This window comes from Sediminibacterium salmoneum NBRC 103935 (assembly GCF_000511175.1).
GTDB lineage: Bacteria > Bacteroidota > Bacteroidia > Chitinophagales > Chitinophagaceae > Sediminibacterium > Sediminibacterium salmoneum.
Genome location: NZ_KI866530.1, coordinates 968,917 through 1,026,587, shown reverse-complemented (window position 1 = coordinate 1,026,587; position 57,671 = coordinate 968,917). Strand labels below are relative to the sequence as shown.

The 57,671-nt window shown below is 39.3% G+C and carries 52 protein-coding genes and 2 tRNA genes (1 of these 54 running past the window's edge); 27 read left to right on the top strand and 27 right to left on the bottom strand.

The genetic code is table 11. From position 1 onward, the window contains the following. Nucleotides 1–1,710 carry part of the coding region annotated (locus P767_RS17515; protein ID WP_172637512.1) for a YDG domain-containing protein on the bottom strand (this coding region is incomplete at its 3' end). 1,940 nt of the annotated region lie to the left of the window's left edge, so 1,710 of the 3,650 annotated nt are shown. A gap of 500 nt (nt 1,711–2,210) precedes the next feature. Between P767_RS17515 and P767_RS0104945 the strand changes: the two genes are divergently transcribed. Then, the gene (locus P767_RS0104945) at nt 2,211–4,139 is read left to right on the top strand and encodes a TonB-dependent receptor plug domain-containing protein (protein WP_026763638.1); all 1,929 of its coding nucleotides are present in this window, start codon (nt 2,211–2,213) and stop codon (nt 4,137–4,139) included. Here P767_RS0104945 and P767_RS0104940 read toward each other — a convergent pair. Then, entirely contained in the window at nt 4,136–5,395 is a 1,260-nt protein-coding gene (locus P767_RS0104940; protein WP_026763637.1) for an aminotransferase class V-fold PLP-dependent enzyme, read from the bottom strand. The two genes, P767_RS0104945 and P767_RS0104940, sit on opposite strands and share 4 nt — an antisense overlap. A gap of 70 nt (nt 5,396–5,465) precedes the next feature. Between P767_RS0104940 and P767_RS0104935 the strand changes: the two genes are divergently transcribed. Next, nucleotides 5,466–8,156 carry a beta-glucosidase gene (locus tag P767_RS0104935; protein WP_026763636.1) on the top strand — a complete coding sequence of 897 codons (2,691 nt, stop codon included), beginning with the start codon at nt 5,466–5,468 and terminating at the stop codon, nt 8,154–8,156. Here the strand turns inward: P767_RS0104935 and P767_RS0104930 are convergent. Then, nucleotides 8,153–9,976 (bottom strand): sensor histidine kinase, encoded by a 1,824-nt coding sequence (locus P767_RS0104930; protein WP_026763635.1) that lies wholly within the window; start codon nt 9,974–9,976, stop codon nt 8,153–8,155. The genes P767_RS0104935 and P767_RS0104930 overlap by 4 nt on opposite strands. 67 nt (nt 9,977–10,043) lie before the next feature. Here P767_RS0104930 and P767_RS0104925 point away from each other — a divergent pair, with 67 nt between their 5' ends. The 6 genes from P767_RS0104925 (at nt 10,044) to P767_RS0104900 (ending at nt 15,011) form a co-directional block, all read left to right on the top strand. Continuing rightward, complete coding sequence (locus P767_RS0104925) at nt 10,044–10,604, top strand: DUF4833 domain-containing protein (protein ID WP_026763634.1); 561 nt, start codon at nt 10,044–10,046, stop codon at nt 10,602–10,604. Beyond that, entirely contained in the window at nt 10,604–12,325 is a 1,722-nt protein-coding gene (locus P767_RS0104920; RefSeq protein ID WP_026763633.1) for a hypothetical protein, read from the top strand. The genes P767_RS0104925 and P767_RS0104920 overlap by 1 nt, the downstream gene beginning before the upstream one ends. 63 nt (nt 12,326–12,388) lie before the next feature. Next, a tRNA-Arg gene (locus P767_RS0104915) sits at nt 12,389–12,462 on the top strand. Between the two features lie 152 nt (nt 12,463–12,614). Then, nucleotides 12,615–13,205, top strand: coding sequence for a TetR/AcrR family transcriptional regulator (locus tag P767_RS17510; RefSeq protein ID WP_051417136.1), 591 nt, complete (start codon nt 12,615–12,617; stop codon nt 13,203–13,205). Between the two features lie 31 nt (nt 13,206–13,236). After that, nucleotides 13,237–14,562: an inositol-3-phosphate synthase gene (locus P767_RS0104905; RefSeq protein ID WP_026763632.1), complete on the top strand. Its 1,326-nt coding sequence runs from the start codon at nt 13,237–13,239 to the stop codon at nt 14,560–14,562. Then, nucleotides 14,559–15,011: a phosphatidylglycerophosphatase A family protein gene (locus P767_RS0104900; RefSeq protein WP_026763631.1), complete on the top strand. Its 453-nt coding sequence runs from the start codon at nt 14,559–14,561 to the stop codon at nt 15,009–15,011. Before P767_RS0104905 ends, P767_RS0104900 begins: the two co-directional genes overlap by 4 nt. On the opposite strand, the gene P767_RS18780 is transcribed toward P767_RS0104900, so the two are convergent. Next, entirely contained in the window at nt 14,974–15,135 is a 162-nt protein-coding gene (locus P767_RS18780) for a hypothetical protein (RefSeq protein WP_245586834.1), read from the bottom strand. The two genes, P767_RS0104900 and P767_RS18780, sit on opposite strands and share 38 nt — an antisense overlap. Here P767_RS18780 and P767_RS19145 point away from each other — a divergent pair. The 5 genes from P767_RS19145 to P767_RS0104875 are packed head-to-tail and all read left to right on the top strand — an operon-like array spanning nt 15,071 to nt 20,319. Continuing rightward, the gene (locus P767_RS19145) at nt 15,071–15,382 is read left to right on the top strand and encodes a GtrA family protein (RefSeq protein ID WP_407636324.1); all 312 of its coding nucleotides are present in this window, start codon (nt 15,071–15,073) and stop codon (nt 15,380–15,382) included. The genes P767_RS18780 and P767_RS19145 overlap by 65 nt on opposite strands. 6 nt (nt 15,383–15,388) lie before the next feature. Next, complete coding sequence (locus tag P767_RS0104890) at nt 15,389–17,938, top strand: DUF5686 family protein (protein ID WP_245586833.1); 2,550 nt, start codon at nt 15,389–15,391, stop codon at nt 17,936–17,938. A gap of 41 nt (nt 17,939–17,979) precedes the next feature. Beyond that, nucleotides 17,980–18,711 carry a CDP-alcohol phosphatidyltransferase family protein gene (locus tag P767_RS0104885; RefSeq protein WP_026763628.1) on the top strand — a complete coding sequence of 244 codons (732 nt, stop codon included), beginning with the start codon at nt 17,980–17,982 and terminating at the stop codon, nt 18,709–18,711. A 51-nt stretch (nt 18,712–18,762) separates the two neighbouring features. After that, complete coding sequence (locus P767_RS0104880; protein ID WP_084799816.1) at nt 18,763–19,386, top strand: DUF4833 domain-containing protein; 624 nt, start codon at nt 18,763–18,765, stop codon at nt 19,384–19,386. A gap of 9 nt (nt 19,387–19,395) precedes the next feature. Continuing rightward, the gene (locus P767_RS0104875) at nt 19,396–20,319 is read left to right on the top strand and encodes a phosphatase PAP2 family protein (protein ID WP_026763626.1); all 924 of its coding nucleotides are present in this window, start codon (nt 19,396–19,398) and stop codon (nt 20,317–20,319) included. Nucleotides 20,320–20,336: 17 nt separating this feature from the next. Here P767_RS0104875 and P767_RS15920 read toward each other — a convergent pair whose 3' ends face one another. The 5 genes from P767_RS15920 to pfkA all read right to left on the bottom strand — a co-directional run bounded on the left by P767_RS15920 (nt 20,337) and on the right by pfkA (nt 27,203). After that, a complete protein-coding gene (locus P767_RS15920) occupies nt 20,337–20,957 on the bottom strand; it encodes a phosphatase PAP2-related protein (protein WP_037351632.1) in 621 nt (206 codons plus the stop codon). Nucleotides 20,958–20,972: 15 nt separating this feature from the next. Then, on the bottom strand, nt 20,973–22,889 hold the full coding sequence (gene nagB / locus P767_RS0104865; RefSeq protein ID WP_026763625.1) for a glucosamine-6-phosphate deaminase: 1,917 nt from the start codon (nt 22,887–22,889) through the stop codon (nt 20,973–20,975). Between the two features lie 36 nt (nt 22,890–22,925). Then, nucleotides 22,926–24,605 (bottom strand): beta-N-acetylhexosaminidase, encoded by a 1,680-nt coding sequence (locus P767_RS15915; protein WP_037351631.1) that lies wholly within the window; start codon nt 24,603–24,605, stop codon nt 22,926–22,928. A 95-nt stretch (nt 24,606–24,700) separates the two neighbouring features. Then, on the bottom strand, nt 24,701–26,191 hold the full coding sequence (gene pyk, locus P767_RS0104855) for a pyruvate kinase (RefSeq protein WP_084799815.1): 1,491 nt from the start codon (nt 26,189–26,191) through the stop codon (nt 24,701–24,703). A 28-nt stretch (nt 26,192–26,219) separates the two neighbouring features. Continuing rightward, on the bottom strand, nt 26,220–27,203 hold the full coding sequence (gene pfkA / locus P767_RS0104850; RefSeq protein ID WP_026763623.1) for a 6-phosphofructokinase: 984 nt from the start codon (nt 27,201–27,203) through the stop codon (nt 26,220–26,222). 139 nt (nt 27,204–27,342) lie between these two features. Here pfkA and P767_RS0104845 point away from each other — a divergent pair, with 139 nt between their 5' ends. Then, nucleotides 27,343–28,230 (top strand): SDR family oxidoreductase, encoded by an 888-nt coding sequence (locus tag P767_RS0104845; protein ID WP_026763622.1) that lies wholly within the window; start codon nt 27,343–27,345, stop codon nt 28,228–28,230. 38 nt (nt 28,231–28,268) lie between these two features. On the opposite strand, the gene ctlX is transcribed toward P767_RS0104845, so the two are convergent. The 3 genes from ctlX to P767_RS0104830 all read right to left on the bottom strand — a co-directional run bounded on the left by ctlX (nt 28,269) and on the right by P767_RS0104830 (nt 31,494). Next, nucleotides 28,269–29,180, bottom strand: a complete 912-nt coding sequence (gene ctlX / locus P767_RS0104840; RefSeq protein ID WP_026763621.1) for a citrulline utilization hydrolase CtlX — start codon at nt 29,178–29,180, stop codon at nt 28,269–28,271. A 2-nt stretch (nt 29,181–29,182) separates the two neighbouring features. Next, entirely contained in the window at nt 29,183–30,616 is a 1,434-nt protein-coding gene (locus P767_RS0104835; protein WP_026763620.1) for an arginine deiminase family protein, read from the bottom strand. 191 nt (nt 30,617–30,807) lie between these two features. Continuing rightward, the gene (locus tag P767_RS0104830) at nt 30,808–31,494 is read right to left on the bottom strand and encodes a hypothetical protein (RefSeq protein WP_026763619.1); all 687 of its coding nucleotides are present in this window, start codon (nt 31,492–31,494) and stop codon (nt 30,808–30,810) included. 26 nt (nt 31,495–31,520) lie between these two features. On the opposite strand from P767_RS0104830, the gene hutI reads away from it, so the two are divergent. The 3 genes from hutI (at nt 31,521) to P767_RS0104815 (ending at nt 34,231) form a co-directional block, all read left to right on the top strand. Next, nucleotides 31,521–32,756, top strand: coding sequence for an imidazolonepropionase (gene hutI / locus P767_RS0104825; RefSeq protein ID WP_026763618.1), 1,236 nt, complete (start codon nt 31,521–31,523; stop codon nt 32,754–32,756). A 40-nt stretch (nt 32,757–32,796) separates the two neighbouring features. Then, entirely contained in the window at nt 32,797–33,849 is a 1,053-nt protein-coding gene (locus P767_RS0104820) for a formimidoylglutamase (protein ID WP_026763617.1), read from the top strand. 178 nt (nt 33,850–34,027) lie between these two features. Further along, nucleotides 34,028–34,231: a hypothetical protein gene (locus P767_RS0104815; RefSeq protein WP_026751736.1), complete on the top strand. Its 204-nt coding sequence runs from the start codon at nt 34,028–34,030 to the stop codon at nt 34,229–34,231. A 54-nt stretch (nt 34,232–34,285) separates the two neighbouring features. Here the strand turns inward: P767_RS0104815 and P767_RS15910 are convergent, their stop codons facing one another. Continuing rightward, nucleotides 34,286–35,929 (bottom strand): beta-N-acetylhexosaminidase, encoded by a 1,644-nt coding sequence (locus P767_RS15910; protein ID WP_037351630.1) that lies wholly within the window; start codon nt 35,927–35,929, stop codon nt 34,286–34,288. A 94-nt stretch (nt 35,930–36,023) separates the two neighbouring features. Between P767_RS15910 and P767_RS0104805 the strand changes: the two genes are divergently transcribed. The 3 genes from P767_RS0104805 to rnr are packed head-to-tail and all read left to right on the top strand — an operon-like array spanning nt 36,024 to nt 39,631. Beyond that, a complete protein-coding gene (locus P767_RS0104805; protein WP_026763616.1) occupies nt 36,024–36,590 on the top strand; it encodes a 5-formyltetrahydrofolate cyclo-ligase in 567 nt (188 codons plus the stop codon). After that, entirely contained in the window at nt 36,580–37,689 is a 1,110-nt protein-coding gene (gene lpxK / locus P767_RS0104800) for a tetraacyldisaccharide 4'-kinase (protein ID WP_026763615.1), read from the top strand. The genes P767_RS0104805 and lpxK overlap by 11 nt, the downstream gene beginning before the upstream one ends. Then, nucleotides 37,670–39,631, top strand: a complete 1,962-nt coding sequence (gene rnr / locus P767_RS15905) for a ribonuclease R (protein ID WP_051417132.1) — start codon at nt 37,670–37,672, stop codon at nt 39,629–39,631. The genes lpxK and rnr overlap by 20 nt, the downstream gene beginning before the upstream one ends. Nucleotides 39,632–39,638: 7 nt before the next feature. On the opposite strand, the gene P767_RS0104790 is transcribed toward rnr, so the two are convergent. Genes P767_RS0104790 through P767_RS0104770 form a run of 5 tightly spaced genes read right to left on the bottom strand, consistent with a single transcriptional unit; the run spans nt 39,639 to nt 43,081 of the window. Then, the gene (locus tag P767_RS0104790) at nt 39,639–40,361 is read right to left on the bottom strand and encodes a (Fe-S)-binding protein (protein WP_026763614.1); all 723 of its coding nucleotides are present in this window, start codon (nt 40,359–40,361) and stop codon (nt 39,639–39,641) included. A 5-nt stretch (nt 40,362–40,366) separates the two neighbouring features. Then, nucleotides 40,367–40,846 (bottom strand): 6,7-dimethyl-8-ribityllumazine synthase, encoded by a 480-nt coding sequence (gene ribH, locus P767_RS0104785; protein WP_026763613.1) that lies wholly within the window; start codon nt 40,844–40,846, stop codon nt 40,367–40,369. Then, nucleotides 40,846–41,535 carry a tetratricopeptide repeat protein gene (locus P767_RS0104780; protein ID WP_026763612.1) on the bottom strand — a complete coding sequence of 230 codons (690 nt, stop codon included), beginning with the start codon at nt 41,533–41,535 and terminating at the stop codon, nt 40,846–40,848. The genes ribH and P767_RS0104780 overlap by 1 nt, the downstream gene beginning before the upstream one ends. A gap of 26 nt (nt 41,536–41,561) precedes the next feature. Next, entirely contained in the window at nt 41,562–42,557 is a 996-nt protein-coding gene (pdhA, locus tag P767_RS0104775) for a pyruvate dehydrogenase (acetyl-transferring) E1 component subunit alpha (protein WP_026763611.1), read from the bottom strand. A gap of 47 nt (nt 42,558–42,604) precedes the next feature. Further along, nucleotides 42,605–43,081, bottom strand: coding sequence for a hypothetical protein (locus P767_RS0104770; RefSeq protein ID WP_026763610.1), 477 nt, complete (start codon nt 43,079–43,081; stop codon nt 42,605–42,607). A gap of 217 nt (nt 43,082–43,298) precedes the next feature. Here P767_RS0104770 and P767_RS0104765 point away from each other — a divergent pair, with 217 nt between their 5' ends. Next, nucleotides 43,299–43,811, top strand: a complete 513-nt coding sequence (locus P767_RS0104765) for a fasciclin domain-containing protein (RefSeq protein ID WP_026763609.1) — start codon at nt 43,299–43,301, stop codon at nt 43,809–43,811. 99 nt (nt 43,812–43,910) lie between these two features. Here P767_RS0104765 and pruA read toward each other — a convergent pair whose 3' ends face one another. Further along, nucleotides 43,911–45,542, bottom strand: a complete 1,632-nt coding sequence (gene pruA, locus P767_RS0104760) for an L-glutamate gamma-semialdehyde dehydrogenase (RefSeq protein ID WP_026763608.1) — start codon at nt 45,540–45,542, stop codon at nt 43,911–43,913. A 72-nt stretch (nt 45,543–45,614) separates the two neighbouring features. On the opposite strand from pruA, the gene P767_RS0104755 reads away from it, so the two are divergent. Together P767_RS0104755 and tpiA are read left to right on the top strand one after the other, a co-directional pair. Further along, complete coding sequence (locus tag P767_RS0104755) at nt 45,615–46,811, top strand: putative sugar nucleotidyl transferase (protein ID WP_026763607.1); 1,197 nt, start codon at nt 45,615–45,617, stop codon at nt 46,809–46,811. Next, nucleotides 46,808–47,569, top strand: coding sequence for a triose-phosphate isomerase (tpiA, locus tag P767_RS0104750; protein ID WP_026763606.1), 762 nt, complete (start codon nt 46,808–46,810; stop codon nt 47,567–47,569). The genes P767_RS0104755 and tpiA overlap by 4 nt, the downstream gene beginning before the upstream one ends. Before the next feature lie 50 nt (nt 47,570–47,619). On the opposite strand, the gene P767_RS0104745 is transcribed toward tpiA, so the two are convergent. Continuing rightward, nucleotides 47,620–48,606, bottom strand: coding sequence for an L-threonylcarbamoyladenylate synthase (locus P767_RS0104745; RefSeq protein ID WP_037351629.1), 987 nt, complete (start codon nt 48,604–48,606; stop codon nt 47,620–47,622). Nucleotides 48,607–48,675: 69 nt separating this feature from the next. Between P767_RS0104745 and lepA the strand changes: the two genes are divergently transcribed. Further along, on the top strand, nt 48,676–50,460 hold the full coding sequence (gene lepA / locus P767_RS0104740) for a translation elongation factor 4 (RefSeq protein ID WP_026763604.1): 1,785 nt from the start codon (nt 48,676–48,678) through the stop codon (nt 50,458–50,460). 30 nt (nt 50,461–50,490) lie between these two features. On the opposite strand, the gene P767_RS17505 is transcribed toward lepA, so the two are convergent. Genes P767_RS17505 through P767_RS0104705 form a run of 7 tightly spaced genes read right to left on the bottom strand, consistent with a single transcriptional unit; the run spans nt 50,491 to nt 56,477 of the window. Next, nucleotides 50,491–51,357 (bottom strand): hypothetical protein, encoded by an 867-nt coding sequence (locus P767_RS17505; RefSeq protein WP_051417130.1) that lies wholly within the window; start codon nt 51,355–51,357, stop codon nt 50,491–50,493. 51 nt (nt 51,358–51,408) lie between these two features. Beyond that, nucleotides 51,409–51,972, bottom strand: a complete 564-nt coding sequence (locus P767_RS15895; RefSeq protein WP_037351628.1) for a D-glycero-alpha-D-manno-heptose-1,7-bisphosphate 7-phosphatase — start codon at nt 51,970–51,972, stop codon at nt 51,409–51,411. 1 nt (nt 51,973) lies between these two features. Then, nucleotides 51,974–52,552, bottom strand: coding sequence for a D-sedoheptulose-7-phosphate isomerase (locus P767_RS0104725; RefSeq protein ID WP_316929603.1), 579 nt, complete (start codon nt 52,550–52,552; stop codon nt 51,974–51,976). 5 nt (nt 52,553–52,557) lie between these two features. Continuing rightward, the gene (locus P767_RS0104720; protein ID WP_026763602.1) at nt 52,558–53,700 is read right to left on the bottom strand and encodes a glycosyltransferase; all 1,143 of its coding nucleotides are present in this window, start codon (nt 53,698–53,700) and stop codon (nt 52,558–52,560) included. A 9-nt stretch (nt 53,701–53,709) separates the two neighbouring features. Continuing rightward, nucleotides 53,710–54,660, bottom strand: a complete 951-nt coding sequence (locus tag P767_RS0104715) for a glycosyltransferase family 2 protein (protein WP_026763601.1) — start codon at nt 54,658–54,660, stop codon at nt 53,710–53,712. A gap of 6 nt (nt 54,661–54,666) precedes the next feature. Next, complete coding sequence (locus tag P767_RS0104710) at nt 54,667–55,203, bottom strand: DUF4199 domain-containing protein (RefSeq protein WP_026763600.1); 537 nt, start codon at nt 55,201–55,203, stop codon at nt 54,667–54,669. 11 nt (nt 55,204–55,214) lie between these two features. Continuing rightward, nucleotides 55,215–56,477, bottom strand: a complete 1,263-nt coding sequence (locus tag P767_RS0104705) for a dihydroorotase (protein WP_026763599.1) — start codon at nt 56,475–56,477, stop codon at nt 55,215–55,217. Between the two features lie 86 nt (nt 56,478–56,563). On the opposite strand from P767_RS0104705, the gene P767_RS0104700 reads away from it, so the two are divergent. From P767_RS0104700 to P767_RS0104690, 3 genes are all read left to right on the top strand, one after another. Continuing rightward, nucleotides 56,564–56,637 (top strand) — tRNA-Pro (locus tag P767_RS0104700). A 160-nt stretch (nt 56,638–56,797) separates the two neighbouring features. Further along, nucleotides 56,798–57,424: a DUF6088 family protein gene (locus P767_RS0104695; protein WP_026763598.1), complete on the top strand. Its 627-nt coding sequence runs from the start codon at nt 56,798–56,800 to the stop codon at nt 57,422–57,424. Further along, on the top strand, nt 57,402–57,671 hold a 270-nt coding region (locus P767_RS0104690; protein WP_026763597.1), incomplete at its 3' end, for a nucleotidyl transferase AbiEii/AbiGii toxin family protein. The genes P767_RS0104695 and P767_RS0104690, both read left to right, overlap by 23 nt.

Sequence of the window (57,671 nt, the reverse complement as noted above, 5' to 3'; positions counted from 1 at the left end):
GTTAATGGTATAGTTGATGGCAGTAAAGGTACCACCCGTAGCTGCACTTGGTATAACTGCATTTAAAGTTAATCCTAAAGGATCTCCTGAAGCATCACCTGTTACATATGTCATGGTAACAGAGCCAATGGTTTCACCGTTCACTAAACCAGTAGAAGTAAAGGCAGTAACACCGGTAGAAGGATTAGCAATTGTTTCTCCGTGGTATTTGCGTACAGAGTCAGCCGTAATGGTTAAAGGTGCAGGAGTAATATCTGCGGTTAAACCAGTTGGTTGAGTTAATGTGTAGTTAGCAGCATCAGCACCAGAGATAGAATAACCCGTAACAGTAACAGCTTTAGCTAAACCCACAGTTGCAGTTGCAAAAGAAGCAGCAGCAGTACCACCAAGCGTTACCGCATCGCCCGATACAACGCCGACAAGGGCAGCAGTACCAGTTAATGTAGCGGCTGTTAATCCATTATATAATCTGTTATCAGCAGTTACACCAGAAATGGTTAGTGCTATCGCAGTAATATCTGCGGTTAAACCAGCAGGTTGAGTTAAAGTGTAGTTAGCAGCATCACCACCATTAATTGTATAGCCAATCACAGTCACAGGTTTTGCAGTACCAACCGTTTTAGTTGCAAAAGAAGCAGTACCAACTGCATCAATCGTTACCACATCACCCGATACAACACCACTTAAAGCAGCGGTACCTGCAAGAGTAGCAGTAGTTAAACCATTATATGCTCTACTAGTTGCAGTTAAACCAGTAATGGTTAAATTAATCGCAGTAATATCTGCGGTTAAACCAGCAGGTTGAATTAAAGTGTAGTTAGCAGCGTCAGCGCCATTAATAGTATACCCAATTACAGTTACAGGTTTTGCAGTACCTACAGTTTTATCTGCAAAAGAAGCAGTACCTACAGCGTCAATCGTTACCACATCACCTGATACAACACCACTTAAAGCAGCGGTACCTGCAAGAGTAGCAGTAGTTAAACCATTATATGCTCTACTAGTTGCAGTTAAACCAGTAATGGTTAAATTAATCGCAGTAATATCCGCATTAGGAATTGTTGGTTGGGTTACACTGTATTTTGCAGCATCTGCTCCTGAAAGAGAAAAACCAGTGGCAGTAACAGTTTTACCAGTTCCAACTGTTTTGGATGCGAAGTTTGCAGTACCTGCCGAAATGGTAACTACGTCTGAACCTACTAAACCTCCATTTAAAGTGGCGGTTCCAGATAAAGTTGCGGTAGTTAATCCATCGTAATTTTTATTATTGGCAGTTAAGCCAGTAATAGTAAGTGGTTTAACGTTTACAGTACTAGCAGGAATTGCAACTGTGTTATTTGTTGAGCCCTCCACTAAAGTAATGTTGCCACCCCCAATTGAGCCAGGATTAACACTTCCTGGCAATCTAACATAGATAGTAGCTGAAGCCACATTTCCGGAACCATCTGTTGGAACGTTTACCGAAGCGGCAAATCCTGAACCTGAAGTTAAAGACACTTCAAAATTTGCAGGAGCAGTTACAACAACGTTTGAAGACGCCGTTAATCCTGCTGCAATAAAAGTAAAGGATTGCTCTGTAGCGTCTGTACCATACGTCGTTGTAAACGTAGTGATGCTTCCACTAGGAGTAATGGACTGCGCAACTGCTGTAAATGCAGTTAGCAGGAAGAAAAAGGGCATCAAAATTTTGAGTAAAATTTTTGATTTCATGAGCCTAGTTTTAATTAAATAATTTTTAAAATGCCGTGCTTAAAATCAAAGCAGTTGGGGGATACAGATAGCTTTAAGCTTACGCGCATTTGTAGTAAAATTAGTTAATATGTTCCCTTTTTTGTAAGCATTTCCGCATTTGATATCAATTTTTGTCTAATTCCAGAATTGGGAATGCTTGTTTCTTTCTGAAACTTAGTATTCATAGATAATTATTTTGTTATATATACAAAGCTATTGGTATTTTTTTGCGGAATTTTTAGCATATAAATAACTAAAATTCAATATTTTACAAGATAATCTGTTAAATCTATTCAAAAACAGTATTAGAATATCCTCTTAGATTCTTTTGAAATACCCCACAAATTGCGCTTTTAAAAATGTGGATAACTTTTATATTATTCCTTTTTCGTCGCTAATTGTCAAAGTTTAGTCATCAATTCTGTTTTTGCCGGTAGATAGGAATTAGCCCATAGATTTGTTCCCCAAAATTGACCCCCTTGAAAAAGATATTGTTGATTCAGCTCCTTGTATTAATTTTTCGCCCCTTATTTGCTCAGGACAATAATGCTACAACTCAAGTAGAAGCTTCTGTTTTAGATCCTATTACAGTTACCAGTTCCTCTATAGAGACCAGGGCATCCAAAACGGGCAGGAATATTACAGTAATCACATCCAAAGAAATTGCACAGCTTCCGGTAAGAACTCCTGACGAATTACTGCGTTTCCTGCCGGGCATAGATGTTCAAACCAGGGGAGCTTTGGGCGCGCAAAGTGATATTAGTATGCGGGGGGGGACTTTTCAGCAGGTTTTGGTTATTCTGGATGGGCTAAGATTAAACGATCCTAATACAGGACATTTCAGCGGTTATATTCCGGTTGTCTTAGATGAAATTGAAAGAGTTGAAATATTAAAAGGAGCTTCATCAGGCATTTTTGGATCTGATGCAGTGGGTGGCGTAATCTATATTACAACGAAATGCTTTGCCAAACAAAAAGCTATTGGTAAAAGGGGGATTATACAAGTCGCTGGTGGAGACCTCGGACTAATAAGCAGTTCCGGATTTTACAGCGTCTCTAATTCCACTAACCAATTACAGATTTCTGCGCTGAGAAATCGCGCTGATGGACCGCAGCAAAGAGGCATCAAAGGATATATGCAGGAAGATGCATTTTCAGTTGCTTTTAGTAAGCAAAAAAAGTTTTGGCAAACCTCTTTCCGATCTGCTTATAATGAAAGAGCTTTTGCAGCACAAAACTTTTACACTTCATTTGTTTCCGACACTGCAGTGGAAAAGGTAAAAATTTTCTGGAATCAGTTTAATGCCAGTTATCAAAAAAATAAAGACCAGCTAACAATTTATGCAGGGTTTAAAAATACAGAAGACAATTATAAATTCAGTTCCGTTTCTACTGCCAATTCCAGTTTCTCCAATCTTTTTCAAATTAATACTGTATATACAAGAACTGCAACAGAGCAAACAAAATTTTCATTAGGTGCTCAGTATATTGGAAGAAATATTCGTTCCAATGACAGGGGAAGACATACGGTAAATCAGCTGGCTGTTTATGGAATTTTACAACATGCATTCAGCAACAGATTGGTAGCCAATAGTTCTTTAAGAACAGAATATACGGATAATGCAGGATGGATTGTTGTGCCACAGATTAATCTGTCATATCAATTGAATCAATTGCAATTAAGAGCCAGTGCAGGTTATGCGTACAGAAATGCAGACTTTACGGAACTCTACAATAATTATAACAGAACAGGTGTTAGAAGCGGATCTATTGGGAATCCTAATTTGTCAGCAGAGAAAAGCATGAACTATGAAGTAGGGGTGGATTGGGTACACAATCAATCGGGTAAATGGTCAGTAAGTTTATTTAGCAGAGATAGCAGGGATTTAATTGATTGGTCTTTGACTGCTTATGCAGACATGCCGCGAAAAGATAATTTGGTGGTTAATGGTAATTATTTCCTTGCAAGGAACCAGAATCGTATTTCTGTTTCTGGTCTTGAGCTAGATTACATTGTAGAAAAAAAATTGAATGAACAAAATTCTATAAGATTAAAAACCGGATTGATCTGGTTGAATACGGAAAGCAAAGAGGGGCCTTTAAGTTTTTATCTTTCTTCTGCCCCGAAATTTCTTGCCAATTTTGCCGCAGGAATCAAATTAAAAAATCTGGATTTCAGTTTTGCAGGGTTATATAAAAGCAGAGCTGCTCAGACTAACAACGCTTTATTGGTGCCATTGAGTAGTAGCTATTTTGTAATGAATACAAGAATCAATATTCATTTCAATAAAGTAAAACATATTGTGTTTTTACAGGCCGATAATGTATTGAATACATCTATTAATGATTTTGTTGGAACTCCATTGCCGGGAAGATGGTTGCAGGGAGGATTCCGATTTATTTTTTAACTGGCCATTTCCTTCAGTGCATATACAAAAGCATCGAGTTCTTTCAAGGTTGTAAAAACATTGGGCGTAATTCTGCAACCATGTACACCCGTACCATCAATGGCCACTGTATAAATTTTGTATTTATTCAATAGGGTGGTAGCCATATCAGCTGGTTTCATCCCTTTGATGCCAACATTTGCTATGGCACAGGAACGAGCACTGTCGGTAGGTGTATTAATTTGAATCTTTGGCAGATTGGCCACCTGCTTTGTCCAGTACTGCTGCAAAAATCTCAGTCTGCTTTCTTTATTGGCTGCACCAATTTTATTGTGAAAGTCAATTGCGGATTGAAGTGCCAGATAGGTATGCACAGGATTGGTTCCGAAATGATTCAAACGGTTGATTCCTGTAACAGATTCATTTTCTCCTAATAGAGGCCAGATTTTTTCCTGGTGTTTTTCCCTGATATATAACAATCCCACTCCTAATGGAACGGCCAGCCATTTGTGTAAGCTGGCTCCATAATAATCGCAGTTTAAATCGGGTATCTTAAACTGAAGTTGTGCAATGGCATGTGCTCCGTCTACCATTACTTCCACTCCATATTTATGTGCCATATCACAGATTTTTCTAACAGGTAAAATCTGTCCCGTGATATTGATCATATGGCATATCATGATCAGTTTTGTTTTGGGTGTAATGGCTCGCTCGTACAACGAAACGATTTCTTTATCGGAAGCTGGAATATTTGGAATAGAAAGTATGGTATTTTTAATGCCATATCTTTTAGCAACTTGTTTAAACATGTCAATCATGGCTCCGTAATCCTGCGCTGCAAAAATGGCTTCATCTTCTTTTTGCCATGGATAACCACTAATAATTAAATCGAGTGATTCGGTTGTATTTCTGGTTAAAACAATTTCTGTGGGATTACAACCGGTAAAGGAAGCAATTAATTTATTTTGTTCGGCTCTTTCAGAAAACTGTCTATTTCTCATGTAGAAGGAAGCATGATAGTTAACTTCCTTTATTAAAGAGAGATATTTTTCCAAAGTGGGTTCTGGTAGTAAATTATAGTAACCATTTTCCAGATTTATATAGTCGGGTTTTATTTTGTATAAGTTCCTGATGCCTGCCCAGAAGTTCTCGTCTTCTGCTATTGGAATTGAAGTATTTTTTTTGGGTAGACTGATTTCAGTTGCCATTGCTTTGCTTAATTCCGGAATGGCCAATCCGGTAAGTGCAAAGCTTTTAATAAACTTTCTTTTATTCATGCTATAACCTTGTTTATTAAAGTTAGGAATAATCAGATTTCTGCAAGGTTGTTTTTCTTAATTTCATTCTATGTTTAAGTTATTTCTATTTCTAATCTTGTTACTTGGTATTGAGAATAATATCTGGTCGCAGGAACAAATTCTTATTTATAAAAATCCCAGATATTCCTATACGGAAAGAGTAGAAGACCTGTTAAAAAGAATGACCCCCAGAGAAAAATTCTGGCAGTTATTCATGATCCCCGGAGATTTGGGAGAACAGCCTGATTTGTACAGGGAAGGATTGTTTGGATTTCAGGTAAGTGCAGCTACAGCAGGTAATACCGCCGGAAATCAGATGCTGCAATACAATACAAAAGAAAATGCTTTGTTATTGGCAAAAAAAATTAATCAGATTCAGTCTTATTTTATTTATCAAACAAGATTGGGTATTCCGATTATTCCTTTTGACGAAGCATTACATGGTCTGGTACGCAATGGGGCAACTGTATTTCCACAATCAATTGCTTTGGCAGCTAGTTTTGATACAGCAACAATGGGGGCTGTTTCCCGAGCCATTGCGGTAGAATCAAGGGCCAGAGGTATAAGGGATATTCTATCTCCTGTTCTCAATATTGCATCTGATGTAAGATGGGGCAGAACAGAAGAAACCTATGGAGAAGATCCTTTGTTGGTAACGCTAATGGCAGGCACTTATATTCGGAATTTAGAACAAAATGGAATTGTTGCTACACCTAAACATTTTGTTGCGAATGTAGGAGATGGAGGAAGAGATAGTTATCCAATTCATGCAAGTGAATTAGTATTGAATGAATTATATTTTCCACCATTTAAACATGCTATTGAGCAGGCTGGTGCAAGATCTGTCATGACTGCCTATAATTCTTTGAATGGCATTCCTGCCACAGCCAATGATTGGCTTTTGAATAGAAAACTAAAACAGGAATGGGGCTTTGAGGGCTTTGTAATTTCAGATGCGGGAGCGGTTGGTGGATCAACTGTTTTACATCATACCACAGCTGATTATCCTGCATCTTCTGCTGATGCCATTAATAATGGGTTGGATGTAATTTTTCAAACTCAGTATAAACATCATGAATTGTTTCTTCCTCCATTTTTAGACGGAAGAATTCCTGTAAAACGAATAGACGATGCAGTAAGAAGAGTTTTGCGTGTCAAGTTTGAACTGGGTCTTTTTGATCAACCATTTATTGATGAAAGTGAAGCAGCTAAGTGGGTAAATAATCCGGTGCATAAAAAATTAGCCAGGGAAGCCGCTGCTAAATCTTTTGTGCTGCTAAAAAACAACAATCAGGTTTTACCCATACAACCGTCTGTGAGTAAGATAGCTGTAATTGGCGAAGAAGCCATTAAAGGGAGGCTGGGTGGTTATAGCGGCCCGGGCAATGGGGTAGTTACCATATTAGATGGAATTAAAGCCGCAGCAGGAGCAAAGAGACAAGTGTTTTTTTCAAAGGGAGCAACGGTTCAGTCAGATATATTTTCCATTGTACCTACTGATAATTTATATGCTGACAAATCTGGCAAAAAGCATGGTTTAATGGCCAGTTATTTCAGAGGGTTGGAACCGGGTAAGGATTTGGTAAAGTCGCATCTGGTAAGTGAGCTGAATGAATCTTATACTTTTATGTCACCAGATAGCAGCTTGGATGCCAACCATTTTTCTGTTCGTTATACCGGATTTCTTGTTCCGGAAAAATCAGGCAAATACCAATTGGCATTGGAAGGAAATGATGGTTTCAGAATGTACATTGATAATAAATTAGTCATTAATCAATGGAGAAAAATTTCTTACAGAAGAATTTCAGTTCCTTTACTGTTAGAGAAGGGAAAGCATTATGCCGTAAGAATTGAATTCTATGAATCAAAAGGCAATGCCAAAATAAAATTGCTTTGGGATCGGGCCATTGCTGATAATAACAGCCGGATAATTGCTGATGCAGTTGCCGTTGCCAGACAGTCAGATTTAGCCTTTGTTGTAGCAGGTATTCATGAAGGGGAATTTCAGGACAGAGCCCGTTTGTCTTTGACTCCTAATCAGGAGAAACTAATTGAAGCAGTTGCTGCAACAGGAAAACCTGTGGTTGTATTGCTTACCGGAGGAAGTGCGATAACCATGGAAAAATGGTTGCATAAAGTGCAAGGAGTTATGATGTTATGGTATCCGGGCGAGGAGGGGGGTAATGCTGTTGCGGATATTTTGTTTGATAAGAAAAATCCTGCCGGCAGGTTGCCTATTACTTTTCCCGTTAGTGAAGGGCAGGTTCCATTGGTGTATAATCATAAACCCACCGGAAGAGGAGATGACTATCATGATCTAAGCGGAGAGCCGCTGTTCCCTTTTGGTTATGGATTAAGTTATACTGATTTTGAATATAGCAATCTTCGTTTCAGTAAAGACAGTCTTAGTGAAATAGACGAGATGAAAGTTTACGTGGATGTACAGAACACGGGTAAAAAAGAGGGGGAGGAAGTTGTTCAGCTTTATGTAAATAATTTGCTCTCATCCGTATCCACTCCAGTTCTTTCTTTAAAGAATTTCAAAAGGATTCATTTGTTGCCGCGTGAAAAAAAGACGATAGTTTTTTCTTTTGACAGTAAAGTTTTTCAATTGATAAATAAGGAGGGTAATCCCGTGTTTGAACCGGGTTGGGTAAATATCATGATTGGAAAAAACAGCAGAGAACTGGTGCTGAAGAAAAAATTGGTTTTATGGAAAAGTAATCAAAAGGATAATTAATTAGATGCCATATTCGGAAACTCAATAATAATAGTTGTTCCATTATTTTCTTCACTTTCCAGTGATATTTTTCCGTTTTGCATGTCCACAAAGTTTTTTACCAGTACTAAACCAAGTCCATTTCCTTTGATGTTTTTAGTGTTGGATCCTCTGAAATAGGAACTGAAGAGTTTAAACTTTTCCTGAGCTGGAATCCCTATGCCATAATCCTTTACAATGATGCTGGTTGTTTCTTTTTTAAAATTAACCGTGATTTCAGGAGCTTTTTTGTCTTTTGAATATTTTATTGCATTGGCAATTATATTATCCAGAATATGCATCATTAGTATTTCATCAAGTATCATATTACAGGGTTCACCTTTGATTGTTAAATCAATCTGACGTTCATCCTTATTCATTAAAGCTATTCTGTTAATGGAATTTTGTATGATAGGGATAAGGGAGATTTCTTTTTTGTTAACGGTGATTTTGCCTGACTCCATTCTGCCTACTGTAAGAAATTCTGTGATTACATAAGTAAGCCTGTCTATTTCTTTATCCATTACCTGCAATCTTTTGGTTAGCTCATCAGGTAATTCAATCTTCAGTTTTTTCAGATATATGTCCAGAATTTCCATGCTGGTTCTGAAAATGGTTAGTGGTGTTCTGAATTCGTGTGATACATTGGTTACAAATTCAGACTTGATTCTATTCAGCTCAATTTCTTTTTCCAGTGCTTTGTTGGCTGAAATATCAATGGCTGTAACTGAAATATGAGTAGGGACTTCCTGTTCATTTCTGTGTAATAGCACAACCTGCCAAACAGTGATTTCCTTGTTTTTTAAATTCAGATAGGTATTTGATCCAATCCAGGTGCCGTCTTTCAGTAAAATATTTAAGAGTTCATCCAGTGTAAAAGCAGCATCGAGTATTTTAAATTTTTTTAGATCGATTTTACTTATTTCAGTTGATTCATCTAAACCTATATTTCTTAAAAGAGCCTTATTGGCAAAGGTGAACTTGAAATTTAAATCGAAAGTGGCAAAGAATGCCGGAGTATTGTCCAGGATGTCTAGCAATTCTTCCTGTTTCTGAACCAGTGATTTTCGCTCTTTTGTAATATCACTGAATGTACAGATTACATGGTCAAAATTTCCTGAAATATCAAATTGAGGTTCTGCATTTACCAGCAGCCAGACCCTGTCTTGTGTCTTGGGTCTGTATACACCCATCACAACATCACGTACAGGTTTTTGTGTGGCAATGGCTGTTGGAACGGGATGTTCCTGGCCAGGAAAAGGAGAACCATCGCTATGTATTACATTCCAGTCCGGATCAAAAGAAGTTTTGCCCAATAACTGGTCTTCTGTAAGACCAAGCATGTCTAAAGCTGGTTGATTACATAGAGTAATTTCTGAGTTTTGTTTTTGAATTATTAAGCCAATGTTGATATTCTGAACCAAAGAGCGATAATGCTTTTCATTGTTTTTTAGCTCAGATATATTTCGGCCAATAACAATTGTGTCTTTGGTATGCTTATCCCAGATAAAGCTCCAGGATAAATATATTTCAGTGTTATCCTTGCTTAGGATTCTGTTTTCAAAATTGTAAATTTTCCCCAGTTGTCTTACGGCAATAAATGCTTCCAGTTTACTGGCTTTATCTTCTTCAACCACTTTGTCCAAAATATTCGTACCAGTTATATTTTCAGCAGGATAGCCCAGAATCAATTCAGCTGATTTACTGCAAAAAAGTACCCTTCCTTCTAAATTGATGATTTGTATTAAGTCGAGTGATAAATCTAATACTCTAATGATATCCGGATTCTGAAATGTAGACATACTCTAAGTTACAGAATGAATATAAATCTTAATTTATTTGCAGGTTTATTTATATGAAAAGATGTGTATGTTATTTAGTAAATTACCGTTACAAATAATGGTGATGAGATTTTGTTTTTTTTGCCTTTTCTTACTATTTCTTACAGTTGCGAATGCTCAAGAAAATTACCCCATTCCCGCACCAACTGAAAATCGGCTCTTCATTATTCAGCATAGCAAGAATCATAATACGTATGTTTATGATGCCAATTTTACTCCGGATAAAAATATAAATGAGAATGAGCCTGTTAAGGTTTATCGGGTTGTTTACACCGATGGGGGAGTAATTAAACCTTTAACAACTATACAGCGCAAACTGGCTTATGGTGTTCATGTTAGAAAAGTTTCAGAAAGTATGTTTAAACTTAAATTGGTTTCGTATAGTGGTTTAGATCTTTGGATGAAAATAGGACAGGACGGGAAGGCATTTGTAGAAACATATATACAAAATCAAACAATTATTCTTACCCGGTTGTTCTTAAAAATGAAAGAGGGTAGAAGTGATTTGAATCCAAAGCTTGAACACGTAATTATTTATGGATTTGATAGTGCCGGTAATCGAACAAACTTGAAAATAATACCTGAGTAATGCGAATAAAGAAACAACTAGGGCTGCTGATTTTAGCGTGGATGAGTAGTTTTTATTCACTAAAAGCCCAACAGCCTAATTTCCATTCATTGTATGCCCATCAGGCAAAGTCTGTTTATGGTACAGGTGATAAAGTATATAGCAAAATATATGTTCGCCAGAACAACAGACTTTTAATGCAACCCGTAAATGTGTACGTAGATTGGTACAATGCAGATGGGCTTTTACTGGAGCATCAAACCTATCTGGCGCAAAAGGGTGGTGCAGATATCAACTTTGTAGTGCCTAAGAATTATGCTTTTGCCTTTCTAAGAATGAGGGCATATACGCTAATCTCCATCAATCAAACCCCCGAATTCCGGTATTGTGATCAGGTTGTTCCTGTTTATCAGCCTAATTTGAGTTCTGTAGAAAAAGACTCTGTAAAAAATATATCACAACCACAGGAACAGGTTAATGCTCAAGATATATCAGAAGATTTAATTGCAATAAAACAATATTCACAATCATTTGATGCGAAAGGTAAAAACGAGTGGTCAGTTATTAATAAGTCGGGAGATTTTGTAAACCTTTCCGTTTCTGTAGTAGAAGAGGAAACGTATATTCCAACCCTTTATTCAATTCGGCGAGATTTTAGGGCTGGTAGTCCAGCCATTGTGCAAAAGACGATACCTTTTATGGATGCATTTGTTCAGGTTAAAGGTGCATTCTTATCAGAACCGGGAGAATTGAAGAATGCGATGGTTTCTTTTTCATTGATGAAGAGAGGGACTGTTCCCATAATTGATGATGTGCCTGTAACCGATAGCGGAACTTTTTTGGTTGATCGTTTAATCATTAATGATTCTGCTACACTTGGTATTCAGCTGGATACCCGTAAAAAGAAGAAGCAAAAGATTGCGCTGCAATTTCAACAACTGGGTTTGTTTGCAGATGCCCCGGCTTATGTGAATGATTTCGGCTACCCTTTGCCTGAGTTGCGGTTTCAATCCCCCAAAGCCAGAGAACTGGCCACTTATGTGCCTGCAGAGAATGAAGTTGTGGTATACAGTACAAGTAAAAGCCCATTGCAGGTTTTAGAGGATAAGTATACAACCGGATTATTCAAAGGTGGGGATGCAATTGGCTTTAATATGATGACACCCAATGCTATTTCATTCACGAATATTTTTGAATTTCTAAAGGGGAAGGTTCCTGGACTGCAAATCTTTTTTGACACCGATTCTATGGGGCAAAAGAGTATGCCACGCTTATTTTGGAGGTCACAGCAGGATATGCTGAAATTTTTTCTGAATCAGATGCTGGTAGATATAGATATTATTTTAACATTGAACATTAATGAAATTGCCTACGTTAAAGTATTCAAACCGCCGTTTCTGGGAGCGGCATTGGGAGCACCCAACGGAGCAATTGCGGTTTACACCAAACAAGGCGATGAAGCCAATTATATACCCAAAGGATCTATGCTTACACAGATACCGATTAAAGGCTTTACCTCTTATCAGCCCTTCACTGGACCAAAGTATAGTTCTGAAAAACAGAAATCAGTTATTGACAAACGTAGACTACTGCACTGGGTATCATCCCTTCATTTAACTCCGGAAGAACCTGAATTTAAAATCAATTATTTTAACAATGACAGAAGTAAACGGCACAGGGTTATTGTGGAAGGGGTTCAGCAAAACGGAAATCTAATTAGAAAAGAATGGATTTTAGAGTAAAACAAGCGAACTTATTTTGCCATTTATAATGTTTGATTTATATTTGCAGCCCGTTAACGGAATGGCTGCGTAGCTCAACTGAATAGAGCATCTGACTACGGATCAGAAGGTTTTAGGTTTGAATCCTAACGCGGTCACTAAAAGCCACTGTAACTCTTGTTATGGTGGCTTTTTTAGTACTTGAATTGTCAGAGAACCGTAAGATTTTATGAGATTCACCGATAATTTAATAGATGTACCAACATTTATTGTAATTTTGGACTTCAAAACCAATTTGGTCTAAAAGTTTATGGTTAAAGAAGAGATTTTTAAGGAGGACATTATACGGGAAGCGCAAAAGCTATTCCAGCTATACGGCCTTAAAAAGACCACCATGGAAGATATTGCCAAAGCCTTAGGTAAAGGGAAAAGCACTTTATATTACTATTACCAGAGCAAGGAACTGATATTTGAAGAAGTGCTCCAGAGGGAATTGCAGGAAGTGTTCAGGCAAACCCAGATTGCCGTTGAAAGTGTAGAATCTGCCGAAGAAAAATTAAAAGTTTTTGCTGTCACAAGAATTAATGTTCTTAGCAATATGTTGAATCTTTACCGACTGGTATGTGGAGAATTCGTTGAACAAATTCCTTGCGGCAGGGTTTTATTTAATGAGTATTCGCAATTAGAGATCAGTTTAATCAGGTCAATCCTGATGTATGGTATAGAAAAAGGAGAATTTAACCAGGCTATTGAGAAGGAAATGGACTTATTACCGTCTGTTGTGGTTAGCAGTATACGCGGGATTGAACGGGATTTTTTCAACGATAAACTGGTGGGACTGGAAAACAGAATCGGAGCTATTTCCAATCTGTTTGTGAATGGACTAAAAAAAAGTAGTTAATAACTGTTTTAATAAATAAAGATCACTAAATATGAAACAAAACATCACCCCTGCAGAAGGGAAACTAGGTATCTTGATTCCAGGTTTAGGTGCAGTTGGCACCACCATGATTGCAGGTGTAATAGCTGTTAATAAAGGCTTATCTCAACCTGTTGGCGCACTGACGCAGATGGGTAATATTCGCTTAGGAAAAAGAACAGAGAATCGATACCCCTTAATTAAGGATTTCGTTCCTTTAGCAAATTTGACTGATATTGTTTTTGGTGGATGGGATGTTTATGCAGATAACGTATTTGAAGCTGCCATCAATGCAAAGGTTCTTGAGCCCATGTTATTACATGCGGTTAAGCCCGAACTGGAAGCCATTAAGCCAATGAAGGCGGTATTTGATCGTGAATACATTAAGAACTTAGACGGAACGCATATTAAGGAGGGTAGTTCCAAGTGGGATTTGGCTCAGCAGGTGATGAATGATATAGAGCAATTTAAAAAGGACAATGGATGTAGCCGCGTTGTAATTGTTTGGTGTGGATCTACTGAAAAGTACATTGAAACCAGCGCAGTTCACGAAACACTTGAGTCATTTGAAGCAGGTTTAAAGAACAGCGATCCGGCCATTGCTCCAAGTATGATATATGCTTATGCTGCTTTGAAACTGGGCGTGCCTTATGCAAATGGAGCTCCTAACTTAACTGTAGATATTCCAGCATTGGAAGCTTTGGCAAAAGAAACCCAAACACCTATTGCAGGTAAGGATTTCAAAACCGGCCAAACTTTAATGAAAACTGTTCTTGCTCCGGGATTACATGCTAGAGCATTGGGGGTAAGAGGCTGGTTCTCTACCAATATTTTAGGTAACAGAGATGGTTTGGTGCTGGATGACCCGGATAACTTTAAAACCAAGGAAGTTTCCAAATTAAGTGTATTGGAAGATATACTTCAACCTGAAGTGAATCCATCACTATACGGAGATTTATATCACAAAGTAAGAATCAATTATTATCCTCCTCATGGTGATAACAAAGAGAGCTGGGATAATATAGACATATTCGGCTGGTTAGGTTATTCTATGCAGATTAAAATCAATTTCCTGTGTAGAGATTCAATTCTTGCGGCTCCGATTGTATTAGATCTTGCCTTATTCATGGATCTTGCAAAGCGTTCTAATATGAGTGGAATTCAGGAGTGGCTTTCTTTCTACTTTAAGTCTCCTCAGACTTTACCAGGATTAAGACCAGAGCATGATATTTTTAAACAACTAATCAAGTTGCAGAATACGTTGAGACATATCATGGGTGAAGATTTAATTACGCATCTTGGACTGGATTATTACCAGGATGTAGTAGAAGCTCTATGATAAAAGTTCATGAGATATTGTCCAGCTTTTTTGGAATTGGTTTTATAAAAAAAGGTGGAGGTACGGTAGCAGCTATTGCAACTGCACTTATATGGATGGTTGCAGTAGCTGTACCTGATACCTGGATGGTTATAGGTTCTGTATTGGTTGTTATTGTTTATGGAATCTGGGCTGGTAACGAAGTTGAAAAAAAATGGGGGAAGGATAGCAGCAAAGTGGTGATTGATGAAGTGGCAGGTATGCTGGTTGCCTTGCTGTTTATTCCGGTTTCATTTGTGAATGTTTTACTTGCCTTGGGGCTTTTCAGGTTTTTTGACATTCTTAAGCCTTTGTTGATTCGAAGGCTGGAGCAAATGCCTGGAGGCTGGGGAGTGATGGGGGATGATGTGTTGGCAGGTATTTATAGTAATATCATTCTGCATTTATTTCTTCTTTTACATCTATGGTAAAATCTGCTTTCATAAAAGCCCAGGCATCTTCGTTAATTGCAACGGTTATTGATTTTTCAATGACAGTGCTGATGGTAGAGTGGGTTAAGTTATATGCAGTTTTGGGTGCTGCGATCGGCACCATTACCGGAGGGCTTGTGAATTTTTTGTTGGGTAGGAATTGGGTTTTTACCGGGGGATCAAAACCGGTTTTTGTGCAGGCCTTTCGTTATTTTTTAGTGTGGGTGGGAAATTTCATTTTAAATATTGTAGGGATGACGTTGATGGTTCAGGTTGTACATGCAAATTATATTTTTTCAAAATTTTTAATTTCTCTGTTAGTTGGTATTTTTTATAATTATCTGTTGCAGGGGAGATTTGTATTTAAATAAATGTCTATGAAAGACAAACTGGGTTTTAGAATCATCATCATTATGATGAGTTTTTTCTTTGTTCAACAAATAAGGGCGCAGGAAACTGTTGTAAAAGGAATAGTGATAGACTCCATCACCAAGAAGCCTCTACAGGGGGTGAGTGTGTATTTTTTGAAAGGGCGAGGTGTGTTAACAGATAGCCTTGGCAGATACATGATTATTACCAATACTACTATCAATAAAGTGGTAGTAAGTTCAGTAGGGTTTCGTCAGGTTCAGTTTACGGTGAATCGTTTTAAAATACAGGAACTAAATATTGAATTAGGACCAGACCCCACTTTATTGACCAATGTAACCGTAACCACTAATAAGAGGGCAAAATATCGGAACAAAGACAATCCAGCAGTTGAATTGATTAGAAAAGTGATTGAGAACAGGGAAAACAATAAAGTAGCTAGTTATGATTATGTGGAGTATGAACAGTATGAAAAAATTCAGGCAGCATTGAGCAGTGCCAATGATAAGGTTACCAATTCCCGCATGCTGAAAAAGTATAATTTTCTCTTTGAAAACAGGGATAGTTCTAAACTAAGTGGTAAATCCTTGATCCCCATTTATATGGAGGAACGCCTCTCTAAACAATACCTCCGTAAAGATCCTTCGGCCTCCAAGTCAATAATCTTAGGCGAGAAAAAAGTAAATTTCGGTAGTTATATCGACAATGATGGATTGAGCTCCTTACTGAATCGGTTGTATGAGAATATTGATATTTACGAAAATAATATTCCCATTTTCACTTACCAGTTTCTGAGTCCTATTGCTAATGCGGCTCCTACATTCTATATGTACTATATCAGAGATACCGTCGTTGATGACTATGGTACAAAGTTGGTGAAATTGTATTTTACTCCCCGTAATACCAATGATTTGTTATTTAGGGGAAATATGTTTATTACATTGGATGGTAACTATGCTGTTCAGAAAATCAATATGTTCATCAGTAGAAATGCCAATATCAACTGGATTAAGGAATTACATGCTGATTTAGATTTTGAAAGAGGGGAGGATAAAAAGTACCATGTGGTCAAAAGTAATCTGATGGCTGATATGGGCTTGAGTAAAAGTAGTACCAGTGGTGGATTTTTTGGTGAGCGAACCGTGTCTTACAAAGGTTTCACTACCAATAAGCCATTGGCTGATTCCATTTTTCAGGGACCTGCAATCGTAAGAAATGATGCGGTAATCAGCAAGATGCCAGACAGTTTCTGGCAGTCGCGTAGACACAATCCTTTGTCTATACCTGAGTCAAAAGTATATAGCAATATTGATAGTCTGGAGAAAATGCCTTCATTCAGAAGGGCCATGGCACTTTTTACTTTATTGTTTGCAGGGTATGGAAATCTTGGTCCAGTTGAAATTGGACCTGTTAACACTTTCTATAGCTTTAACCCGGTTGAGGGATTTAGGTTGCGTGTGGGTGGAAGAACAACGCCGGTTTTAAGTAAGCGTTTGTATTTTGAAACCTATGGTGCCTACGGGTTTAATGATAAGCAATGGAAGGGATTCCTGAGTGCAACTTACTCCTTAAACAACAAGTCTATTTATACATTCCCGCTGAACTATATAAGAATCAGTGCAAAGAGCGATACAAAAATTCCAGGACAGGATTTAGAGTTTGTACAGGAAGACAACTTCTTGCTTTCCTTTAAAAGAGGAAACAATGAAAGATGGTTGTATAATAATATCTATCAGGCGGAATATGTAAAAGAATTTAAGAACAGATTATCATTTAGTGTTGGATTTAAAAACTGGCACCAGCAACCAGCTGGTATTTTAACGTATACCAAGGCGAATAATGATAATATTCAAAATGTAATTACCACTGAAATCAATGGTCAGATTCGTTATGCACCCAATGAAAAATTCTATCAGGGTAAAATATACCGTATCCCCATTTTTACAAAGTATCCCATTTTTACTTTAAGTGCAGCCGCTGGTGTTAAAGGTTTGTTGGGTGGGCAGTACAATTATCAGAAACTGGATTTGCGTATTGAAAAGCGAAATTACATGGGACGATTAGGGTATGCTGATGCAACGTTGGAAGGGGGATATACTTTTGGTCAGGTTCCATTCCCATTGCTGACTGTTCACAGAGCCAATCAGACTTTTGCCTACCAGCTGAACTCTTATAATATGATGAACTTCTTGGAATTTGTGAGTGACCGTTATGCTTCCTTTACCTGGGTACATCACTTCATGGGTATTGTATTTAACAGAATTCCCTTGTTGAAAAAATTGAAATTCAGAGAAGTAGCTTCATTTAAAATATTATATGGTGGAGTGAGGAATGAGAATAATCCATCATTGAATCCCAATTTATTTAAGTACCCAACCATTAATGGCGCTACCACAACTTTTGCACTGGATCCTGCCAAACCTTATATGGAAGCCAGTATTGGGGTTGAGAATATTTTCAATGTTCTTCGAGTAGATTTTGTAAAACGATTGAGTTACTTGGATAATCCTGGTATTTCACCTTATGGTATAAGAACCAGATTTAGAGTTGACTTTTAATTTAAACAAGGATATATAAAAATTGAATTCAATTTTTTAAAATGAACCATTCAAAGCCAAGATTCAGAGATAAAGCACAACAAGCCATTTATGTTGTGATTAACCCCTTTGTTAAATTTTTAATTAAACTGGGGCTTACACCCAATGCGGTTACTTTTATCGGATTGCTGTTGAACATACTGGTCACCGCCATATTTATTGAGGGAGCTGAGAAGGGTCATAGAGGAGAATTGAGTTATATTGGCTGGGCCGGAGCATTGGTGTTATTTGCAGGCGTATTCGACATGTTGGATGGACAAGTTGCCAGATTGGGTAAAATGTCATCTTCCTTTGGCGCTTTGTTCGATTCTGTTTTGGATAGGTACAGTGAGCTGGTATTATTTCTGGGTATTTGTTACTACCTGATTTCACATAATTATTTCTATAGTTCACTTTTTGCCTTTATTGCCATGATTGGTTCCCTTATGGTAAGTTATACCCGCGCTAGAGCTGAAGGGCTGGGTGTAGAATGTAAGGAAGGGCTGATGCAAAGACCTGAAAGAGTTATCACTATTGGTGTTACTGCAATTGCCTGTGGTATTACGGCCTATTTTATTGGCGGGGAGTTTAAAATGTATTTGCCGGGTACCAGTGTTCAGGTATTCGAGACCATTTCCGTCTTCACATTCCCCTTAACTATTATGGCAGTACTTACGAATTACACAGCCTTTAAAAGGTTGCTGGATGCAAAAAATGCATTGGATATGAAGGACAAGCAAAATGCAGAAGGATAATTATATAATGCAGCAGGGTGGATTGGTAGATGGCTTTTATAAGAATTTGTAATGTTAAAAAAAGAAAAATTGTCAGGCGTGAATTTAGTGAGAAAGCAAGTTTGGGGTTTTATGATACTCGTGGGGTTAATTAGTAGTGTAAATTTTGTAATTGCCTCAACTGGAGTGGCTGAAAATAAGTTGAATTTTGAAACGGACCCACAGGATACATTTCCGGTTCCTGCAGGTATTAAGAATCAGTTGTTTTATTTACAGAGAACCACCAATACCAACACGGTTATTTATTCTCTGAATGTAAATGACAAGGGAGAGTTGGATGAAAGTACACCTGTAAAAGTCTTTTGGATCCGTTATCCAGAGGGAGGTATGCGCAAAGAGTTGAATTTTATACAGAAGGCATTTGCTTATGGAACTATTTCTAAAAAGAACAAGGACGGTAGCTTTACCATTCAACTGGTTGCTTATAAGAAGAAGGAATTTACCTTAAAAAAATCTCCTTCAGATAATACCTACAAAATGTATACCCTTATCAATAACAAAGAATCCGAAATAAAACGAGTTTACATTCAGATTGATCCTGGTGGTACACTATTTAATCCGAATGTAAGATATATTGAAATGAAGGGAAAGGAAGCGGCTACCAATAAACCCATCATGGAAAGATTTAAACCATAATTGATTTGTATGCCATTAAAATCGAAGAAGATAAAAGCAACCTTATTGGTTTTATTTTTTTCTCTTGCTTATCTGCTATTGTCTTATTTTCTGATAGGGTTTAAGACAGATCAACTTGTGCTGGTTGGTTTGTTCAATATCATGTATTATTTATCAGCAGTAACCCGAAAGTTTATTCTTGGGTTTACCGTATTCATTGTTTTCTGGATCATATTTGATTATATGAAAGCATTCCCGAATTATGAGTACAATACAGTAAGTATCCGTGAATTATACAATCTGGAGAAAAGTATATTCGGATTCAATTATAAAGGATCCGTAGTTACCCCCAATGAATTCTGGCTGATGAATCATAATGCCACTTTAGATGTACTTACAGGTATATTCTATTTAAGCTGGATTCCGGTACCTCTTGCTTTTGCCGCCGTGTTGTTTTTTACCCGCAAGCGCGAGTTTTTTTATTTCTCTCTTACTTTTTTATTGGTTAATCTTCTTGGATTTTGTGTTTACTATATTTATCCGGCTGCTCCGCCATGGTATGTACAACAATTTGGATTTGATTTTATTGCCAATACAAAGGGAAACACAGCAGGACTCTATAGGTTCGACGAGTTTTTTGGTATAGAAGTATTTAAGGGCCTTTATGAAAAGAGCTCGAATGTATTTGCAGCTATGCCCTCTCTGCACTCTTCTTATCCACTCATCGTCTTGTATTATGCTATCCGGAATAAACTCGGTCGGGTTACCTGGGTATTTGGCACAATCATGTTAGGTATCTGGTTTGCCGCAGTTTACAGTAGTCATCATTATGTACTGGATGTTCTTGCAGGTATTGTATGTGCCATCACTGGCATCTGGCTTTTCCAACGGTTTATTCATTCAAAAAGCTGGGTACACCGTTCTGTTGAAAAAGCAATAGACGCTCTTAAGTAAAAGCGCCAGGGGATCAGTTAAATAAATGGCTTGCAGATTCTTTTAGCAATCGGAACAAGAAAGAAAGGAAAAATAAATGCAGCAATTACATCAATGGTGTAATGAACATGCTGAATCAGGACCAGGATTCCAACTGCTATAGCTCCTGAAAAGACAATGACTTTGTGAAGTTTTTTTTGCATGCACAAGGCAAAGGTTACAAGGGTAGCCGTATGTCCGGAAAAAAACAAATCCTTTGTGATGAATCTTGCTCCATAGATGGTATTGGTAATAGGGTCAATTAACTCAATCAGATCAGCTGGGGGTTCAAGAGGCACCAGATAAATGCTCAGAATTCTGGATAAGGAAAGCACATTGAAGGCCCAAAGCATTTGCAGCAGGCGAACAGGTGATTTTAGGTTGATATACAGACTCCAGAGACTTAATGACCAAATGATAATAAAGGTTGGGATAGAAACATTCACACTATCTATATAATCTAGTAACAGGTCATTGATTACAATGCCCTTTCTGGCTTCGATAAATGCAAAATAGTAGGGTAGGAATGCCACTAATAATACCAACACCAGAATTCCCAGGGCAAGTTTATTTCTAAACTTCTTGTTCCTTAGAAATTCTTCCCAGGTTTTTTTCATCATGCCGCAAAAGTAGGGCTAGTAATGCCAACGAACAAATGCTTCCATTGCAGCGTATTTGGTCATTCCCAATGCTGCATATAAATTAGCTGTATTGGCATTTCTGTCCTCGGCGCGTTGCCAGAATTCCCTGTTATCAGAACCCTGGAAAGGCACCATATCTTTTTGTGATTGATGAATAAAAATGCCAAAACGCTTTTTCTTAACCTGGTCAGGGCTCATTGGAATGGCCATTTCAATTTCTGCAATATCCCATTCCTGCCATGCGCCTTTGTACAACCACACCCAGCAATCTTTTACCCAATCATCACCGGCAGCTTTAATTCTTCTTAGTGCTTCAAAAACGGCTTCCAGACAAACACGATGGGTGCCATGCGGATCAGCTAAATCTCCTGCACAATAAACCTGATGAGGTTTAATCTTTCTCAAGAGTTCCATAGTAATCAAAATGTCTTCTTCACCCAGCGGCTTTTTTTCTATAGTACCGGTTTCATAAAAAGGCATATTCATAAAATGCCATCTGCCCTCAGGTAGTCCTACATACCTGCAGGTGGCTTTTGCTTCTCCTCTTCTGATTAATCCCTTGATGGCCCTGATTTCTCTGGTATCCATCTGGTCTTTTTTCTTGGAAGCAATAAAGCGTTCTGCTGAGCTTAGCTGTTCAATACTCTTGCTGTTGTCTACTCCGAACATTTCTTCAAATCCTACTGCGAAATCAATGAATCGGGTAACAAATTCATCTGTTACCGCAATATTTCCGCTGGTCTGATACGCCACATGTACTTCATGACCCTGATCGTGTAAACGCATGAATGTACCTCCCATACTAATGATGTCGTCATCAGGGTGAGGAGAGAAAATCAGGCATTTTTTTGGATGGGGTTCCGATCTTTCCGGATGCGCAGGAATTACTGCATTGGGTTTGCCGCCTGGCCATCCGGTAATAGTATCTCTCAGCATGTAAAAAACCTGCAGGTTAATTTCGTAAGCATCATCCTGTTCTACCAGTAAATCAGAGAGACCATTTTCTGTATAGTCGTGTAAAGTAAGGCTAAGCACTGATTTATTTAATTTCAGTGCCAGGTTTACCACTGCTCTTTTAATCATTTGTTTCGTCCATACACAATCACCCGTTAACCAGGGAGATTTAATCCTGGTAAGTTCGGTAGAAGCGGTTTGGTCAATGATGAAAGTGCAATCGTTGTGTTGCTGTAATATACTTGCCGGAATACTTTCTGTTACATTTCCTTCAACCGATTTGGCAACAATGCTGGCTTTGTTGCCCCAGGCAAGTAAAATGATTTTTTTGGCTTTTAAAATAGTACTGATCCCCATTGTTACCGCCAATCTGGGTACTTTGGTAATGGTACCAAATTCATAGGAATTCGCCAGGCGGGTGCTGTTTTCTAAATTCACCAATCTGGTTTTAGACAAAATACTCGAACCGGGTTCGTTGAAACCAATATGTCCGTTTTGTCCTATCCCCAATACCTGTAAATCAATTCCTCCGGCTGCTTCAATGGCTTGCTCATAAGAAGCGCAATATTTTTTCATTTCTTCCTTGGGAGCATTGCCGTTGGGTAAATGAATGTTCTTCGGGTCAATATCTATATGATTGAAAAGATTGCGATGCATAAAGCTCCAGTAACTCTGGTAAGCATCTTTATCAATGGGATAATATTCATCCAGGTTAAACGTAATTACATTTTTAAAACTCAATCCTTCTTCCCGATGCATCCGAACCAGCTCGGCATACATTTTAATGGGAGTAGAGCCGGTAGCCATTCCTAATACCACTTTTTCGCCATTGGCTGCTTTATCCCGGATAAGTTGAGCAATTACCTGAGCTGCGTAAATTGAGCCATCTGCTGGCGTTGGATATATTTTGACTTCTATTTTTTCGAAAGAGTCTACCATTGTTAAAAGATTTTGCATGGCTAATTTACATTAAAGCTTCCCAAAAAAGCAGGTTTATGAGATATTTTGCGGTTTTTTAAGGTTTTTTGTGGTTTCTGTGCTGTTATTGGCGGGGTCGTAAAATGCTTTTGAATAATTCATGCCCATCCAATCATAGCGTTTGAACTGATGTAATAACCTTTTTTCAAAATTGTTCCAATCTTTTTTCTCTTTGGGAGTCCATAAAACTTCGCTTAAGGCGCTCATTCTGGGGAAAATCTGATACTCCACTTTTGAAGTATTGGTCATGTATTCTGTCCAAACGTTGGCCTGGGCGCCCAATACATATTTTGCTTCTACTGCAGTTAAGGCTTTTGGAATTGGGTCGTAACTGTATACTTTCTGAACAGTTGTATATCCTCCGATTGTAACAGAGTCCTCATTTTTGGTTTGTTTGTGATCAAAGTACATCCAGCCGCCGGGTGTCATAATAACGTTGTGTTTTTGTTTAGCAGCTTCAATACCACCTTGCTCACCTCTCCAGCTCATTACGGTTGCATTAGGCGCAAGACCACCTTCCAGAATCTCATCCCAGCCAATAATTTGTTTTCCCTTACTGTTTAAATATTTTTCTACTCGCTGAATAAAGTAGCTCTGCAATTCATGCTCGTCTTTCAGTCCTTTTTCATTAATCAACTGCTGGCAGAAAGCAGATTTTTTCCATGCCTCCTTCGGGCACTCATCGCCTCCGATATGGATGTATTTGGATGGGAATAGCTGAATCACTTCGTCAAATACATTTTCAAGGAATTTAAATGTGGTTTCTGTGGGCGCAAATACATCTTCAAAAACGCCCCAGGTTTGCTGTACCTGTTTACCTGTTCTTGGTCCGTTCCAAGCCACTTTTGCCGGTACTTTAGTGCTTGAGTCAGGAAAACAACTCAACTCCGGATAGGCTGCAATAGCGGCAGATGAGTGACCAGGCAATTCTATTTCAGGAATAACTTCTACATATCTGTCAGCAGCATATTTTACTATTTCTTTAATTTGTTCCTGAGTATAATAGCCACCGTAACGGGTATTTGTATTGCCTGTGCCAGGATATCTTCCTATGGTAGTGCCGTTTCTGTAGGCGCCAATTTCAGTAAGCTTCGGATATTTTTTAATTTCAATTCTCCAGCCCTGATCTTCTGTTAAATGCCAATGAAAAGTATTCATTTTATGCATGGCAATGAAGTCAATGTATTTTTTTATAAAATCTACCGGGAAGAAATGTCGGGCTACATCTAAGTGCATACCTCTGTATGCAAATCTGGGTTGATCCTTAACCAATAATTGTGGGATGCTCAAACTGGCCGACTTGCTGAATGGAAACAATTGAATCAGGGATTGAACACCGTAAAACACGCCAGCCTCATTGTCCCCTTCAATAACTACTCCGTTCTTATTTACTTCCATCTGATAGGCACCGGGAATGCTGTAATCCATGCGTGCATAGGATAAAACAATATTACCCTTGTGTTCAGCTGTAGCTGAAACTGGTAAAACAAATCCATACATTTTCTTTACATAAGCCTGTAAAAAAGATGCAGATTTGTTAAGTCCGCCCCCTTTTGTTACAATGACTGTTTTGTTAGTCACCAGAAAATTGCCCTGACCCATTGTAAGTTCTGCAGGTTGCGGAATTATCGGGCTTTGCTGAGCAAAAGAGATAAAACTAAATAGACAAGAAATGGCAAGAAATAGGTATTTCATAAGCTTGATTAATCGTTAAGTGATAAAAATAAAAAAGATTCCCCTGAATGGGGAATCTTTTCTTCTTAATTATCTTGGAAATTATAAATACGGGTTTATACTACTCGTGTTAATTTAATTAAATTGGTAGGTAAATGCTGATCAACCGGTGTGCTACCTGTATTAATTACCGCGTCTCCGGATTTTACAAAACCTCTTTGTTTTAAAATATCAATCTGGTCTGCTACTATATCATCCACACTTTCTTCTTCTGAATAATAAAATGCCCTAACACCCCAGCTCAGACTCAGCTGATTAACCAGCGATCTTTCTTTAGTGAAAATGAATAGGGGAGAAGAAGGTCTGTAACTACTTAGCATAAACGCAGTATAGCCACTTTGTGTCATTCCAATCAAAGCATTGGCAGATACATCTTCTGCCATTTTTGCGGCATTGTAACATACGGCATCGCTGTAGAAAGAAGGTGAATGAGGCTGTGGCTTAAGGTCTTCTGAACGATTGTATCTGTATTCGTTTTTTTCTACTTCTGCAATAATCTTACGCATGGTTTCCACCACCAATGCAGGGTGTTTGCCTGCAGCAGTTTCTCCACTCAACATTACCGCATCTGCTCCTTCCAATACAGCATTCGCCACATCAGTGATTTCACTTCTGTTGGGCTTAACACGATCAATCATACTCTCCATCATCTGAGTTGCCACAATAACTGGCTTAGCCCGGTGAATGCATTTGCGAATTAGTTCTTTCTGTATCAATGGTATCTGTTCTACCGGCAACTCAACACCTAAATCTCCACGAGCTACCATGATGGCATCACTTTCAATAATAATATCACGAATATTTACCAGGGCTTCCGGCTTTTCAATTTTTGCAATAATCTTGGTTTTGCTTTTCTTTTCGTCGAGCTTGCTTCTTAAAATTACAATGTCTTTTACGCTTCTTACAAAACTTAAAGCCACCCAGTCTAACTGTTGTTCAATAATGAATTCAAGGTCAGCCAGATCTTTTTCAGTTAATGCTGGTAAAGAAATCTTTGTGTCTGGAAGGTTAAGCCCTTTTTTAGATGAAAGAATGCCACCTAATGTTACCACCACTTTAACATCTCCATTTTTTTCAATGCCTGAAACTTTCACTTCAATTTTTCCATCATCAATCATGATGGTATTTCCTAATACTACATCACCGGCAAGGTTAGGATAGGATACATAAATTTTTTCTTTTGTACCAATACATTTTTCATTGGTGAAAGTTAAAATATCACCTATCTGTAAATCCAAAGCATTGTTTTCAATTTCACCAACTCTTAATTTAGGTCCTTGCAAATCGGCAAGAATGGCAATATTATAAGGTTGTGTTTTATTGATATTTCTGATATGTTCAATTATAGCCAGTTTGTCTTCGTGGCTTCCATGTGAAAAATTCAATCTGAAAACGTTCACTCCTGCTTTCACCAGATCTAACAGCTGGTCGTATGAATCACAAGCGGGTCCAACAGTTGCAACAATCTTTGTTTTATGCATCACGTGTTTTACACCTGCTGCCTTGTCCATGTTCTTGTGTAGATACTTCTCTAAATTCTTTGACATTGTTTTAGTTTATTTTTTAGGGGGGATTTTAGCTGGCTAGTATTTTTACTATGTTCAACCAATCTTCTGAAATTTTTTGCTTTGCTTTAATGGCATGATCCAAAGGTGTATAGTGAAGCTGGTTATTTAATATGCCCACCATTACATTGTTGGTGCCATTGAGTAAGCACTCAACAGCGGCAAAACCCATCCGGCTGGCAATTAATCTGTCCAGGCAGGTAGGAGAGCCTCCTCTTTGAATATGACCTAAAATACATACTCTGGTATCGGCCTGTGGTAGTCTTTTCTTAATAATGGTGGAAATTTCATTGGCGCCGTATTTATCACCTTCGGCAACAACAATAATATTCACCAGTTTTTTTCTTTTTTCCTGTTCGGATAAAGAAGTAATTAAAGCTTCAATATCGGTTTCGGTTTCCGGTATTAAAATATTTTCTGCACCTGTAGAAATGCCACTGTGTAAAGCAATATATCCTGCGTCTCTACCCATCACTTCAACAATGAACAGTCGGTCGTGTGCATCGGCAGTATCTCTGATTTTATCAATGGCGCCTACTGCAGTATTAACGGCCGTATCAAATCCAATGGTAAAATCACTTCCGGCAATATCCTTATCGATGGTGCCGGGTAAACCAATACAGGGTATATCAAATTCATTGCTGAATTTCTGTGCCCCCTTAAAACTACCATCGCCGCCAATAATTACCAATCCGTCGATTCCTCTTTTCTTCAGGTTTTCATAGGCAATTTTTCTGCCTGCATGTTCCATGAATTCCATAGAGCGGGCAGTCTTTAATACGGTTCCGCCTCTCTGGATAATATTGGCAACTGACCTGGAGTTCATCGGGAAAATATCATCATCTATCATGCCACTATATCCCCGCATAATGCCAAAAACTTCCAACCCATGGTATAATCCGGTTCTTACAACTGCTCTTATGGCTGCATTCATGCCGGGAGCGTCTCCTCCTGATGTTAAAACTCCAATCTTGCTGACTTTTTTAGTGCCCATGTTGTACAATCTCAGTGATAAATAGGTCTGTTTTCAAAATGTAATTTGATGTGTATTCTTTACACGGAGTTTCAAAAATACAACTTTGAAGTCACATAGCCTTGTAGTGTTGATAATGGTTTTTTCGTAGCATTGTGGCATGAATATAATGGTAACAGGTGCCAATGGTTTTACTGGTCAACATTTGTGTGTATTCCTTGCTAATCAAGGGTTTTCGGTGCATGCAGTGTCCCGTGGACCATCCCGTTTAGCATCTCATTCAGGTATTATTTATCACGAGTGCGAACTAACGAATGTTAGTTCGGTGTTAAAGGTTGTGGATACCATACAACCCAGGTGGATTATTCATGTAGCAGCCATGAGTAAACCCGATGAATGCGATATCAACAGAGAGGAATGCCTTAAACAAAATGTAGATGCAACCATTCATTTAGGATCAGCGGCTCAAAAAGTAAATGCCAGATTCATTTATTTTTCTACAGATTTTATCTTTGGAGAAAACGGACCTCATAAGGAAGAGGATAGGCCCAATCCGCTTAATTTTTATGGAGAGTCTAAGTGGAAGGCAGAACAATGGGTAAGGAAACAAATTACTGATGCTGTAATTGTAAGGCCCGTATTTATGTATGGCCCTCAACACCAAAATGGAAGGGCCAGTTTTATACAATGGGTAGAACAGCAGTTACGTCAGTGTAAGTCAATTAAAGTTGTTAATGATCAGTATCGTACACCTACTTATATCATAGACATTTGCATTGGTGTACAAACCATAATCACGGAAAATCAATCCGGCATTTTTCATCTTGCTGGTCCTGAAATAATCACTCCATATAATATGGCCATTGAGGTTGCAAAAGTTTTGTCACTTGATCATTCGCTTATTATCCCTGTAGACAGCAGTACTTTTCCAGAACCTGTTGTAAGGGCAAAACGTTCTGGATTGCAGATTGAAAAAGCAAGGAATATTTTAAACTATAAACCCCGCTCTTTTTCAGAGGGGGTTCATTTGTCTTTCCTGGTACAATAATAAATTAGGCAGAGGTAATTTAGTCTCAGCAATCACTATTATTTCAACGGCAGAAATACTTCTGCCATCATACATCTGGCACTTCCGCCTCCATTGGTTTCAATGGTTTTGATATCGCTGTGTATGATTGGGTTGAACTTTTCAATTTCTTTAATCTGATCATTGTTCAGTGCGTGATAGGCCTGACTCGACATAACCAGAAATTTCTGCCCACTGGTGTTGTGCACCTGAAGCATATTGCCCGAAAACCGGTTCATCTGATCAAAACTAATTTCAATGATTATTTTGTGGGTATCATGTATTTTTTTAATTACCATTTCTTTCTCATTCATGTCTGCTATAGATTCCAGACATATGATAACATAGTCATCCGCCACACACATCATTACATTGGTATGATAGATTGGGTTACCCGCTACATCTACAGAAGTAAATGCCACAGGTTGGTAATTCATTTTATTGCAAAATGCTTCCAATACAGTTATATGTGTTCTGGGAGATAAACAAGCATAAGCTATTTTATTCTCCCTGTCAAGCACCATGCTACCTGTTCCCTCCAGAAAAAGGTTACTGGTTTCATTGTTGGTAAAATCATGGGTTTGATCTATCCTGAATTTTTCAGCAATGGCAGTCAATACAGTTGGCTTCCTTTCCATTCTTCTGTTCTGCGCAAACATAGGATAGAGGCAGATACTTCCATCCTCATGAAATGAAATCCAGTTGTTGGGGAAAACAGAGTCAGGCGTATAGGGTACAGGAGTATCTTCAACCACTGTAACATCTATATCGTTTGCTTTAAGTGTTTCAATAAAATATTCAAATTCCTGCCTGGCTTTTTCCTGTATACCCGATTCTGAAGAAAGGGTCTGAAAACTATTGTTTACGGCTGTTTCTGCATTAAAGCTGAAATTCACCGGTTTTATCATTAATAAATGACTGGTATGTTGCATAATTAAATTGTTAAAGGTTCTCTCCATAATGGCATGCTCATGCAATGAAATCCTCCCCGTGCTCGGGACAATTCTGCTGAAGGCATTAAAATAAAAGTATCTTTTATCTGATCAACCGTTAAACTTCCTGCTTCGAGTTGCAGCAGCAAATCTTTTACACCCACAATGGTAAAGCCAGCATTTTTAAAGGCTTCTGTTGTTTTGTCGTTTCTGTCGTAGCCCAGCACAACACCTTCTTTTAGTGCTAATAAATTGCAGGAGTCGGTCCATTGTTCTCTTGCGCTGTAAGGAAACTCATTGTTCCCGGAGAATATAATTTTCACTTCTTCCTTGCATTGTAAATCTACTTTACTAATATCAATCAGAAGATCTTCTAAACTATCAAAGGAAATAGGCTCTTCAGGACTGTTTCTGTGAAACTGAAGTATTTTAATTTTTTCTTCTTTTTTTATTTCCAGCATTCTTTCTACAGCCGTTTCATCTTCGTGCTTTACCGCTTTTCTGGAAAAATTTCCAAGCATAACCCATACGTTTCTTTTTACTTGCGTAAATACCGTATCTATATGCATGTAATCTCTCTTCTTAGGAATTTTTACGATGGTAACTTTTTCCATCAATCCCATTTCAAAAAGTGTCTGGGTTATTTTTACTGCCGCTTCTGAAGAAGTCCGTTCACTTACGCCAACCAGAATATGGTTTTCGCTTACCACCATGATGTCTCCACCTTCGAGTGTGATTTTTCTTTCATCTTCCTCTTTGGGAAGTAAAAAACTATGATGTGAATCGGAGAGTTCAATAATTTTTCCTGTGAACGCTGCAAAAAGAGGGTGATTGAAGAAAATATATTTTGCTAGCAATGCCTCTCTGGTTCGGGCTTTTTTTGCCGGCTTATTCAACAATACATGGTCTTTGATAGTAATTCCCAAATCACGGGTGAATATAAAATTCGGTATTGGCGCAAACAACAATTGTCTGTTGGCAGCAGTGCCGGAAATCAGCGTTTTAGCCAGTTCATTGGGCTCGTAAGTCAATAATTCATTTTGCATCTGATAGGTGCAACCTTCAATAGCACAGATAGAAGAAACTAATTGGGTTTTAATGGCTTCGTTTTCTAATAAGTCGGATAGCAACCATTGCAATTCAATTACTTTATCAGACCGATAGAAATCAGGATGTTCTGGTTTGTAAAATGACCTGTTTCCTTTTTCTGAATCAACCTCATTCAATTTGCCTTTTATTTTTTCAGGATCCAGAAAGTACAACAGGATTTTGGTGTAGTAGTCGTATTCGTCTTTTCTAATGGTGTCTAAGTGCACAATATCTTCAAATAACCAGTCCTGGGCTTTTGAGGGAACTACTTTCCCAAGTCCACTGTCCGGACTATGAACCAATAATCTTCTTAAGGTTCCTATTTCAGATGTTACGGAAACTTTCATAATATTTTATTTTAAGCATATGTATGGCATATGCATGGATTACAAATAAGTAAATTAATGGGAAGTAAAATAAGTTCTGTATTCGCTGTAAACCTACGTCAGTGATCGGGCATGGGGTTAAGACCATGGTACATCCATGCAAAATGGGCTGTTAAAAAAGATATGGTAGTACAATGATTCACGTGATGAAATTACAATTTTATTTCAAATGGCAAGATACCCTTCAAGGTTCCGGTAGATTTTACAGGTTTGAATCGTACAAACATATCTTCACTGTACCATTTTTCCTGATAGGTTTTCTTTATAACCGTGGCATGTTCCTGCATTTTATAAGCAAATTCCTTCATGGCAAACTTAGATTCCCATATACTAAAAGTAGCTTGTTTAATCCATGGAACTTCACCAATGCCAATAGAAGTAATAAACCCCTTTGCCCCGGACATCTGATTGGCGATGGCATCTACATGCGACCAAAATCTGCCGAGTTGGGAAATTCTGATGGTGGCCCTTGTAAGCACACAGATGGGGCCTTCATAACTTGTTTGTTTGGGTAAATTACCAAAAACAGCTTTCTGATCCCAGGTGCCGTGTCCTTCAATTGGCTCCAGTTCCAGTTCCCATATTTCACAACGAAAAAACCGCCACCAGCGGGTAATCATTTTCGGAGTTTGTAAATTCCCGTTTTCAGCTGCAAGCAATAAAGCCCATTGGCGTAAATCGGGAGTTTTGTCAAAACTTCCGTTTTTTCCACAGCCCATCAGTTTATAAAAGGAAATTTTTCTGTTCATCCACAATGGGAATCGGAATATTGCCATGGATAAAAAACCCGCCCAGCCAAAATAAGCCGGGTACCTGACAATATGTAAAGTTGCAATCATACAGTAAATTAAACTAAATTTCAATCATGAAATCGATTGTGCATCATATTCAACTTCTGGTAAACACCAGAATGCAGACAAATGTTTTACGCGGTGCAGAACTGGCCGTACTGCCAACAATTTCCGATGCATATTTAATTATTGAAGATGGAAAAATACTTAGGTATGGAACTATGCAGGAATTGAGCAAAGAGGAGCAGGCAGATGAGTGGATAGATGCAAAAGGGGCAACTGTTATGCCAGCCTGGTGCGACAGTCATACCCACCTTGTTTTTGCTGAAACAAGAGAGGAAGAATTTGTAGATAAAATTAAAGGCTTGAGTTACGAAGCCATTGCCGCAAAGGGTGGAGGAATACTGAATTCTGCCCGAAAGCTGGCCCAGTGCAGCGAAGATGAATTGTTTGAAAGGGCATTGAGTCGTCTTCAATTGCTGATGCAAATGGGAACCGGTGCCATTGAAATTAAAAGTGGCTATGGATTAAGTACAGAACAGGAACTAAAAATGCTAAGGGTTATTCAGCGAATTAAAGCAGTGTCACCTATACCTGTAAAAGCCAGTTTTCTGGGAGCACATACCTATCCGCTTGCTTACAAAGAAAATCATGAAGGCTATATTGCTGAAATCATCAATGAAATGTTACCTGTTATTGCCAAAGAAAAACTGGCAGATTATATTGATGTTTTTTGCGAGCAGGGTTTTTTTAATGTGGACGAAACAGAGAGAATATGTAGGGCGGGTATTGCTTTGGGATTAAAACCGAAAATTCATGCGAACCAGCTGCATGCATCCGGAGGAGTTCAGCTGGGAGTAGCGTTAAATGCTATTTCTGTGGATCATCTGGAAACGATGGATACAGGTGCAATCAATGCCTTAAGTAGCTCAAATACCATTGGTACACTTTTGCCAACTGCTGCTTTCTTTTTAAGAATGCCTTACCAGCCAGCCAGAACTTTAATTGAGGCCAACGCTGGCATTGCACTGGCTTCTGATTATAATCCGGGTTCCAGCCCAAGTGGTAATATGAATTTTGTAGTTGCTTTAAGTTGCATCCAGCTGCGCATGCTTCCGGAAGAAGCCATTAATGCGGCTACACTTAATGGGGCTTATGCCATGGAACTGGGGGAGGAATTGGGTAGTATTACCCCGGGTAAAAGGGCCAACCTTATTTTTACCAGGCCGGTTCCTTCTTTGGCCTTTATACCTTATTCATTCGGAAATAATCTTATTGATAAAGTGATGATTAATGGTCGTTTTATTTAGTTATATTTAAGTAAATAATTCTTCATTCAAACTCTCTGGCATGCAATACTTTCGTTTCTACAACAAACAGGATATTTTGTCGGTTACACGAATCCGCAGGTTCGAAACCAAGCTGGGAGAGCGGGTGCAGGCAATTCCCCATCCTGCCCAATTAGAAGAAAGCCTGCAGGCAACCAGTGCTGACTATATTATTTTAGGCATCCCAGAAGATATAGGGGTAAAAGCCAACGGGGGGATTGGTGGTACCGACAGTGCATGGCTTTCCTTTCTGAACGCATTTCTGAATATACAAAGCAATGATTTTCTGGAAGGGAGTAATATGCTGGTACTGGGGCATTTTGATTTTTCTTCCATTGCAACAGTAATAGACCAAAATGCCTTGAATTCAGAAGAAAAAATGGAAGCATACCGTCATGCTGTGAATACGATTGATGATGCTGTGGAGCAAATGATTCATATTATTACGCAGAATAAAAAAATACCTATTATAATCGGAGGTGGTCATAATAATGCATACCCTTGTATTAAGGGTGCAGCCAAAGGTTTTTACAAGGCGGGCGTAATTCCGATAGCACAGATTAATGCAATTAATCTGGATGCTCATGCCGATTTCAGACCCATGGAAGGAAGACATAGCGGGAATGGATTTACCTATGCTGAGGAAGATGGCTATCTGGAGAAGTATTGTGTTATTGGTATTCATGAAAACTATATTCCTCAAAATGTATGGATGGATATGGTGAACAATCCTTTTATTGATTGTATTACTTACGAAGACATTTTTGTACACGAAAAAAGGACTTTTTTGCAGGCTGTTGCCCATGCTACATCATTTACGGATGATACACTTTGTGGTATTGAATTAGACCTGGATGCGGTTGCAGGCGTTTTGTCCAGCGCACAATCCAAAGTAGGCATCAGTCCTATACAGGCCAGACAATATATTCAATATGCTGCGGCGGACACTAAAGCAGCCTATCTGCATATTTCCGAAGGAGCAGCTCAATTAACAAACGGAGAAAAAGATTCCGGCACAGGAAAGCTAATCAGTTATCTGGTTAGTGATTTCATAAAAGGGCAGATGATATATTAACTTTTTTTTAGAGTTTAATTTTTCTGGTAAGTCATTACGTCGTACTTTTGCGGCGCAATTGAGCAGTTTTATATCAGTATTTCACAGGTAGACTAATAGAAGGCCATTCTATTTCAGGGTTTTATCAGAATTTCTTACCCGGCTCAACAACATTTGTAAAAAATAAAATAGTAATACAATGAAAGGCGAAGTTATGCCCTCTATCGTACAGATAGATAAGGCTCATTTAAATGATTTAGTACAGGAAGTAAAAGAAACATTGGCAACTGAAATGTTTGTACAGAACAGAGAAGAAAAGAAAAAAGCATTTCGTGCAGTTGATTTGTGGAAGATCCACAGAGAAATGAAGTCTGCCAACAGAAATTTCAAGTCTCAGTTTTAATACCTGACTAATGGTTTTAGTTCCCGCACATCGACTCAATGTTGCGGGAACTTTTTATTTTGTGGCTTTTGAAAGATCCCAAAGCAAATAGTTTTTGAACCAACTGCTATTCCAGAATTCATAACGGGGAATTGCATTACTTTTTAGCCTCTTCAAAAAATCGGTGTAGTTAAGCATTTCAGGCTTAGACCATAATACTTCACTGAGTGCTGTCATTCTTGGGAAAATCATATAATCTACTTTCTTCTCATTCTCCATGTATTCGGTCCATACATTGGCTTGCCCTCCAATGATTTTGTTTTGCAGGCCTTTTTCTGAAATAGATCTTGGAACCGGATTGTACTTATACACGGCTTCCAAAGGATTATATCCGTGTATAGCAAGACTATCTTTAGGATCCAGGGATTGATAATGATCAAAGTAAAAAGGTTTGCCAGGAGTATTGATTACACTAAAGCCTTTTGAAGCTGCTTCAATGGCTTGCTTATCTGTTCCCCAATTCATAACAACAGTGCTGGTGTCCAGATCCCCTTCGTTAATTTCATGCCAGCCAATCGTTTGTTTTCCCCTGCCTTTCAGAAATTTGGCAACGAACTCTATAAAGTAGGTCTGTAAATCAGTTTCGTTTTTGATTCCATTGGCTTTCATGAATGCCTGCGTAGCCACATCCTGTTTCCACCAGATTTTGCTGCATTCATCTCCGCCAACATGAATATAGGGGGAAGGGAATAAATCGGCTACTTCAGCAAATACTTTTTCCAGAAATTCAAAACTTGCTTTGGTGGGCGCAAGCACATTGTTTTGCCTGTTATACATGCCCCAGGTAGTTGCTACTTTCCAATTGGTATCGGGTCGGGTGCTGAGTTTCGGATAGGCTGCAATGGCAGCTCTGCTATGTCCGGGTATATCTATTTCCGGAATAATCGTTATGCCCCTGACAGTTGCATAGGCAATAATGTCTTTAATTTCTGCCTTGGTATAAAATCCACCATATCGTTGTCCATCGAACTTGGCGGGCTGGTCTTTGAAATGACCGATTAATGTTTCGTCTCTGAATGCGCTGACGGAATTTAATTTGGGATAACTGTTCATCTCTATTCTCCAGCCCTGGTCATCCGTTAAATGCCAATGAAATGTATTGAACTTGTGAAAGGTTAAATAGTCTATATATTTTTTAATATAAGTCACCGGAAATAGATGGCGGACAACATCGAGGTGCATGCCCCTGTAAGAAAACCTGGGCTCATCCTCAATGTAAACCGGCTCAATAAAAATTTTTTCCTGCTTTGTAATGGGTATCAGCTGAAGTAAACTTTGCATGCCGTTGATGAGCCCCCTGACACCTGAGGATTCAATGACTATTTTTTCTGAACCAACAGTGATTGTGTATTTTTCATTTGACAGGCGATTGTTCAGCAATAAATAGACACCCTTTTCTTTTTGCAAGTAGGTACTTGCAGTCAAGGTTTTTCTTATTAATGACAGGCCTGTTTGTTGAAGAATGGCCTCACTTAAATAGGCTGCCTGATTGGTATAGGTAGAATCAAAATAAATAATTGTAGATGCCTGAATCTGGAAAGGGGTTGGAACATGAGGATAACTGATAAAATTGGGCTTGGGTATAATTTGATTCGCAGATTGTGCCTGCATACCAGCCACAATGAACAAGCCGAATAGAAGTGAATAGAGTTTTTTCATGGTATTGGAGAGGATCTAGGTTTGGTAAAAATATAAAATTGGAGGGTTTATAGGTAAATTGCATTGTAGTATTTGCGAAAACAAAGTAACCGGAATGAATAAATCTCAGATAAGAGAAATCTATTTGCAAAAAAGAAAAGCTTTGCAGGGACCTGATCAACTTAAAATGGATGATTTGTTGTTGATTCAATTCCAGCAATTTTCATTTGATGACATAGAAACGGTTTTAACGTATTGGCCAATGCCACATAAAGCCGAGCCTAACACGCATTTATTCAATGGTTATTTAAGACATATGATTCCCAACTTGCAATTGGCATATCCGGTAGTCAAGGATGAATTTACTATGGAAGCCATTTGCATCAATGAGGATACGGTATATGTTTCCAATTCTCTTGGCATTACAGAACCCAAGGAGGGTGAGAAGCTTGAACTTAAAGATATTGATCTGGTACTAGTTCCCTTACTGGTTTTTGATCAAGCAGGATATCGGGTTGGTTTTGGTAAGGGCTATTATGACCGGTACCTAGCAGAAAAGTGCGCACACACCGTTTTGATGGGCTTTTCTTATTTTGACCCTATTCCTTTGATTAGCGACACCCATGAATTTGATATACCTTTACATATAGGTATTACCCCTAATTGTATTTATGAATTTTAATACCCTTTTTCTTAAATCATTCAGAGTATTGCTATTGCCACTGGCCGTGATGTATGGTTTAATCATTATTATCAGAAACAGATTGTTCGACAGGCAGATTTTAAAATCGGCCGAATTTAATTTTCCAATTATTTGCGTGGGTAATCTGGCAGTAGGGGGAACAGGAAAATCACCTATGGTAGAATATCTTTTAACCTTATTAAGTCCTAAATTCAAAATGGCAACTTTGAGCAGAGGATATAAGCGAAGAACCAAGGGATATGCATTGGCCAATGATGGCACTACTGCATTGGAAATTGGAGATGAGCCCATGCAATTTGCCTTGAAATTTCCCAAAGTTGCTGTTGCAGTAGGAGAGGAACGAATTGTTGCCATTCCTCATTTATTACAGGACCATCCCGATTTGCAGGGAATCATTTTGGATGATGCTTTTCAACACCGGACAGTAAAAGCCGGGTTTAATATTCTGCTTACAGAATACAGCAATTTGTACACCAGTGACTTCTTTTTACCAACTGGTGATTTAAGAGATGAATGGGCTTCTGCCAAAAGAGCTCAGGTAATTATTGTAACCAAATGTCCTGCAGATTTGGATGTTGAATCAAAAAATGCCATTATCAGAGACCTGAAACCGCTTCCTGGTCAGCAGGTTTATTTTAGTACCATTGAGTATGGTATACCATACCATATTTGTGACTCTAATATTCAATATGCCATCAATTCACTGGATGAAGTGATGCTGGTTTGTGGAATAGCCAATCCAAAACCATTGAAAGACTTTTTGTTGCAGAAAGCCAAAACCTATTATCAGCAGGATTATGCGGATCATCATATATTTTCCATAGACGATTTAAAAGAAATCAAACAATTATATGATGATATATCAGCTGACAGAAAGCTGATAATTACTACTGAAAAGGATGCCGTGCGGCTGATAAAATTCAAGGAGGAATTAAAGTCGATGCCTTTTTTTGTGATACCCATCAGACATCGCATTTTATTTGATGAATCCTGGCAACTGAACGAACAACTAATTAATTTTATTCAACACTTTCCTTTTAAACCCATTACACCTGAACATGAGTTCGAAAAAGCCTAAATCTAAACAGAAACGTAAAGCCAAAACAATTACGGTTCAAACGCCAAAAGGAAGACTGGAAGTAACTCGTTCCGGCATGGGATATGTTATTATTGATGATAATGCCGGAGATGTATTGGTTAAACCCAATGATTTCCTGACCGCATTGAATGGAGATATTGTAAGGGTTAAAATTATTAAAGAGAACAGCAGAACTGGCAAAAGAGAGGGGAAGATTACAGAAGTAGTTACCAGAAAGCAAACTGAATTTATTGGTCATATACAGGTGTCTGCTCATCATGCTTTTTTTGTGCCTGATTCAGATAAGCCAATGCCAGATTTGTATATACCACTTCAGTCTATTAACGGTGCTAAGCACAAAGACAAAGTGTTGGTGAGAATGGTTCGCTGGGAAAAGGACGATAAAAAACCTGTGGGAGAAGTAGTCAGCATTTTGGAAAATGATAGCCCCAATGATGCTGCCATGAAAGAAATCTTAACAGAAGCAGGATTCCCTATTTCATTTCCCGATGAAGTAATGGAAGAAGCTGGAAGGTTACCGGATATGATTGGAGAAGAGGAAGTGGCCAAAAGAAAGGATTGCCGGAATGTTTTAACTTTTACCATTGATCCGGTGGATGCTAAAGATTTTGATGATGCCATATCTATTAGACAACTGGGTGATAACAAGTATGAAATTGGGGTACATATTGCGGACGTAAGTCATTATGTTGAACCGGATTCTGCTTTGGATGAAGAAGCATATAAAAGAGCTACTTCCGTATATCTGCCCGACCGTGTTAATCCGATGTTGCCAGAGCATATTTCCAATCAGCTCTGTTCTTTAAGACCTAATGAAGACAAACTTACCTTTTCTGCCATTTTTCAAATGAATGCGCAGGGAGAGGTTAAACAGTACTGGTTGGGAAGAACGGTTATTCATTCGGATCATCGTTATACTTACGAAGATGTACAACAGATTATAGAAACCAAGGATGGAATATACAAGGAAGAGATTCTTCTGTTGAACGATATTGCACAGAAACTCAGGAAAAAGCGTTTCAGTAAAGGAGCCATCAATTTCTCATCACAGGAAGTCCGTTTTAAACTGGATGAAAAAGGTACCCCCATTGGTATTGTAGTTAAGGAAAGTAAAGAGTCTCATCAATTAATTGAAGAACTGATGTTGCTGGCCAATAGAACGGTAGCAGAGAATATCGCCAAAAAGTCGGTGAACGGAAAACCAATACCTTTCCCTTACCGTGTACATGATCAACCCGATGAAGAGAAACTGGCACCATTTATTCAATATGCCAAGAGATATGGACATGGATTTGATATCAGCAGTCCCATTGCAATCGCACATAGTTTTAACCAGATGCTAAAAGATGCGGCTGGTAAACCAGAACAGCACGTATTGGAACAGTTAGGTATCAGAACCATGGCTAAAGCCATATATACACCTGAAAATATCGGGCATTATGGATTGGCTTTTGAACACTATTGTCATTTTACCTCACCTATCAGAAGGTATCCTGATATTTTGGTACATCGGGTATTGCAGTCTGTTTTAGATGACGCTCCAAAAGTGGATAAGAAGATGGCAGAAAAATGCAAACATTCCAGTGAAAGAGAAAGGGCTGCCATGGAATGCGAAAGAGCGGGCAATAAATACAAGCAGGTAGAATTTTTACAAGGATTTATTGGAGAGTGTTTTGAAGGCGTGGTAAGCGGAGTAACCAGTTTTGGATTTTTTGTTGAAACAATAGAACACAAATGTGAAGGTCTGGTAAGTATTGTTAGCCTGAGCGACTATGATGATTTCAGATTAGTAGAATCAGAATACAGCTTAGTTGGCAGAAGAAGTGGGCGTATTTTTAAAATGGGTGATAAAGTAACGGTACGTTTAGTCGCCGCTAATCTGGAAAAACGTCAACTGGATTTTGAATGGGAACTGGGATAATTAAGCCTTATTCCCAACCGCTGGCCAGTACATCGGCTAAGTGCATCATCTGAATGTTTTTGCCTTCATGCTTGGCACATCCGTCTATATGCATAAGGCAACTCATATCTGTACTGATCAGAACCGTTGCACCCGTATCTGAAGCATTGTTTATTTTCTGGCTTCCCATGGCAATACTGATGGGTTCAAATTTTACTGCGAAAGTGCCGCCGAATCCGCAACAGGTTTCCACATCGTTCATCTCCTTTAATTCCAGCCCATTTACCCGGCTCAATAACAAGCGGGGTTCTTGTTTTATTTTGCATTCTCTCAATGCAGCGCAGCTGTCATGGTAAGTGGCAGTGGCTTCTAGACTTGCACCAAAATCAACCTGTTTTAATACATTAACAAGAAAGTCGGAAAACTCATAAATCCGGGTACCTATTTTCAACGCCTGGTTTTTGTATGCCGAGTTCTCAAATAATTGGGTATAATAATTCTTTACAAAACCTACACAGCTTGCACTGGGTGCAACTATGTATTCGGCTCCTTCAAAATCCTGTAAGAATTTGGTACATACTTCCTTTGCCTCTCCATGAAAACCTGCATTGAATGCGGGTTGTCCGCAACAAGTCTGTGATGCATTGTAATGTACCGTACAGCCTGCTTTGCGTAAAACTTTTACCATATTGAATGCTACATTGGGATATAGCTGGTCTATAAAGCAGGGTATAAAAATCTGTACGTTCATCAAAATTATTTTAGGGATCGATTCAGTTGAATCATTTTCAATGCGGTGATGGCTGCTTCTTCGCCCTTATGTCCGTGAACACCGCCAATTCTTTCAATGGCCTGCTGCTCGTTCAGAACTGTCAATACGCCGAAGATAACAGGCGCATCAATCTGCAGATTCAATTGCATAATTCCATCTGTTACTCCCTTGCATACATAGTCAAAATGCGGCGTATCGCCCTGTATTACCGCACCTAATACAATGTATGCATCAGGAGTGCGTTTGGCATAGGTATAATGCTGCTTAACACCAAAAGGTAATTCAAATGCGCCCGGCACTACCAGGGTTTTAACAGTTGCTCCAGCTTCCTTCAATACCTTCTTAGCCCCCTTTTCCAAAGAATTAATGATGGTACTGTTCCACTCTGTTTTAACGATAACAACAAAGGCATCCTCCGGTGCGGGGATGCCTTTGTTTAATAAAGTATTTCCTTTAGTAGCCATTATTCAGCAAGGTCATTTTTTTCGTTGCTCAGACGATAAATGTATTTATCGGCCTGAAAACCTTTATCAGTTTTAGGGAATTTGTTTTTTACTTCTTTGTATAATTCCAATGCTTCAGCTGTTTTACCAGTAGACTCCAGTAATAAAGCCGCACGGAATAAATATTCTGAAGAGTTGTTCTCATCTTCAACAAAAGTAGCGGCTGCTTTTTTGTAAGCTTCTACCGCCTCTTCTTTTTTATTTAGTTCAGCGTAAGCATCACCCAGACAACCAGTAGCCAGTAATTGAATTTGCTTGGCATCTGTAGAAAAGTCTTTTAAGTGCTTCACTGCATTTTCAAATTCCCCCAATTTAAGGTAGCTGATGCCAGCATAATAATGAGCCAGGTTGGCAGACTTAGTGCCTCCAAAATTGCTGATTACGTTTAATACACCTTTGTATTGTCCGTCGCCATTCAATACCAGTCTGGAGGAATCCATAGCAAAGTATTGTTCAGCTTTAAATAAAGCTTCTGCCGCTTTTTCTTCTTTTGGTTTTACCACATACTGCTGGTAAGCAAACCATCCACCGCCAATAACCAATACGGCTACAATTGCCAGTATTAAAGGCTTCTGGATTTTTGAGAAACTGGTTTCAGGTTTATGCGCTGCCTCTTGGGTTACTACTTCAGGCGCTTGTTTTTCGCTCATTCTATTTGATTATTCGGTTTAGTAAATTAGTCAACAATAAAGGGATAGTTCTGGTCTATATAAACGTCTTTTAATACTTCATCATCATCTGGCCATGGACTTTCTTCTGCAAAACGAACCGACTCATCAACCATCGCATTAATTCTGGCATCAATGGCATCCAGTTCTGCCTGAGTAGCAAATCCATTCTCCAGAATAGTACCCGCTACTTTGGTAATAGGATCCTGGTCTTTGTATTCTTCAACTTCTTCCTTGGATCTGTATTTCTGAGGATCGGATACAGAGTGACCTTTGTATCGGTAGGTCTTCATTTCCAATAGGGTAGGTCCGTCTCCTTCTCTTGCTCTTTTCACCGCTCTTGCAACTGCATCGTGAACGGATTCGGCTGTCATGCCGTCTACCTTGTCGGCAGGCATTTCGTATGCATCAGCCAGTTTATAAATATCAATTACATTACTGGTTCTTTCAATGGAAGTACCCATTGCGTAGTTGTTATTCTCGCAAATGAAAATTACAGGCAATTTCCAAAGCATAGCCAGGTTAAAGGTTTCATGTAACATACCCTGACGGGCAGCTCCGTCTCCAAAATAACAAAGTACTACATTCTGTGTGCCTCTGTATTTTTCAGCAAAAGCCAATCCTGCTCCGGTTCCTATCTGAGCACCTACGATTCCATGGCCTCCAAAAAATTTATGTTCTACACTAAAGAAGTGCATACTGCCACCTTTGCCCTTGGCGCAACCGGTAGCTTTACCGTATAATTCTGCCATACACGCATTGGCTGATACACCTTTAGCAAGTGCCAATCCATGATCACGATATGCCGTGATGAATGGATCATCTGCCTGTGTAGCAGTCATACAACCTGCTGCAATGGCTTCCTGGCCCACATAAGCATGGAAAAATCCGCGGATTTTTCCTGCCATTTTATACATTTCTTCGGCTTTTAATTCGAACTGGCGAATCAATTGCATTAGCTCATACCAATAGAGGTAGGTTTCTTTAGAAAACTTTGTAGACACTTTTCAAAATTTTGATGGCAAATATAGGGGTTATCCTTGATAGTTCCCTACCCGGCATATTCCCCAACCCTATGTTCTTCAGGAGGATATGGGATACGAATGGAGCTGAGGTATTGTTCCTCTAAAATATCCGCAAATGTGTAGAAATAAAGAATAACATCTTCCCTTACATTCCGCTTCAGCCAGCGGAATCCTCCGGGTAATTGATCCAGAACAGCTCTGTCATCTAAATATTCCAGGTGATGAATATCAGAAGGTGTTAAACCAATATCTGTAAGCTTTTTAATCAATAGGTTTACGGGGGTATTGCTCACCGGGCAAAATTCTTCTGCCAACTCGGTCCATTCTCCAAAACCTGTATGAGCATAGGTTAATATTTCTTCCTTACTTACATTGGCTACCACCTGCAGTAAGTTACCACAGTTGCAGGCACCATGATTTCCCCATGCATATGGAGCACCATTGGCCAATTGCTGAGCCGTTTGTCTTAACACATCTACCAGTACCAGATTCGGATAAGCCATATGATTTTACTTTATGAATTAACAAGCCTTGCTTAAAAAAAGTTGATTGAGTAGGGAAATTAAAATGCGAATAAATCAGGTATTGAATTTGTGCAAGGCAATTAGAAAATTGTACTCCAATTACTCAACATAGCTACCATTCATCCCTAAAATTAGCCATCGCTTAAAACCTTTTTCTTGTTTATGAGTTAGATATAAAAAATTAAACAAAAAATTTATGAAAATGCGCATTTTAACCTTAACAATGGTTGCCCTGATGGGATTATTCGGAAATGTAAGTGCACAGAACACAGTTGTGGACATAGCTGTAGCTTCTAAGGATCATTCAACATTGGTAGCCGCTGTTAAAGCAGCTGACCTGGTAGGAACTTTACAAAGTGCTGGACCGTTTACCGTATTTGCTCCGGTAAATGCAGCATTTGACAAACTAACTGCAGGAACAGTGGCTAACTTATTAAAGCCAGAAAACAAAGCTACTTTGGCAAAAGTGTTAACCTACCACGTGGTTGCGGGAAACCTGGATGCAGCGGCAGTAGTAAAGGCAATTAAAGACGGTAAAGGAAAAGCAGTAGTAAAAACTGTTGCTGGTAATTCTTTAACTGTAACATTGAAAGAGGGCAAAGTTACCTTGACCGATGAAAATGGCGGAGTAGCAACCGTTGTGGCTGCTGATTTAAAAGCGGGTAACGGAGTGATTCACGTAATTGACACTGTAGTATTACCAAAATAAGTTTAGTGAAGGTTAGGTTTGTTGGGTAAAGAAAAGAGGCTGCTAATTTTAGCAGCCTCTTTCGTATTTGAACCTTTCGGATCAAAAGATCAATATTCATTAAGCTTCCAGTAAAAACGGATAGCCATAATGTACCGGTGGATTATAGGTCTCCTTAATGGTACGGGCACTTAACCATCTGTAAAGGTTCAATGCACTACCGGCCTTATCATTGGTGCCGGATGCTCTTGCACCACCAAAAGGCTGCTGTCCTACAACGGCTCCGGTTGGTTTATCGTTGATATAGAAATTACCAGCTGCATTTCTTAGCATATTGGTTGCCAGTTCTACTGCCGCTCTGTCTTGCGAAAGTATTGCACCCGTTAATGCGTAAGGTGAAGTACTGTCTACCAATTGTAACGTCTTTTCAAATTGTTCTGCAGGGTATACATAAATGGTTAACACTGGTCCGAAAATTTCTTCGCACATGGTAACCGATTTAGGATCCTTGGTAACAATAACAGTAGGCTCAATAAAGTAACCTTTGGTTTTACTGAAATTACCTCCGGCAACAATTTTCACTTTTTTATTTTTCTTCGCGTTAATGATATAACGGGTGATGCTGTTGTAGGCTTTTTCGTCAATAACTGCATTCACAAAATTGGTGAAATCTTCAACGGTACCCACTTTCATGGTATTTACGGCAGCAACCAGTTTCTTTACAATTTCATCTGCCAGGTTGCTTGGAATATAGGCTCTGGATGCAGCAGAACATTTCTGTCCCTGGAACTCAAAAGCGCCTCTTGCCAATGCAGTAACCACTGCATCTACATCAGCAGATTTATGAGCTACTACAAAGTCTTTACCCCCTGTTTCACCCACAATTCTTGGGTAGGTTCTGTAGATGCCCATATTTTCACCAATGGTCTTCCACATATTATTGAAAACACCAGTAGATCCGGTAAAGTGAACCCCTGCAAAATCTCTGTGAGAGAAGCAAACTTTACCAATGGTTGGTCCATCAACGTAAATAAGGTTGATTACCCCATCCGGTAATCCTGCTTCTTTTAAAATGCGCATGAACAACTGTGCAGAATAAATCTGTGTATTGGCAGGCTTCCAAACCACTACGTTACCACACATGGCAGCAGAAGTAGGCAAATTACCTCCGATAGCAGTGAAGTTAAAAGGAGTTACAGCCAGTACAAATCCTTCCAAAGGACGCCACTCCAAACGATTGTGCATGCCAGGAGCGGAAATAGGCTGTTGCTTATAAATTTCACTTAGGAAATGCACATTGAAACGCAGGAAGTCAATCAATTCGCAGGTGCTGTCGATTTCTGCCTGAAATGCATTTTTACTTTGTCCCAGCATAGTAGCAGCCAGCATTTGATAGCGGTATTTGGTAGCTAATAAATCTGCTGCTTTCAAAAAGATATGTGCTCTGTTTTCCCAGCTAAGGGCAGCCCATTTATCCTTTGCCTGTAATGCTGCTGCAATGGCCTGGTGCGCATGTTTTTCTTCCCCTGCATTGAAGTGACCTAATGTATGAGACAATTCATGTGGTGGATGAATCGCTACTTTTTTGTCTGTTCTTACTGCTTTACCACCTATATACATAGGGATATCCAGTTGTTTTTTCTTGGCTTCGGCTAAAGCTTTTTTCAAAGCTGCTTTCTCCGCACTTCCTGGTGCAAATTGCTGAACCGGTTCGTTAATCGGCATCGGGTATGAAAATGTACCAATACTCATAGGTGAAAATTTATAAGGTTTGAGGTCGCAAGTTACAAATAAAACTCTATTGGGTTTTGGCTACATTTGTGTATGGCTGTAATCCTATTTGATCCCTCTTACAGGAATTTACTGGCACCGCTTTCCACTACCAAAGCGCTGTCTCATTTTCATTTTGGTTTAATGCGTATTCAGGAGCGATGGGAACTGTTGCTGAAGCAACCCGCTGCCATTCATACAGCACCCTACTTACAGGGCTTGTATGCAAGTTCCAATGCCTCTCTGCTTCACGCCGATGCTGCAGCAGATGCTTCTTTATGGATTGATGCGTCTGTTATTCCGGATGATGCCTTGATTGCACAAATACAATCGCTTCAAAACGGCGATTGTCTAATGGATGAACAGGGATTGGTGGCAGGGAAAGCGGTCATTGCATTCAACAGTTTTAATCCCTCCGATACCTCGGTCTATTTTACACAGGCTAATAAAGTTACCAGTGTACAACGCATTCGTTTTCCATGGGAAATCATGCAGATTAATGATGCCATGATTCGAAAAGATTTTAAATGGGTTACCGAGGGCAGAAAGTCCATGCCCATTCCTGCTTCTGTGAATGCAATAGGGGATGATCAGATTTTTATTGAACCTGGTGCCCGTTTGCAGTACTGTACATTAAATGCCAGTACAGGACCTATTTATATTGGGAAGAAAGCAGAGATAATGGAAGGTTCCAGTATCCGTGGCCCTTTTTCCATTGGTTATAATTCAGTAGTTAAAATGAACAGCCGCATTTACGGTGGAACCACATTGGGACCCTATTGCATGGGTGGGGGTGAAATAAAAAATGCAGTGATGATGGGTTACTCCAATAAAGCACACGATGGATATTTGGGAGACGCAGTTATTGGGGAATGGTGCAATATGGGGGCGGGTAGCAGCAATAGCAATCTGAAAAATTCTGCGGGTACCATTAAAATATTCAGCCTGGGACTGAATGAATATGTTTCTGTTGGTCAGAAATGCGGGGTCATTATGGGAGATTATTCCAGGGTGGCCATTAACTCCAGCCTCAACACGGGATCTATGATTGGCGTGAGCTGTAATGTATTTGGAGAGGGTCTTCTGCATAGTTCCATTCCGCATTTTAGTTTTGGATTAAAAGGGAAAGAGTACCAGATTGAATCGGCCATTCATGATATCAATAACTGGAAAGGATTAAAGGGACTGGAAATGTCTCAGGAAGAAATAAACGTTCTACAATATATTTATACAAACAACAAGCAATTATGAGAAAGCAAATCGCAGCAGCCAACTGGAAGATGAATCTTACCTTACAGCAAGGTGAACAATTGATTAACGACCTGTTGGTAAAACCCCATTCGTTAAAAGAAAATCAGCAAGCCATATTTGCTGTGCCGGCTCCTTATTTAATGATGGCACAGGAAAAATTAGGAAATAAAGAAAGGGTAGCAGTGGCTGCTCAAAACTGTTACAGCAAAAAAAGCGGAGCCTATACCGGTGAAATTTCTGTAGAAATGTTGCAGTCTATTGGGGTGCATTATGTGGTATTGGGTCACTCTGAAAGAAGAGAGTATTTTAACGAGAGCAACCAGTTCCTTGCAGAAAAAATAGATATCTGTTTAGGTAATGGTGTAACACCCATTTTTTGTTGCGGAGAGCCTTTGCAAATTCGGGAAGCGGGTACGCAAAATGAATTTGTGGGCACTCAGTTGAAAGAGTCTCTGTTTCATTTACATGCTGCTGATATAACCAAAGTAGTCATTGCTTATGAACCCATCTGGGCCATTGGTACCGGCAAAACAGCCAGCAGTGATCAGGCGCAGGAAATGCATGCATTTATTCGTGCGGAATTAGCACATCAATATGGAAAAGAAACGGCAGATCAGATTTCTATTTTGTATGGCGGTAGTGTAAAAGCCAGCAATGCAGTAGAATTGTTTGCACAGCCCGATGTGGACGGTGGTTTAGTAGGGGGTGCTTCTTTAATTGCCGACGAGTTTGTGGCTATTATCAATGCATTGAAATAGAGATTAATCAATACATCCTGAATCCCGATTGCCGACCGTAATCGGGATTTTTATTTTAAAATAAATTGCGCTCTGCCGATCCGGTCGTTGATAGCAACGCCAATTCCTTCGTTGGGAAATATTTCTGAAAGAATGAGGTCGAAGTTTGATTGATCAATTTTTCTAAGCGTTGAAAACAGTTGGCTGGCTGCTGTTGAGAGTTGATGGTCAGGCGCCAATTTAAAATTAGTTGCTCCTGCATAGTCTGTATCCAGACTGATCACCGCTATTTTTTTGCCCGCATGTTCTTGTAATAATTGCGCAATATTCCCAATGTACAATGGGGTATGAGGTGCATAGTGACTCTTGAGTTGACCGGGGGTTGCCGGTTGGTTTTCTGCACCATTCTGCACAATCTCTTGTGGGTGTTGCTCAGTTCTGTTCACCACTTCAAGCCCGCTAAAAGCAGCCAGTTCCTCAGCGGTAACGCTTCCCGCTCTGTGTAAGATTATTAAATTATCGGCTACTTCACAAATCGTTGATTCCAATCCCACTTTGGTATTTCCGCCATCCAGAATATAGGGGATTTTACCATGGAGTCCATCCATTACATGATGGGCATTGGTTGGGCTGATATAACCTGAAGGGTTGGCGCTTGGTGCCGCCAGCGGAAATGCCAACTTGCTCAACAGCGATAAGGTCAAGGGTTGATCAGGCACTCTGATGGCCACTTTATTACTGCCGGCAGTAGTGATATCCGGCACATTGCTTTTTTTAGGCAATAACAAAGTCAAAGGACCAGGCATAAAATGTTGGGCCAGTTTCAGGCTCATTTCATCTGCCTCTGCGTAATCGGTAATCTGATTGGTGTTAGCAAGGTGTAATATCAGGGGATTAAAACTGGGGCGATTTTTAGCTGCGTATATTTTGGCCACAGCTGCCGGATCCAATGCGTTTGCAGCCAAACCATAGACGGTTTCTGTGGGAATGGCCACCAGTTCACCTGCTTGTAAAAACGCTGCTGCTATTGTAATATCTGTGCCAATGGCCGTTTGCATACGCAAAATTAACAACTTGTGTTTGAATTGTCATTGAATTAAGCTTCGCAGACCTATCTTTGCACACTTATGAAACATATCAGGAACTTTTGTATTATAGCCCATATTGACCACGGGAAGAGCACATTGGCGGATCGTTTACTGGAACATACCAAAACGGTGGGAGAGCGTGAGATGATGAACCAGGTACTCGATGATATGGATCTGGAGCGCGAAAAAGGTATTACTATCAAGAGCCACGCCATTCAAATTAATTATACTCATAAGGGAGAGCAATACGTACTCAATTTAATTGATACCCCCGGACACGTAGATTTCAGTTATGAAGTAAGCCGTGCACTGGCTGCCTGTGAAGGCGCTTTGTTGCTGGTGGATGCTTCTCAGGGGATTCAGGCACAGACCATCAGTAACTTATACTTAGCCATCGACAATGACCTGGAAATTATTCCGGTAATTAATAAGATTGATATGGATGGTGCCAAGATTCCGGAAGTGACCGACCAGATCATAGATCTGATAGGCTGCAAGCAGGAAGATATTTTGTTGGCCAGCGGTAAATCGGGCATTGGTATTGAGGAAATTTTGCAAGCCATCTGTGAGCGTATTCCTGCTCCGGAAGGCAGTGTGGATGCGCCCTTACAGGCATTGATTTTTGACAGTGTATACAATAGTTTCCGTGGTATTATTATTTACTACAGAATCATGAACGGAACCCTTCGTAAAGGAGACAAGATTCGTTTTGTTGCCACAGGAAAAGATTATATAGCCGATGAAGTAGGGGTTCTGAAATTGAATATGACACCTAAAGACCAGGTATCTGCCGGCGATGTGGGTTATATTATTACCGGTATCAAGAATGCAAAAGAGGTAAAAGTAGGGGATACGCTTACATTGGCGAATAACCCCGGCGAGATGATCAATGGTTTTGAAGAAGTAAAGCCCATGGTATTTGCGGGTATTTTCCCGGTAAATACCGATGAGTTTGAAGAGCTAAGAGACTGCATGGACAAACTGCAGTTGAACGATGCTTCCTTAACCTTTGAGCTGGAAACTTCACAGGCGCTGGGCTTCGGTTTCCGATGCGGATTCCTGGGGCTGTTGCATATGGAGATTATACAGGAGCGTTTAGAAAGAGAATTCAATCAAACCGTAATTACAACGGTTCCCAACGTAAGCTTCACCGCATATACTACACGTGGTGAAAAAATATTGGTGAACAATCCGGTTGAAATGCCTGACCAGGTTAAGATTGATCGGATAGAAGAACCCTTTATCAAAGCACAAATAATAACCCTGCCTGATTACATTGGGAATATCATGACCTTATGTTTGGGTAAGCGTGGTATCTTAATTAACCAAAGCTATTTAACACCTACCCGTGTTGAATTGATTTTTGAAATGCCTTTAACTGAAATTGTTTTTGATTTCTACGATAAATTAAAGAGTTCTACCAGGGGCTATGCTTCTTTTGATTACAGCCCGATAGATCAGCGCGAAGCAGATATTGTAAAAATGGATATTCTACTGAACAGTGAAAAAGTGGATGCCTTGAGTGCATTGATTCACAGGAGCAGGGCTACCGATTTCGGAAGAAAACTTTGCGAAAAACTGAAAGAGTTGTTGCCTCGTCAGCAATTCCAGATCGCCATTCAGGCGGCCATTGGTGCAAAAGTGGTAGCACGTGAAAACATCAGTGCCATCCGCAAAGACGTTACTGCCAAATGTTATGGTGGTGATATCAGCCGTAAACGTAAGCTATTGGAAAAGCAGAAAGAGGGTAAGAAAAGAATGCGCCAGATTGGAAACGTAGAGATTCCTCAGGAAGCATTCCTTGCTGTTTTGAAGTTAGATTAGCGGTCCTTGATAAGGCCTTGGTTGATTGCCTCAATCGGGTTCAACAGCTTCGTATTCCGGTATATATACCCATCGGCCATATTCCCATTTAAACCCTTCCACGGTGCCATAGGGAACCAGTGTGTGCTTTTTAGAAGGCTCATTGGATTCGCTTGCCAGTTTGGCAAATACAATGCGGTTTAGTTTGGCATCGTAATTTAATTTGGCATTGGCCTGCTTTTTAAACTCCAGACAGAATCGACTTACGGGTTGTTTCGGCTTAATGATATCGTTGGGATAGCTGAAAAATTTTCCGCCAAACAAGGGATTGCCTTGTTGGTCAAAATGCAATACTTCAATCCATTTACGCGTACTCCTGGCATCGTTTTCATCATAGCCCAACAGCGTATAGTATTTCTTGTTGTTGTATTCTTTCTGAATAATATTATAATACACTGCCCCAATCCAGTTTTGATTGGTGCGTACTGAATCGTAGGGGTTTTCGGTAAAATCAGTGCCATCGTACAAAGGAATCAGTTTTAATGATCCGTCTTTGGTGTTCATTTGAATGGCGCCCTTGTAACGGTAATAACTGAAATCCTTCATGAGTTGCCAGGTGATGATTCTGAAACTGCTATCAGGTGCATAGATTCTGGAAATGGTTTTTAAAGAATCAAATGGGTAGTGAAAAGAGTAGGGCGTTCTTAATGCCTGCACCAATTGCCTCGTAAAAAAACTATCCGCTCTTAGTCTTTCTTCCGTGTCTTCTGCATTTAAAATGGTAAATGCAAAGCTGGTTAAGTTCGTTTCTGCTGTTGTCAGAATCGCTTTGTTTGCGGGTGTTTGCGCCAATAACCGTTGGTGGCTGAATACCAAGAAAGAAAAAATGAAAATGGTAAGGATGCTTCTCAAAATCATACAGCAAAATACCAATAATTCAATCCAGTCAAAGCCCTCCCGAAAATTTTATCATTTTTTTGCGTTTGCACAGGCTTGTGCAAATTCAAACAGGCTGTTAAAACGTGCGTCAATCATGGAATCCGGGAAAGGGGTTTCCGGATGGGTAGTGGACAAAAACACGGTATGCATACCTGCGTTTCTGCCGAATTTCATATCACTCATTCTGTTCCCCACCATGATACACTTGTTAAAATCAATATCAGGGAAATCGGCCTTGGCCTGAAAAGCCATGCCTGGTTGGGGTTTTCGGTTGGGGGAATTATCTGCCAAATCAGGACAAAAATAAATCTTACTGATTTCACCACCTGCTTTTTCAATCTCTTGCAACATATATTGGTGAATTGCATTGAGATCGTTCACTGTCATCAGGGCTTTGCCAATTCCTTTCTGGTTAGTGGCTATTATGATGCGTTTGAAATAACGGTTTAATAATGCAACCGCTTCCGGAACCTGTTCATAAAAATGAAACTCTGAAGCGTTGCGTATATAGTCTTCTTTTTTCTCATGGTTTAGAACGCCATCCCTGTCTAAAAATAGGGTCCAGTCTTCGCCAATCTCTTCTAATGAAAACATCTTAAGGGAATAAATTGGCTTCCACCAGTTCGCAAATAATATGACCAATCATGATATGGCTTTCCTGAATACGGGGTGTATTGTTAGAAGGAATATCCAGCAGAAAATGAGAGAGTTCTCCCAGTTTGCCACCTCCATTTCCGGTAAATCCTACGGTAATAATATTTTTGGCTCTTGCTGTTTCAAATGCTTTTACAATATTGGGCGAATTGCCGGATGTACTAAGCCCCATTAATACATCACCCGCTTGCATGGTACCTTCTACCAGTCTGCTATACACTTCGTCGTATCCGTAATCATTGGCTACTGCTGTTAAATAAGAGCTATTGCAGTGCAATGCATCCGAAGGCAATGCCCTTCTGTTTTTATAGAATCTACCGGAAAATTCAGCCGCCAAATGCTGTGCATCAGCCGCGCTTCCCCCATTACCACAAAACTGTACTTTATGTCCATTCTTAAAGGCATTGGTTACCGCATCCACAACACCGGCAATCTGTTCTAACAATGCAGCATTGCTCAATACGCTTTGCTTAACCTGTATGGATTCGGAAATGATATGGTTAATACGTTCTAACATCATTTGTATTATTTGGTAAGATCAACAATAGCATGAACCAGCTGATCCCATTGGTATTTTTTCTTTCCCTTGCGAAGTTCGGATAAATAAAAATCTTCGCCCTGCAAATATAATTCTTCAATCCCTGCTGCAATACTTTCCGGGTTAGGTTCAGCTACCAAACCACTTTTATCTGCCCGTATCATATCGGGTAATGCCCCTACATTGGTTACCAGCATGGGTTTTTCAAAGTGATAAGCCAATGGTGTAACCCCGCTCTGGGTTGCATTCCGATAGGGTTGAATCACAAAATCACAGGCACTCAGGTAATATTGTACCTGTTCTGAGGGAATAAAATTCGTGAACGAATAAATATAATCGGATAGTCCTAATTCAGTAATGAGGTTTTGATAGGTTTCTGCTTCATCATAAAATTCTCCGGCAATTATCAGTTTCACAGGAGGTTTGTCATTGGCTTCGTTTTTAAGCTTTAACAGCTGGATGGCTTTTATTAAAAGATCCAGTCCCTTGTATTTTCTGATAAAGCCAAAAAACAATACAATCCTCTCTTGTGCGGGTAGCCCCAGCTGTTTTCTGGCAACTTCTTTGGACAGAATGGATCCAAAATTATCATACAAAGGGTGGGGGCAGATAATCGCTTGTTTATTCGTAAAACTTAGCAGATCCTGGTGCACTTTTTTACTCATGGTAATTAATGCATCCACCGCCCCTATGAAATATTTAGTAAACCATTTGTCTCCGAAACGTTTTTCATGTGGAATTACATTGTCTGCAATACAAATAACTTTAGAAACTCCATTCCACCTAATGATGCGCAGAATCGTTCCCAGACAAGGTCCCATAAAAGGCAGCCAGAAACGAACCAATATCAATGGCGCTTTTTTTCTGGCAATCACAAAACCCATCCAGATCCAGTTAAAAGGATTGATGGAATTGATTTTGACATGTATGGTTAAATCGCTTGGTGCAGGATCACTGCTGTATTGTGATTTGCCCGGGAATAAAAAAGAGGGATACTGCAGTGAGAAAGTGTAAATGGTAACGGTATAACCCTGTGTCTGAAATTCCCTTGCCAGTCTTTCATTAAAAGAAGCAATACCACCACTTCTGAAAGGCCAGGTGGTTCCTATTAAAATCAGCTCTTTTTTCATGGGCTGTTATCAGGCTTCTTCCAAACCCAGTTTTTCTTCTATTAAATATACATTTCTTTCAGAAGCATTACGGGCAACCAGTTCTGCCACAAACCCTGTCAGGAATAATTGCATACCAATAATCATGATAGCTAATGCAATATAAAAAGCGGGTTTATTGGTGATGCCTACTTCAGGATCCAGAATTTTGGATACCATTAAATATCCGCTTGTAATAAACCCTATTAAAAAAGCAAGGGTTCCGTACAAGCCAAAAAACTGCATGGGCTTTTTACCAAACTTTCCCAGGAACATAATGGTGCCTAGGTCTAAAAAACCATTGATAAAACGATCCCAGCCAAATTTGGTGGTGCCATATTTTCTGGGTCTGTGTTCCACTACTTTTTCTCCGATTTTTCTGAACCCGCTCCACTTGGCCAGTACAGGTATATATCGATGCATTTCGCCAAAAACCTCAATGCATTTTACTACTTTCTTTTTGTAGGCTTTTAATCCACAATTGAAGTCGTGCAGTTTGATGCCGGAACTTTTTCTGGCAACTGCATTAAATAGTTTGGAAGGGATATTCTTGGTAAGTGTATTGTCGAAGCGTTTCTTTTTCCAGCCACTCACCATATCGTACCCATCTTCCACAATCATTTTATACAGTGCCGGAATTTCGTCGGGAGAGTCCTGCATATCGGCATCCATGGTGATGACTACATCACCTTGTGCAGCTTTGAATCCTTCGTTCAGTGCAGCCGATTTACCGTAGTTCCGCTGAAATTTAATCCCTTTGACATTCGGGTTGCTGGCAGCTATGTTTTGAATTACTTTCCAGCTATCGTCTCTGCTGCCGTCGTCAATTAGTAATACTTCATAGGTATAGCTGTGTTGATCTACAACCGATTTAATCCAGCTGCACAATTCAGGCAGGGACTCTTCTTCATTAAACAGAGGTACTACAATAGATAGCTGCATGCAATATTATTGATCTTCAAATTTTTCTTCCTTGCGAATCACTAAAGTAAGTAAAAGTGACTTGATGAAATCCCAAATTAATCCTAAACCGGTACCCATGATAATTTCCTTCAGGCCCGTCTTTTTCATACTTTCTGCAGAAGTAGCCATCTGCTTTTCAATGTCTTCCTCGGATGCACCAAATTTTTCCATCATAGCCCTGGTTTTTTCCAAACCAATCTGTGCCGATTTTTCTGTTAGGGTAGAGTCAATTAAATTATACAGGATATAAGTAGCAACTGCAATGATTAAGGCAGCAACAGCATAGGCTAAAAAGTTAAATTTTAATCCTTCCTGAAAACTCAGGTATCCGCCATTTTGCTTTCTTACTGCAAAGCCACCCATCAATAAAATGATAATCATATAAGGGATGAAGGTTGAAGCAAACATTACGTTTGTAAAAGTAGTAACGTCTACAGCCCAGCTTCCATACATCAATAGCACAGCGGATAAGCCGCAGATAACGCCATATTTGGCACCTTCATTAATTAGATTTGCTTTCATAAAATAATTTGTTAGTTAGTGGTTAATTGACCGTTGCAGAAAGTTCCCCAAACCTTTCCCTGTAAGGGTTTATTCAAAAATGCATTGTTGTGTGATTTACTTTTTACCTGATGCTTTTCTAAAATGGCCTCTTTGTTCCGGTTATAAAGGGTAATCTCCGCAATTGAGTTTTCCTGAATATGAGTAACCGGAATGCCAAAAATATTACGGACATTCAGTGAAAATAATTCAACCAGTCTTTCTTTGGGAAGGGTAGGGAATAAATGGTTGAAACCAGCAAATACACTCTCCAGCGCATTCATGCCAAATTTGGCATATTCAAATTCACAGGTTTTGTGATCCCAGTCCTGGGGAAAATGATGAGAAGCAATACAATCAATGGTGCCATCTAAAATACCTTCTCTTAGCGCCATCATATCTTTTCGGCCTCTTAATGGAGGATTCACTTTTAAGTTGGTATCATATCCTTGCAGGTCTTCATCGCAGAAAAATAAATGATAAGGTGTTACACTGCAGGTAATGGCCAAACCTTCCTGTTTGGCTGCCCTAATTAAATCCAGGGAAGTTTTAGTAGTGATACCGGTAAAATGCATACGGGATCCGCTGTAGCGTACCAAGTCAATATCTCTCTTCAGCATACTGATTTCCGCAATATCCGGTAAGCCTGGTAAACCCAATTGCGTGGATATAATCCCTTCATTCATTAAGCCGGTATGGCCAATACTTTTGTCAATGGGCATTTGAATAATTACGCCATCAAAAGCTTTAACATATTGAAGTGCTTTAACCAATAAGCCAGCTGATTGAACTGGAGATAATCCATCCGTAAAAGCAATGGCACCGCTGTTACGCATATCATACATTTCTGCCAGTTCCTTGCCTTCTGTTTTTTGTGTAATGGCACCCAGTGGATGAATGGTAACCGGCAAGTGTCTGGATTGACCAGCTGCATATTCTACCAGTGACTTATTATCCGTTACCGGTTTTGTATTGGGTAAAGTAAAAACCCTGGTGTAACCACCTGCCGCCGCTGCAGCAGCACCTGAAGCAAAAGTTTCATTGAACTCAAAACCCGGGTCTCCAAAATGCGCAAAACAATCTACCCATCCGGCAGAAATTTCCAGTCCATCTTCCTGCACAATGGTTGCGTTATCAGTAGTTAATTGTGCACCTATTTTCTGAATCTTATTATCTACAATTAAAATGTCTTGTACTTGTCCGTGGTAAGAGGATGGGGGTCGTTTAATCAGCACCTGCTTTAGTAGAATATTCATGCAGTAGTTGAAAATTTTATGCAATATAGCTTGAAAATTTCTTTTAGCCCTATATTTGCACCCCATTCAACAAATGAATGAGAGTTCGGGACGTAGCGCAGCCCGGTAGCGCACACGTCTGGGGGGCGTGGGGTCGCAAGTTCAAATCTTGTCGTCCCGACAAAGGAGAAGATCAATTGAAAGATTGGTCTTCTTTTGTTTTCAGAAGGCAACAATTTCAAGAACAAGATATAGCTGTTTTCCTAATAATTACGACACTTATTTGCATAGAATTATGTCATAAATTTTTGATTTGACACCTTTTTGCGTATATTTGTGTCATGATTTCTGCAAGTAAATACATAGAAAACCATATTAAGGAGCTCAATCCTGGGACAATTTTGTTCCCTTCAGACTTTCGTGGAGCTGGGTCTGAGAATGCAATTAAGCTTGTGTTATCTCGGCTAACACATGAAGGAATAATTGAGCGTCTAGGTCATGGAATTTATTATTTGCCTCAATATGATGAGGAATTGGGAAAGTTGACGCCTTCGATGGAAAAAATTGCTAAAGCAATTGCAGCAAGAGAACAAGTCAGGATTCTCCCTACAGGGTCTACAGCACTCAATCAATTAGGTCTCTCTACACAAATTCCCATGAACGCAGTTTACTTGACTGATGGTGCGCGAAGAACAATACATATTGGCGAAGGGACAATTATTTTCAAGCCGACTACCCCTAAAAAGTTTGCATACAAAGGAAAATATAGCGGGTTGCTTATCAGAGCACTTGAAGATATTAACCTTAAAGATATCGATAGTGATATGTATAGGCGTATACGGAAGTTAGTTCAAAAGGAGGATAATGAATTATTAGAACACGATTTAAAACTGGCACCTGCAAAGATTCACGATTATTTGCTGACAATTATCAAAGAACAACACCATGAAATGGATAGAACAAACTAATGAGCGAAAGCGAATAATATTGGATGAAGCATCTGCAAGATTGAAGGCACTTAATAACGCTGTTGAAAAAGATTTGTGGGTAACCGTAGCATTAAAAGCAATATTCAATACACCAATTGCAAAAGATATTGTTTTCAAAGGGGGCACTTCATTGAGTAAAAGTTGGAAACTTATCCAAAGGTTTTCAGAAGATATTGACCTTGCAATTAATCGTGAAGCTCTCGGATTTGGAGGAGAAATCTCCAAC

What these genes read in the sequence shown, in the direction of transcription:
- ctlX (WP_026763621.1), bottom strand. Translation starts at nt 29,180, where the DNA reads ATGCAACATACCAGTCATTTATTAATGATAAAACCGGTGAATTTCAGC.
- tpiA (WP_026763606.1), top strand. Translation starts at nt 46,808, where the DNA reads ATGAGAAAGCAAATCGCAGCAGCCAACTGGAAGATGAATCTTACCTTA.
- P767_RS0104805 (WP_026763616.1), top strand. Translation starts at nt 36,024, where the DNA reads ATGAATAAATCTCAGATAAGAGAAATCTATTTGCAAAAAAGAAAAGCT.
- P767_RS0104705 (WP_026763599.1), bottom strand. Translation starts at nt 56,477, where the DNA reads ATGAATATTCTACTAAAGCAGGTGCTGATTAAACGACCCCCATCCTCT.
- P767_RS19145 (WP_407636324.1), top strand. Translation starts at nt 15,071, where the DNA reads ATGACAGTGCTGATGGTAGAGTGGGTTAAGTTATATGCAGTTTTGGGT.
- lpxK (WP_026763615.1), top strand. Translation starts at nt 36,580, where the DNA reads ATGAATTTTAATACCCTTTTTCTTAAATCATTCAGAGTATTGCTATTG.
- P767_RS15910 (WP_037351630.1), bottom strand. Translation starts at nt 35,929, where the DNA reads ATGAAAAAACTCTATTCACTTCTATTCGGCTTGTTCATTGTGGCTGGT.
- ribH (WP_026763613.1), bottom strand. Translation starts at nt 40,846, where the DNA reads ATGGCTACTAAAGGAAATACTTTATTAAACAAAGGCATCCCCGCACCG.
- P767_RS0104695 (WP_026763598.1), top strand. Translation starts at nt 56,798, where the DNA reads ATGATTTCTGCAAGTAAATACATAGAAAACCATATTAAGGAGCTCAAT.
- P767_RS0104925 (WP_026763634.1), top strand. Translation starts at nt 10,044, where the DNA reads ATGTTATTTAGTAAATTACCGTTACAAATAATGGTGATGAGATTTTGT.
- P767_RS0104780 (WP_026763612.1), bottom strand. Translation starts at nt 41,535, where the DNA reads ATGAGCGAAAAACAAGCGCCTGAAGTAGTAACCCAAGAGGCAGCGCAT.
- P767_RS0104900 (WP_026763631.1), top strand. Translation starts at nt 14,559, where the DNA reads ATGATAAAAGTTCATGAGATATTGTCCAGCTTTTTTGGAATTGGTTTT.
- hutI (WP_026763618.1), top strand. Translation starts at nt 31,521, where the DNA reads ATGAAATCGATTGTGCATCATATTCAACTTCTGGTAAACACCAGAATG.
- P767_RS15915 (WP_037351631.1), bottom strand. Translation starts at nt 24,605, where the DNA reads ATGAAATACCTATTTCTTGCCATTTCTTGTCTATTTAGTTTTATCTCT.
- P767_RS0104930 (WP_026763635.1), bottom strand. Translation starts at nt 9,976, where the DNA reads ATGTCTACATTTCAGAATCCGGATATCATTAGAGTATTAGATTTATCA.
- P767_RS0104770 (WP_026763610.1), bottom strand. Translation starts at nt 43,081, where the DNA reads ATGGCTTATCCGAATCTGGTACTGGTAGATGTGTTAAGACAAACGGCT.
- P767_RS15920 (WP_037351632.1), bottom strand. Translation starts at nt 20,957, where the DNA reads ATGATGAAAAAAACCTGGGAAGAATTTCTAAGGAACAAGAAGTTTAGA.
- lepA (WP_026763604.1), top strand. Translation starts at nt 48,676, where the DNA reads ATGAAACATATCAGGAACTTTTGTATTATAGCCCATATTGACCACGGG.
- P767_RS0104815 (WP_026751736.1), top strand. Translation starts at nt 34,028, where the DNA reads ATGAAAGGCGAAGTTATGCCCTCTATCGTACAGATAGATAAGGCTCAT.
- P767_RS0104845 (WP_026763622.1), top strand. Translation starts at nt 27,343, where the DNA reads ATGAATATAATGGTAACAGGTGCCAATGGTTTTACTGGTCAACATTTG.
- P767_RS18780 (WP_245586834.1), bottom strand. Translation starts at nt 15,135, where the DNA reads ATGGTGCCGATCGCAGCACCCAAAACTGCATATAACTTAACCCACTCT.
- P767_RS0104935 (WP_026763636.1), top strand. Translation starts at nt 5,466, where the DNA reads ATGTTTAAGTTATTTCTATTTCTAATCTTGTTACTTGGTATTGAGAAT.
- P767_RS0104710 (WP_026763600.1), bottom strand. Translation starts at nt 55,203, where the DNA reads ATGAAAGCAAATCTAATTAATGAAGGTGCCAAATATGGCGTTATCTGC.
- P767_RS15895 (WP_037351628.1), bottom strand. Translation starts at nt 51,972, where the DNA reads ATGTTTTCATTAGAAGAGATTGGCGAAGACTGGACCCTATTTTTAGAC.
- P767_RS0104765 (WP_026763609.1), top strand. Translation starts at nt 43,299, where the DNA reads ATGAAAATGCGCATTTTAACCTTAACAATGGTTGCCCTGATGGGATTA.
- P767_RS17505 (WP_051417130.1), bottom strand. Translation starts at nt 51,357, where the DNA reads ATGATTTTGAGAAGCATCCTTACCATTTTCATTTTTTCTTTCTTGGTA.
- pyk (WP_084799815.1), bottom strand. Translation starts at nt 26,191, where the DNA reads ATGTCAAAGAATTTAGAGAAGTATCTACACAAGAACATGGACAAGGCA.
- P767_RS0104835 (WP_026763620.1), bottom strand. Translation starts at nt 30,616, where the DNA reads ATGAAAGTTTCCGTAACATCTGAAATAGGAACCTTAAGAAGATTATTG.
- P767_RS0104755 (WP_026763607.1), top strand. Translation starts at nt 45,615, where the DNA reads ATGGCTGTAATCCTATTTGATCCCTCTTACAGGAATTTACTGGCACCG.
- P767_RS17510 (WP_051417136.1), top strand. Translation starts at nt 12,615, where the DNA reads ATGGTTAAAGAAGAGATTTTTAAGGAGGACATTATACGGGAAGCGCAA.
- pruA (WP_026763608.1), bottom strand. Translation starts at nt 45,542, where the DNA reads ATGAGTATTGGTACATTTTCATACCCGATGCCGATTAACGAACCGGTT.
- P767_RS0104830 (WP_026763619.1), bottom strand. Translation starts at nt 31,494, where the DNA reads ATGATTGCAACTTTACATATTGTCAGGTACCCGGCTTATTTTGGCTGG.
- P767_RS0104820 (WP_026763617.1), top strand. Translation starts at nt 32,797, where the DNA reads ATGCAATACTTTCGTTTCTACAACAAACAGGATATTTTGTCGGTTACA.
- P767_RS0104905 (WP_026763632.1), top strand. Translation starts at nt 13,237, where the DNA reads ATGAAACAAAACATCACCCCTGCAGAAGGGAAACTAGGTATCTTGATT.
- P767_RS0104890 (WP_245586833.1), top strand. Translation starts at nt 15,389, where the DNA reads ATGAAAGACAAACTGGGTTTTAGAATCATCATCATTATGATGAGTTTT.
- P767_RS0104745 (WP_037351629.1), bottom strand. Translation starts at nt 48,606, where the DNA reads ATGCAAACGGCCATTGGCACAGATATTACAATAGCAGCAGCGTTTTTA.
- P767_RS0104885 (WP_026763628.1), top strand. Translation starts at nt 17,980, where the DNA reads ATGAACCATTCAAAGCCAAGATTCAGAGATAAAGCACAACAAGCCATT.
- P767_RS0104725 (WP_316929603.1), bottom strand. Translation starts at nt 52,552, where the DNA reads ATGATGTTAGAACGTATTAACCATATCATTTCCGAATCCATACAGGTT.
- P767_RS0104920 (WP_026763633.1), top strand. Translation starts at nt 10,604, where the DNA reads ATGCGAATAAAGAAACAACTAGGGCTGCTGATTTTAGCGTGGATGAGT.
- P767_RS0104880 (WP_084799816.1), top strand. Translation starts at nt 18,763, where the DNA reads ATGTTAAAAAAAGAAAAATTGTCAGGCGTGAATTTAGTGAGAAAGCAA.
- rnr (WP_051417132.1), top strand. Translation starts at nt 37,670, where the DNA reads ATGAGTTCGAAAAAGCCTAAATCTAAACAGAAACGTAAAGCCAAAACA.
- P767_RS0104720 (WP_026763602.1), bottom strand. Translation starts at nt 53,700, where the DNA reads ATGAAAAAAGAGCTGATTTTAATAGGAACCACCTGGCCTTTCAGAAGT.
- P767_RS0104790 (WP_026763614.1), bottom strand. Translation starts at nt 40,361, where the DNA reads ATGAACGTACAGATTTTTATACCCTGCTTTATAGACCAGCTATATCCC.
- P767_RS0104715 (WP_026763601.1), bottom strand. Translation starts at nt 54,660, where the DNA reads ATGCAGCTATCTATTGTAGTACCTCTGTTTAATGAAGAAGAGTCCCTG.
- nagB (WP_026763625.1), bottom strand. Translation starts at nt 22,889, where the DNA reads ATGCAAAATCTTTTAACAATGGTAGACTCTTTCGAAAAAATAGAAGTC.
- pfkA (WP_026763623.1), bottom strand. Translation starts at nt 27,203, where the DNA reads ATGGGCACTAAAAAAGTCAGCAAGATTGGAGTTTTAACATCAGGAGGA.
- P767_RS0104875 (WP_026763626.1), top strand. Translation starts at nt 19,396, where the DNA reads ATGCCATTAAAATCGAAGAAGATAAAAGCAACCTTATTGGTTTTATTT.
- P767_RS0104940 (WP_026763637.1), bottom strand. Translation starts at nt 5,395, where the DNA reads ATGAATAAAAGAAAGTTTATTAAAAGCTTTGCACTTACCGGATTGGCC.